The organism is Fervidicoccaceae archaeon (assembly GCA_038734945.1).
Classification (GTDB): Archaea; Thermoproteota; Thermoprotei_A; order Sulfolobales; family Fervidicoccaceae; genus ARK-14.
The window spans coordinates 1-57,671 of the sequence record JAVYOA010000003.1; the positions used below are offsets into that span (position 1 = coordinate 1).

The 57,671-nt window shown below is 42.3% G+C and carries 56 protein-coding genes and 1 tRNA gene (1 of these 57 running past the window's edge); 26 read left to right on the plus strand and 31 right to left on the minus strand.

Features of this window, described 5'->3' with window-relative positions:
* The 3 genes from QXR92_03625 to QXR92_03635 form a co-directional block, all read right to left on the minus strand.
* Positions 1-313: hypothetical protein (locus QXR92_03625; protein MEM0319093.1), on the minus strand; the 313-nt coding region annotated here is incomplete at its 3' end.
* Between the two features lie 197 nt (positions 314-510).
* Positions 511-1,716, minus strand: a complete 1,206-nt coding sequence (locus QXR92_03630) for a pyridoxal phosphate-dependent aminotransferase (protein ID MEM0319094.1) — start codon at positions 1,714-1,716, stop codon at positions 511-513.
* Between the two features lie 151 nt (positions 1,717-1,867).
* Positions 1,868-4,429, minus strand: coding sequence for an adenosylcobalamin-dependent ribonucleoside-diphosphate reductase (locus tag QXR92_03635; protein ID MEM0319095.1), 2,562 nt, complete (start codon positions 4,427-4,429; stop codon positions 1,868-1,870).
* Between the two features lie 373 nt (positions 4,430-4,802).
* On the opposite strand from QXR92_03635, the gene QXR92_03640 reads away from it, so the two are divergent.
* Entirely contained in the window at positions 4,803-5,702 is a 900-nt protein-coding gene (locus QXR92_03640; protein ID MEM0319096.1) for a hypothetical protein, read from the plus strand.
* A 29-nt stretch (positions 5,703-5,731) separates the two neighbouring features.
* On the opposite strand, the gene QXR92_03645 is transcribed toward QXR92_03640, so the two are convergent.
* Complete coding sequence (locus QXR92_03645; GenBank protein ID MEM0319097.1) at positions 5,732-6,070, minus strand: hypothetical protein; 339 nt, start codon at positions 6,068-6,070, stop codon at positions 5,732-5,734.
* A 182-nt stretch (positions 6,071-6,252) separates the two neighbouring features.
* On the opposite strand from QXR92_03645, the gene QXR92_03650 reads away from it, so the two are divergent.
* A complete protein-coding gene (locus QXR92_03650; protein MEM0319098.1) occupies positions 6,253-7,323 on the plus strand; it encodes a DUF711 family protein in 1,071 nt (356 codons plus the stop codon).
* Here the strand turns inward: QXR92_03650 and QXR92_03655 are convergent.
* Positions 7,320-7,754 (minus strand): carbon monoxide dehydrogenase subunit G, encoded by a 435-nt coding sequence (locus QXR92_03655; protein MEM0319099.1) that lies wholly within the window; start codon positions 7,752-7,754, stop codon positions 7,320-7,322. The genes QXR92_03650 and QXR92_03655 overlap by 4 nt on opposite strands.
* 173 nt (positions 7,755-7,927) lie before the next feature.
* Between QXR92_03655 and QXR92_03660 the strand changes: the two genes are divergently transcribed.
* Positions 7,928-8,302, plus strand: a complete 375-nt coding sequence (locus tag QXR92_03660; protein ID MEM0319100.1) for a class II SORL domain-containing protein — start codon at positions 7,928-7,930, stop codon at positions 8,300-8,302.
* 42 nt (positions 8,303-8,344) lie between these two features.
* Here QXR92_03660 and QXR92_03665 read toward each other — a convergent pair whose 3' ends face one another.
* From QXR92_03665 to QXR92_03680, 4 genes are all read right to left on the minus strand, one after another.
* A complete protein-coding gene (locus QXR92_03665; GenBank protein ID MEM0319101.1) occupies positions 8,345-8,902 on the minus strand; it encodes a DUF998 domain-containing protein in 558 nt (185 codons plus the stop codon).
* A gap of 19 nt (positions 8,903-8,921) precedes the next feature.
* Positions 8,922-9,641, minus strand: coding sequence for an archaeal proteasome endopeptidase complex subunit alpha (gene psmA / locus QXR92_03670; GenBank protein ID MEM0319102.1), 720 nt, complete (start codon positions 9,639-9,641; stop codon positions 8,922-8,924).
* A 380-nt stretch (positions 9,642-10,021) separates the two neighbouring features.
* A complete protein-coding gene (locus QXR92_03675) occupies positions 10,022-11,704 on the minus strand; it encodes a DEAD/DEAH box helicase (GenBank protein ID MEM0319103.1) in 1,683 nt (560 codons plus the stop codon).
* Positions 11,688-12,107, minus strand: a complete 420-nt coding sequence (locus QXR92_03680; protein ID MEM0319104.1) for a hypothetical protein — start codon at positions 12,105-12,107, stop codon at positions 11,688-11,690. Before QXR92_03680 ends, QXR92_03675 begins: the two co-directional genes overlap by 17 nt.
* A 150-nt stretch (positions 12,108-12,257) precedes the next feature.
* Between QXR92_03680 and QXR92_03685 the strand changes: the two genes are divergently transcribed.
* Positions 12,258-13,106 carry a P-loop NTPase gene (locus QXR92_03685; GenBank protein ID MEM0319105.1) on the plus strand — a complete coding sequence of 283 codons (849 nt, stop codon included), beginning with the start codon at positions 12,258-12,260 and terminating at the stop codon, positions 13,104-13,106.
* Positions 13,107-13,257: 151 nt separating this feature from the next.
* On the opposite strand, the gene QXR92_03690 is transcribed toward QXR92_03685, so the two are convergent.
* From QXR92_03690 to QXR92_03720, 7 genes are all read right to left on the minus strand, one after another.
* On the minus strand, positions 13,258-14,625 hold the full coding sequence (locus QXR92_03690) for a DNA topoisomerase IV subunit A (protein ID MEM0319106.1): 1,368 nt from the start codon (positions 14,623-14,625) through the stop codon (positions 13,258-13,260).
* A gap of 18 nt (positions 14,626-14,643) precedes the next feature.
* Positions 14,644-16,365: a DNA topoisomerase VI subunit B gene (locus tag QXR92_03695; protein ID MEM0319107.1), complete on the minus strand. Its 1,722-nt coding sequence runs from the start codon at positions 16,363-16,365 to the stop codon at positions 14,644-14,646.
* Positions 16,366-16,454: 89 nt separating this feature from the next.
* Positions 16,455-17,402, minus strand: a complete 948-nt coding sequence (locus tag QXR92_03700) for a deoxyhypusine synthase (GenBank protein MEM0319108.1) — start codon at positions 17,400-17,402, stop codon at positions 16,455-16,457.
* Positions 17,399-18,847 (minus strand): RtcB family protein, encoded by a 1,449-nt coding sequence (locus QXR92_03705; GenBank protein MEM0319109.1) that lies wholly within the window; start codon positions 18,845-18,847, stop codon positions 17,399-17,401. The genes QXR92_03700 and QXR92_03705 overlap by 4 nt, the downstream gene beginning before the upstream one ends.
* A 200-nt stretch (positions 18,848-19,047) precedes the next feature.
* Positions 19,048-19,752: an ATP-binding cassette domain-containing protein gene (locus QXR92_03710; protein MEM0319110.1), complete on the minus strand. Its 705-nt coding sequence runs from the start codon at positions 19,750-19,752 to the stop codon at positions 19,048-19,050.
* Positions 19,733-20,374, minus strand: a complete 642-nt coding sequence (locus QXR92_03715; protein MEM0319111.1) for an ABC transporter permease — start codon at positions 20,372-20,374, stop codon at positions 19,733-19,735. The genes QXR92_03710 and QXR92_03715 overlap by 20 nt, the downstream gene beginning before the upstream one ends.
* 2 nt (positions 20,375-20,376) lie before the next feature.
* Entirely contained in the window at positions 20,377-21,282 is a 906-nt protein-coding gene (locus QXR92_03720; GenBank protein MEM0319112.1) for a substrate-binding domain-containing protein, read from the minus strand.
* Between the two features lie 182 nt (positions 21,283-21,464).
* Here QXR92_03720 and QXR92_03725 point away from each other — a divergent pair, with 182 nt between their 5' ends.
* Entirely contained in the window at positions 21,465-22,511 is a 1,047-nt protein-coding gene (locus QXR92_03725) for a hypothetical protein (protein MEM0319113.1), read from the plus strand.
* Here QXR92_03725 and QXR92_03730 read toward each other — a convergent pair.
* From QXR92_03730 to QXR92_03745, 4 genes are all read right to left on the minus strand, one after another.
* Positions 22,508-23,560 carry a radical SAM protein gene (locus QXR92_03730; protein MEM0319114.1) on the minus strand — a complete coding sequence of 351 codons (1,053 nt, stop codon included), beginning with the start codon at positions 23,558-23,560 and terminating at the stop codon, positions 22,508-22,510. The genes QXR92_03725 and QXR92_03730 overlap by 4 nt on opposite strands.
* 4 nt (positions 23,561-23,564) lie before the next feature.
* Complete coding sequence (locus QXR92_03735; protein ID MEM0319115.1) at positions 23,565-24,281, minus strand: nucleotidyltransferase domain-containing protein; 717 nt, start codon at positions 24,279-24,281, stop codon at positions 23,565-23,567.
* A gap of 198 nt (positions 24,282-24,479) precedes the next feature.
* Positions 24,480-24,959, minus strand: coding sequence for a DUF2286 domain-containing protein (locus QXR92_03740; GenBank protein ID MEM0319116.1), 480 nt, complete (start codon positions 24,957-24,959; stop codon positions 24,480-24,482).
* A 65-nt stretch (positions 24,960-25,024) separates the two neighbouring features.
* On the minus strand, positions 25,025-26,248 hold the full coding sequence (locus tag QXR92_03745) for a PLP-dependent aminotransferase family protein (protein ID MEM0319117.1): 1,224 nt from the start codon (positions 26,246-26,248) through the stop codon (positions 25,025-25,027).
* 276 nt (positions 26,249-26,524) lie between these two features.
* Between QXR92_03745 and QXR92_03750 the strand changes: the two genes are divergently transcribed.
* Positions 26,525-27,226, plus strand: a complete 702-nt coding sequence (locus tag QXR92_03750; protein ID MEM0319118.1) for a restriction endonuclease — start codon at positions 26,525-26,527, stop codon at positions 27,224-27,226.
* A gap of 37 nt (positions 27,227-27,263) precedes the next feature.
* Positions 27,264-28,079: an FAD-dependent thymidylate synthase gene (thyX, locus tag QXR92_03755; protein MEM0319119.1), complete on the plus strand. Its 816-nt coding sequence runs from the start codon at positions 27,264-27,266 to the stop codon at positions 28,077-28,079.
* On the opposite strand, the gene QXR92_03760 is transcribed toward thyX, so the two are convergent.
* The 3 genes from QXR92_03760 to QXR92_03770 all read right to left on the minus strand — a co-directional run bounded on the left by QXR92_03760 (position 28,051) and on the right by QXR92_03770 (position 29,761).
* Positions 28,051-28,728, minus strand: a complete 678-nt coding sequence (locus tag QXR92_03760; protein MEM0319120.1) for a hypothetical protein — start codon at positions 28,726-28,728, stop codon at positions 28,051-28,053. The genes thyX and QXR92_03760 overlap by 29 nt on opposite strands.
* A gap of 67 nt (positions 28,729-28,795) precedes the next feature.
* On the minus strand, positions 28,796-29,242 hold the full coding sequence (locus tag QXR92_03765) for a universal stress protein (protein ID MEM0319121.1): 447 nt from the start codon (positions 29,240-29,242) through the stop codon (positions 28,796-28,798).
* Positions 29,243-29,341: 99 nt separating this feature from the next.
* The gene (locus QXR92_03770) at positions 29,342-29,761 is read right to left on the minus strand and encodes an AsnC family transcriptional regulator (protein MEM0319122.1); all 420 of its coding nucleotides are present in this window, start codon (positions 29,759-29,761) and stop codon (positions 29,342-29,344) included.
* Positions 29,762-29,867: 106 nt separating this feature from the next.
* Between QXR92_03770 and yciH the strand changes: the two genes are divergently transcribed.
* Entirely contained in the window at positions 29,868-30,182 is a 315-nt protein-coding gene (gene yciH / locus QXR92_03775) for a stress response translation initiation inhibitor YciH (GenBank protein MEM0319123.1), read from the plus strand.
* A 129-nt stretch (positions 30,183-30,311) separates the two neighbouring features.
* Complete coding sequence (locus QXR92_03780; GenBank protein ID MEM0319124.1) at positions 30,312-31,271, plus strand: transcription initiation factor IIB; 960 nt, start codon at positions 30,312-30,314, stop codon at positions 31,269-31,271.
* A gap of 59 nt (positions 31,272-31,330) precedes the next feature.
* Here QXR92_03780 and QXR92_03785 read toward each other — a convergent pair whose 3' ends face one another.
* On the minus strand, positions 31,331-32,770 hold the full coding sequence (locus tag QXR92_03785; protein ID MEM0319125.1) for a cytosine permease: 1,440 nt from the start codon (positions 32,768-32,770) through the stop codon (positions 31,331-31,333).
* A 150-nt stretch (positions 32,771-32,920) separates the two neighbouring features.
* On the opposite strand from QXR92_03785, the gene QXR92_03790 reads away from it, so the two are divergent.
* The 8 genes from QXR92_03790 (at position 32,921) to QXR92_03825 (ending at position 38,691) form a co-directional block, all read left to right on the plus strand.
* A tRNA-Pro gene (locus QXR92_03790) sits at positions 32,921-32,997 on the plus strand.
* Between the two features lie 158 nt (positions 32,998-33,155).
* On the plus strand, positions 33,156-34,250 hold the full coding sequence (gene prf1, locus QXR92_03795) for a peptide chain release factor aRF-1 (protein MEM0319126.1): 1,095 nt from the start codon (positions 33,156-33,158) through the stop codon (positions 34,248-34,250).
* 103 nt (positions 34,251-34,353) lie between these two features.
* Positions 34,354-35,595: a hypothetical protein gene (locus QXR92_03800; protein MEM0319127.1), complete on the plus strand. Its 1,242-nt coding sequence runs from the start codon at positions 34,354-34,356 to the stop codon at positions 35,593-35,595.
* A gap of 15 nt (positions 35,596-35,610) precedes the next feature.
* A complete protein-coding gene (locus QXR92_03805) occupies positions 35,611-36,162 on the plus strand; it encodes a hypothetical protein (GenBank protein MEM0319128.1) in 552 nt (183 codons plus the stop codon).
* Positions 36,163-36,268: 106 nt separating this feature from the next.
* Entirely contained in the window at positions 36,269-36,598 is a 330-nt protein-coding gene (locus QXR92_03810; protein MEM0319129.1) for a hypothetical protein, read from the plus strand.
* 45 nt (positions 36,599-36,643) lie between these two features.
* On the plus strand, positions 36,644-37,030 hold the full coding sequence (locus tag QXR92_03815; GenBank protein MEM0319130.1) for a hypothetical protein: 387 nt from the start codon (positions 36,644-36,646) through the stop codon (positions 37,028-37,030).
* On the plus strand, positions 37,030-37,329 hold the full coding sequence (locus tag QXR92_03820) for a hypothetical protein (GenBank protein MEM0319131.1): 300 nt from the start codon (positions 37,030-37,032) through the stop codon (positions 37,327-37,329). The genes QXR92_03815 and QXR92_03820 overlap by 1 nt, the downstream gene beginning before the upstream one ends.
* A gap of 84 nt (positions 37,330-37,413) precedes the next feature.
* Positions 37,414-38,691 (plus strand): SufS family cysteine desulfurase, encoded by a 1,278-nt coding sequence (locus tag QXR92_03825; protein MEM0319132.1) that lies wholly within the window; start codon positions 37,414-37,416, stop codon positions 38,689-38,691.
* A gap of 7 nt (positions 38,692-38,698) precedes the next feature.
* Here QXR92_03825 and QXR92_03830 read toward each other — a convergent pair whose 3' ends face one another.
* The 6 genes from QXR92_03830 to QXR92_03855 all read right to left on the minus strand — a co-directional run bounded on the left by QXR92_03830 (position 38,699) and on the right by QXR92_03855 (position 46,755).
* Complete coding sequence (locus QXR92_03830; protein MEM0319133.1) at positions 38,699-39,658, minus strand: hypothetical protein; 960 nt, start codon at positions 39,656-39,658, stop codon at positions 38,699-38,701.
* Between the two features lie 95 nt (positions 39,659-39,753).
* The gene (locus tag QXR92_03835) at positions 39,754-40,752 is read right to left on the minus strand and encodes an ABC transporter ATP-binding protein (GenBank protein MEM0319134.1); all 999 of its coding nucleotides are present in this window, start codon (positions 40,750-40,752) and stop codon (positions 39,754-39,756) included.
* Positions 40,745-42,430 (minus strand): ABC transporter permease subunit, encoded by a 1,686-nt coding sequence (locus QXR92_03840; GenBank protein MEM0319135.1) that lies wholly within the window; start codon positions 42,428-42,430, stop codon positions 40,745-40,747. The genes QXR92_03835 and QXR92_03840 overlap by 8 nt, the downstream gene beginning before the upstream one ends.
* 11 nt (positions 42,431-42,441) lie before the next feature.
* Positions 42,442-43,938 carry an extracellular solute-binding protein gene (locus tag QXR92_03845; GenBank protein MEM0319136.1) on the minus strand — a complete coding sequence of 499 codons (1,497 nt, stop codon included), beginning with the start codon at positions 43,936-43,938 and terminating at the stop codon, positions 42,442-42,444.
* Between the two features lie 102 nt (positions 43,939-44,040).
* Positions 44,041-45,672 (minus strand): iron ABC transporter permease, encoded by a 1,632-nt coding sequence (locus QXR92_03850; GenBank protein ID MEM0319137.1) that lies wholly within the window; start codon positions 45,670-45,672, stop codon positions 44,041-44,043.
* Between the two features lie 24 nt (positions 45,673-45,696).
* Positions 45,697-46,755, minus strand: a complete 1,059-nt coding sequence (locus QXR92_03855; GenBank protein MEM0319138.1) for an extracellular solute-binding protein — start codon at positions 46,753-46,755, stop codon at positions 45,697-45,699.
* Positions 46,756-46,825: 70 nt separating this feature from the next.
* Between QXR92_03855 and QXR92_03860 the strand changes: the two genes are divergently transcribed.
* The 6 genes from QXR92_03860 (at position 46,826) to QXR92_03885 (ending at position 53,355) form a co-directional block, all read left to right on the plus strand.
* Positions 46,826-47,911, plus strand: coding sequence for an ABC transporter ATP-binding protein (locus QXR92_03860; GenBank protein MEM0319139.1), 1,086 nt, complete (start codon positions 46,826-46,828; stop codon positions 47,909-47,911).
* Positions 47,912-48,149: 238 nt separating this feature from the next.
* Positions 48,150-49,616, plus strand: coding sequence for a glycosyltransferase family 2 protein (locus QXR92_03865; protein MEM0319140.1), 1,467 nt, complete (start codon positions 48,150-48,152; stop codon positions 49,614-49,616).
* Positions 49,617-49,620: 4 nt separating this feature from the next.
* Positions 49,621-50,739: a hypothetical protein gene (locus QXR92_03870; protein MEM0319141.1), complete on the plus strand. Its 1,119-nt coding sequence runs from the start codon at positions 49,621-49,623 to the stop codon at positions 50,737-50,739.
* Complete coding sequence (locus tag QXR92_03875; protein MEM0319142.1) at positions 50,739-51,653, plus strand: 2-dehydropantoate 2-reductase; 915 nt, start codon at positions 50,739-50,741, stop codon at positions 51,651-51,653. The genes QXR92_03870 and QXR92_03875 overlap by 1 nt, the downstream gene beginning before the upstream one ends.
* 114 nt (positions 51,654-51,767) lie before the next feature.
* On the plus strand, positions 51,768-52,562 hold the full coding sequence (gene panB / locus QXR92_03880; protein MEM0319143.1) for a 3-methyl-2-oxobutanoate hydroxymethyltransferase: 795 nt from the start codon (positions 51,768-51,770) through the stop codon (positions 52,560-52,562).
* Positions 52,563-52,581: 19 nt separating this feature from the next.
* Positions 52,582-53,355: a DUF364 domain-containing protein gene (locus QXR92_03885; protein MEM0319144.1), complete on the plus strand. Its 774-nt coding sequence runs from the start codon at positions 52,582-52,584 to the stop codon at positions 53,353-53,355.
* Between the two features lie 23 nt (positions 53,356-53,378).
* On the opposite strand, the gene QXR92_03890 is transcribed toward QXR92_03885, so the two are convergent.
* Positions 53,379-54,029, minus strand: a complete 651-nt coding sequence (locus QXR92_03890) for a hypothetical protein (protein ID MEM0319145.1) — start codon at positions 54,027-54,029, stop codon at positions 53,379-53,381.
* A 294-nt stretch (positions 54,030-54,323) separates the two neighbouring features.
* Here QXR92_03890 and QXR92_03895 point away from each other — a divergent pair, with 294 nt between their 5' ends.
* The 3 genes from QXR92_03895 to QXR92_03905 all read left to right on the plus strand — a co-directional run.
* Positions 54,324-55,235: an acetamidase/formamidase family protein gene (locus QXR92_03895; protein ID MEM0319146.1), complete on the plus strand. Its 912-nt coding sequence runs from the start codon at positions 54,324-54,326 to the stop codon at positions 55,233-55,235.
* A 2-nt stretch (positions 55,236-55,237) separates the two neighbouring features.
* Entirely contained in the window at positions 55,238-56,551 is a 1,314-nt protein-coding gene (locus QXR92_03900) for an APC family permease (protein MEM0319147.1), read from the plus strand.
* A gap of 86 nt (positions 56,552-56,637) precedes the next feature.
* On the plus strand, positions 56,638-57,671 hold the 5' portion of the coding sequence (locus QXR92_03905; GenBank protein MEM0319148.1) for a cystathionine gamma-synthase family protein. 130 nt of this gene lie beyond the right edge of the window; the window shows 1,034 of its 1,164 coding nt (coding positions 1-1,034); its start codon is at positions 56,638-56,640; its stop codon lies beyond the right edge, outside the window.

Sequence of the window (57,671 nt, forward strand, 5' to 3'; positions counted from 1 at the left end):
GACCATCATGCCAAGTGGCATTGGTTCTCAGCTTAAATACGTAGCAGCCACATGTGGTGTTTACATAATAGCTCTCTGCCAGTCCCGGAACCAAGTTCAGGTTATTGTCGAACCTAAGCAGCGTGTCGAAAATCTGAGCAGCTACAAAGGCACCATTCCATGAGCTCGATGCTGTTATTTGTGTAGGCTCTGAAACCATTGCAATGGTCAGTGTTCCTCCAACCTGAATTTCGCCTGCCTCTGTATATAGGAACGATGCTATAAGAGATATAATTGCAAGAGCTATTGCCAGAGTTATATAGATCTTCTTCAATGGGAACCACCTAAGTTGGGAAGTTTCATTGGTGGGAAAATTCGCTGTAGACTGTAGATTAAAAAGTTGATGTTCTACTCATGACAAATTTAAAAAAAGCTGCGGAAAAAACATTCGGTTAACTGGAATGCTGTTTGAGATCCTATGCTTCAAGCTTCTACTAAGAAAGGGGAAACTCTCAATCCGAAAAAGCCCTTTTATTTTGCTTCATTTAGATACTCTCCCAAAGTCTCTATACCTTTCTCTATCTTTTCTTCAGGCTGGGTCACAAACGTTATCCTCAGATGCCCTCTTCCACTACTTCCAAAAATTGAGCCTGGCAGCATTATCACTTGCCTTTCCTCAGCAAGCCTGTAGGCGAATTCCACGTCATCCTTTATATTATACTTCTCCATGTAGGCTGATATATCTGGAAAGAGATACATTCCCGCTGGAGGCTTCCAAACCTTTGCTTCAGGAAGATACTTCCTAACAGCCTCGTAGGCTTTGTCTCTTCTGTTTTTGTAGAGAGGAATAACTCTTCTCAGGTATTCCTCCTTTATGTTTGTGGTAAGAGCAAAATATGCCATCCATTGAGCGGAAGTAGAAGATGAGATCGAGGTAAGTCCCTTCAGCTTTGCAAGCTCCTTGATAACTTCCTTTGGAGCATATGTGTATCCAAGCCTCAGACCTGGTATAGCTATGTCCTTGGAGAAAGAATTGATGCCAACCAGCCTCTCCATAGTTCTGCTGTATCTTTGGATCCAAACGTGCTCTCCTTCGTACACTATGTGCTTATATGCTTCATCATACAGCAGCCACACATCATTATCTATAGCTAGATCAGCAATCAGCTTCATTGTGCTCTCTCTCAATATTCTCGAAGTAGGATTATCTGGACTCGTCACAAGCACAAAAGATGTAGTTCTTGTAATCTTTTCCTTAAGACATTCCTCATCAGGCTGAAACTCATTGTCTATGGTCTGAGAGCAAGTTTTCAATTTCAAACCGTACATCTTTGCTAGGTCCCAGTAGACACTGTATGAGGGATCAAGAAAGAGAACCTCATCTCCAGGATCAGCAAGGGCAAAGAACGTGAGATTCAGTCCCTCTATTCCTCCTTCGGTTATAACTATATTGCTTGGCTCAACATCAAATTTCCCATATTTCTTCAGATCATTGGATACAGCCACTCTCAGCTCTTCGAGTCCTGCAGGTGGGAGATATTTATAGTGATTGAAGCTGTCTTTCAGCGCATGCTCGAATGTCATTCTTATCAAATTCTCATCGGGAGGAAAACCAGGCTGACCAGCAGAAAAATTATAGACCTTCTTGCCACTCCTTATTAGTTCATCAAGCTTAGAAACGAGAATGCGATGAGGAGATGGAGAAATCTGCTTGCTTCTGGATGAAATCTTTCTCAAAGTATCACCATAATTAAAAATGATGCTATTTTTGTAATAAACTTTTTGAATTTTGAGAAAATATGCATAAAATTTTACTTTTAATAGTTTTTCATTTTATAAAAAGTCAATGAAATTCCTCATAATAGATGTTTTCTGAAAAGCTGAGAAATCACGCTTCACATGTAGGACATCCTCCTGCATAATCCTCTTCAGCAGCCAACATCTCCTTCTTTCCAATTCTGAGCCTTTTCGCCGTTTGTTTAACCTCTCTGAACTCCTCCAATTTTTTCTTTATTGCTTCATCGCTCTGCATGCTGCCTTTTTTGGTTACCCCTTTGTTGAGAACCTGTATGCTTTTGCTCTTGTCTCTGTAAACAGTGACTCCCTTTATTCCAAGCTTCCATGCTAGCTTGAAGATTTTGCTCACCGTCTCGCTTGGCTCGCTCTCCCTCAGGTTTATTGTCTTGCTCGTCCCAGCATCAACCCATGCCTGCCAAGCTGCTTGATGTAGCAAATGCCATATGGGATCGATATCGTGAGCTGTTTTGAAAACTTCTTTAAGAGCGGGATCAATACCATCTATTTCCTGAATGGATCCCGTTTCTGCAATTTTCTCTATGAGCTCTCTCGATCCTTTCCCTCTTCTGTCGAGTTCCTTCATGAACACTTTATCAATCTCCATGAAAGTTCCTACAGATACAATTCTCATAAATGCAAGAGCGAACAGAGGCTCAATGCTGCTACTTGTTCCTCCTATTATGCTAATTGTCCCAGTAGGAGCAATACTGGTAACTGTAGCATTTCTAAGTCCATTCTCCTCGTACAGCCTATCGATCAATGACCAGTCCGGCTTAGGAAGATCCATAGACACCTTTTTCTGAACTTTTATGTTTGCTTTCTCGAGCAGATCCTCAATTTTTATGGCATCTCTCCATATAGGTCTGTATTTCCTTGGATCGAATGAGGGGAATGGGCCTTTCTCCTTTGCCAAATATATGCTCTCCAAATATGCGTTGTAGGCTATCCACTCCGAAATCTTGTATCCAAGATAAACAGCATCAACTGAATCGTAGGGAATTCCCAGCATTCCCAACATGTGGGCCCATCCCATTACACCAAGTCCTATCTTTCTTGTTTTCCTATTGGCCTCTGTTATTTGAGGAAGTGGATGCTTGTTTGCATCTATCACATTATCAAGGAATCTCACAGCGATCCTTACATCTTCCCCAAGCCTATTCCAATCAATAGTTAGGCCGCTTTCTCCCTCTACTACGTACTTTGTTAGATTTATGCTGCCCAGATTGCAGTTCTCCCAATCAAGAAGTGGTTCCTCTCCGCACGGATTTGTTGAATTTATCTTTCCTAGGTACCATGTGGGATGCCTCCTATTTATTGTGTCGATGAAAAGCATGCCAGGATCTCCGCTATCCCACGCACCGTTCACAATTTCCTCGAATAGCTCTCTGGCTCTAACCCATCCAACTATGGCATTTTCATTCTCGGCTATCGCGAGAGCTTCCTCCCATGTTATTATAGAGGAGCTTGTGAGAGCAATGGACCAGTCATTTTCCTCAAGCTCCTCGTAAATCTCTTCCTGAACCCATTCCTCGCTTATGCTATATCTCATCAGCCTTGTAGCGTAGAACCTGCTGTCCAGCTCTTCAGTATTCCTCAGCCAAGTCCTTCTTGGATTAATGAGAGGCCACATCCCATCCTTCTCTACTGCTTCCATGAACTTGTCATAGATTCCAACGCTTATGTTGAAGTTCTGGAGCACCACGTCCTTCAGTTCTCCCGTTTTCGCCTTTATGAACTTTCTAATATCTGGATGGAATACATGGAGAACCCCCATATTTGCTCCTCTTCTCTTTCCTCCTTGCTTTATCACCTCTGTAGTTGTATCAAAAAGTCTCATGAAGCTGAGAGGACCACTCGCTATACCTTGTGTTGACTTGACTATATCTCCCTCCGGTCTGAGCTCTGAGAAGTCAAATCCAGTTCCTCCTCCCTGTTGCTGTATGAGAGCCTGGGCTCTCAAGGAATCCATTATGCCGTCTCCCTTTTCAGTTGTAAGGGAATCTCTGACTGGAATAACATAGCATGCACTGAGGACACCGTTTCTGGTGCCAGCATTCATGAGAGTTGGTGAGTTTGGCATGAATCGAAGTTCAGAAATTATTTCATAAAACTTTTTTGTATAATAATTCTTTTTTTCTTGGTCATTTTCAACTGATGCTATGAAGCTTGCTACACGATAGAACATCATGGAAGGTGTTTCAGCATATCTGAGAGTTTCGTGATTCTTTACCAAATACCTAGCTTCAAGGACCTTGAGGGCATTGAAGGAGAGCCTGAGGTCCTCTTCCTTGAAGGAGCTCCATTTGCCCTTTCCAAATACATGATTGTAAATCCTGCCCAGAACATAGCGCTTAGCTGCTTCTTCCCAAGCTGGATTTTCAATCATCAGAGATATCATGTTTTTTTCCACAAGATCAGAGATCTGCCATGTCGGTACTTCGTTTCCTCTTAGTCCTACATCTCTTAGAATCTGCTCTAATATCTGCTCTTTCTCTTCTTCAATTATTTGAGATATCCCGTTTGTGGCCTTTCTAATTGATGCTCTGATCTTCTCCACATTAAGTTCCTCCTTCCTTCCATCCCGCTTCACTACTGTTATCTTCACATCGACAGGACTATCGCCATTTTTTGGCTCAATAATTTCCTGTTTCATAAGATAACACCGCACAGCTTTCATTCTATTTTCGGAGAAGCGCCCCCGATAAAATCTAGATCATCGTTTATGTTATAGAAATTTATCCTTTTTGTATTTTTGCAAGTTTTGGAAGTTATCAGATCAGTAATATTTCTGAGAGAATGGTTGGGCACCATTTTTCGAAAAACCTTAAAATATCAAATTTATGATGCTTTTAGGATTCAGGAGCTGCTTTCGTGCTGATTGGTTTGAAATTATATCGAATTTAACAAATATTAGGCATGTATTATGAATTAAAATCAAGAGAATTTTCAAAAAAAAAGAGAAGAAAGTGCTTAGTTTAAACAACGTAGCACAAAATAAGTTATTCATGAGAAGTGAGAGAAAATTGATGTGCACCAGATGCAAGGGAAAGCCAGCAATAGTGAAGAAGCCATTTACGAGTGAGCTACTCTGCAGGGAATGTTTTTTGAGTGACCTTGTTAAGAGAGTGAAGAGAAACCTCTCTAGAAGCAAGCAGCTGAACTATGGAGAGAAGGTTGCCTACCTACTACCTTCCCGTTTCCTGATCTCTGGAGCACTCGGCTTAAAAATAGTTAGCAGTATAGAAAAGAAATACTCCTCGGAGGTACATGTCTTTTTGGATAGCAGGAAGAGTGCAGAGGTTATTGAGAGGGAGGTTAAAATTGATGGGGGGAGCATGTATATTCTCAATATACCACAAAAGCTGAAGAAGTTGATTGATAATGATAGTCTTCTTGCTTGGTGGAGAAGATACAGGGCAATAGCCAGCCATGCTTTATCGAAGAGAGGATTCAGATCCATCCTTTTTCCCATATGTGCAGAAGCTTCTCTAAAAATGGAGATATCTTCTATATTGGCTGCTGAACTGGATGGTGTGGGGGAAAGCAAGCTATTCTTTCAGAGGCCGGATGGTTTCAGCTTTGTTAACATTTTTCATGGCATCTCTTGCCGCGAAGCTTATTTCCTTTCTTATCTAACTTTTCCCTCTCTCTTCAGCATTGAAGGTACTGTAGGAAAAGTATGGATAGAGAGCTTGAATGATAAATATGCCGAGAGGCTCCTTCTCAGTGCAATAAAGTTCAGAAGCGGGGAAATACTGCATTCCGTTGATAAATCTATGGAATGGCTTTTGGGGTCATCTATCACAGCGAGATGCAGATTCTGCGGAGGTCTGTCAATAGGAAAAGATACCTGCAATGCCTGTACTTACTTCGAAAATCCGGAGATCGCGAGCCTACTTTCTGATATCGACCTTGAGGAGTACTGAGGCGAATGAAAGTGCCTGGTTCTATGTCTCTATGTACCTCTCCCCTCATCTTTTTCTCCTTTTCTAATAAGCTCCATCCTTCTTATTTCGCTATATCTGTTTATGAGATATGAAAGGAGGACCTTGAGCCTACCGTAATACCTAGGACTCTTGTACCTTCTCAGTTTAGTTTTCAGCTCGTTCAGATCGGGTTCTTTTCCCCCAAACCAGGACTTCACTAGCGATCTGTATACATACATCATGAGGCGCTCATATTCATCTTCTAGAGCGAAGGATGAATCATCCATTTTCTCCTCTATAATTTCGAGGACATCGTCGCCAATGTAGGAGTCAAGAACATTAATTATTTCGGTGGCTTTTCTTCTCATCTAAAGCACCTTCGGAGAAGGGGCCATTTAGTTTTTGTGGTGTACTAGGAATTTTAATTTTTTCCCTCTCCCTTATATACATGCTTTTTCTACAAAGAATTTCGCTCGTGCTGAAAGGATTTCTGAAATCCCATCTAAATAGATATTTAAATTTGTCAATCCATCCTCTTTGTGTGGTCAAATTGAAAATAAGGGCATTAACACTGCATATAAGCGTACCACAGGGGATCAAGGAAAGTGAGCTTGAAAAGCTCCTTTCAGATAAGACGAATCTGCTTCTCAATTCAGCTGAAAAATTGGAGGCTGAAACAGGAATTGAGGTCTGGTCAGCGAGAATTTCCCTTCATTCAATGCAAGACAATCTAATAGATGAGGCAATAGCTACTTTGAAAAAATATCCGAATGTTAGAGCCATGATTTACGAGAGGAAAGTTTCTGAGATGGACATAGATCTCTTGAAGAAAGTTACCAAGGAAGGTATGTATGCTGCTATAAAAGTAGAGCATCATGGAGAGCTGGAGAAGCTTGCTAGGGCCATTGAGAGAGTTTCCGAAGAAAATCCTGAGCACGCTACAAGATTTGCTGCAGAATTGAGCGGCGAAAGCCTTGAGACTGCTTATTTTCCTCTTTCTCTTCATGGTGGTGGAAAAGAGGATAAGTTCACTCTGGCGCTTCTCTATCCAAATGATGCCATGCTTATTCCCGAGGAGATAGCCAAGTCTCTTGAAATTGTGCTAGAGAAGTTCTACGAGAAGATTTCTTTGTTTCTGAAGGAAGGTCTCCTGGGGACAAAAATTTCAGGCATTGACTACTCCCTCAGCCCTTGGATGGAGGAAAGCGTAGCAAAGCTTATTCAGGAGAAGGGGAAATGCAGATTGGAAAGGGCTGGATGTCTTGGTGAAGTATGGGAAGTGAACAGGGTCCTTCAAGGAATTGCGAGAAAAAGGATGGGGATTGGGTTCAATGAAGTTATGCTGCCATTATCCGAAGACGATGAGCTTAAAAGCTTAGTTAGCCAGGGAAAGCTGGGTATTAGAGACTTCCTGCTTTACTCATCAGTTTGCGTGGCTGGATTGGATATGATTCCTCTCAGTACAAGCTCCAGAGAATTGCGGGAGATACTTCAGGCAGCTTATGCGATTGCAAGAACAAAACAGAGACCATACGGTGTAAGGCTCATATTGGTGAAAAATGCTGATGGGAAAGTTCGCTTAGGGGGGTTCGGAGATGTGCCAGTGCTAGTGAAGTATTAGGCGCTTACCCTCTTCTCGGCACACTCAAATAGCTGCCTTACGATATCGGCTGCAACATTCTCAACGACCTTTCCTAGAGCAGCAAGCATGCCTCCCAGTTTCGCATCAGCTGTGTAATCGAGCTTTGTTTTACCCTGATCTTGATCTGCAAGGATAACGCTCGCTTTTGCTTCAAAAGAGTTTCCTATGCTTCCACCCTTGAGAAATACCTCATATTCTTCCTGAGGCTTCTGCTCTTTTATGTATCCTTCTATGTTGAAAGTCCCGGAGATAGCCCCAACCTTGAACTTCACTTTTGCCTTGAAGTTTGTTCCTTTTATGTCATAGCTTTGAATGCCAGGAACACATTCAACAACCTTCGCGGGATCGTTGAAGAACTCAGCTACTTTTGCCCTACTTGCGTTTATCAGAAGTGTGTTTTTTATTTGCATTTTTTTCACCGATCAAGAGATATTTTTCGAGGAATTAATTTTTTTCGCATGTTAGCGACAAAAATGAAAAATAGTTTTGAACCATTCGAGAACATACAAAATAAAATAATTACGATATATTTATATGAATTGAAGCTAAAGGTTTATGCAACATATTTAGGAGGATGGAAAATATGAAAAAGTTTGGGGATTTGATTTATTCACCTGAGCAAGCAGCCGGAGAGGCGATAAGCAAAGTAGAGACGCATACTCCGAAAATCGAGGCTCCAGAAAAGGTTAAGGCCAACGAGCCATTTGAAATTAAATTGTTCGTGGGTCCACATCCTAACCAAGTAGCCCACTCAATACGCTACATAAAGGTATACTTCGAGGAGGAGGGCAGAGCTTTCAATCCGGTTCACATTGCAACAACTTATCTTGAGCCTGAATACGCTGAACCAAAAATAACTCTCACTGTGAAGCTTAAGAAAAGCGGAGTGATTTATGCCATAGAGTACTGCAACCTGCATGGCCTCTGGGAAGCGAAGAAGGAAATAAAGGTGGAGTGAATTTTTCATCTCTGTTTTTTTCCGCGAACCCTTGAACTGTTTTTATTTCTTTTCACTGAAAAATAGAAGTATGAAGCCGGAAAAATAGCAGAATATATTGAATAATTCGAGAAGAGCCACAGACGGCCACGAGATTGCTATAGAACCTCCTATGCTTGCTGCAAATATAGCTATTAAGGCTAATCCATGTAGTTTCTTTCCTGATCGCATTAGCGAAATCCCAAAAATGAATAGGGAAAACGTCATGATGATGAAGAACTCGAGTGAGACGAACATATGCGGTTTTGTTCCCTCGGGAAAAAGTCCTATAGCCGCAAGAGAAAAGGTCCCAACCAGATATATTCCTGCTCCAATGCAACCAATTCTATTGGGCAAGAGCTTTAGGATATATACTGAATAAATGGAGGCAAAAATCGATGATGCAATTAACGTATAGTTGAATATGAACGAATTTTCTATCCCTATTCTACCTAAATCGCTAAGAGCATTTTCCCATACATTGAACCAAGGATTTAGAGAAATGGAAATTCCTATTCCAGTGAAGGCTATTATGAAGGACAAAATTCCAAAGTACTTAAGTAAACCTGTTGACAGTTTCATTTTTGAAGCACGCTTGAATCTAGAGCCTCTTCAGAAGTGATTCAATCTCATCTATTGTCAGCTTCCTGTATTCCTTCCGCTCCGCTTCTATCACGCCAATATCGAAGTTAATTGCCTTGAGCTCCTGGTCGCTGGATTCCTTCAGGACTCTTATTGAAAGAAGTATAGCATCCTCGAGGCTCATGTCCTGCTTGTAGCTCTTTTCCAGTTTCTCCTCAATTGTAGATTCGCCCCTTCCTATGGATGTAGCGTAGTACCCGAAGTATTGTCCAGCAGGATCAGTCTTGAATAACTGGGGACCTGAGGAGTCAACACCTCCTATGAGCAATGAAACACCGAACGGCCTAACTCCTCCGTGCTGTGTGTATGCTTGCTTTAGGTCGCTTATCTGCTTGGTAAGATACTCTATTGGAATTGGCTCTCCATATGTCAGTCTGTGCCCCACCGCTAGTTGCCTCGCATACTCTATAAGTATTCTTCCATCTCCTCCAAAGCCAGCGAATGATACACCTATATGAGAATCTATAGTGCTTACCTTCTCAATACTTGCAACATCTACTAGTGACTTGGTAATAGCCTTCTCTGCAGCTAGTACTACGCCCTGTTTTACTCTTATTCCTACTGTGCTCCATCCCTGTTTTACAGCTTCAAACGCATACTGAACTTGATAGAGCCTTCCATCTGGTGAAAACACGGTTAATGCTCTGTCATATCCCATCATAGCAGGGGAGAATGCCATGGATCTTCCACCTTCTATTTTTCCCTTTTCTTTTTAAGTTGAAAGCTATTAATAGTTTCGCTCGTGCTTTTTTCAATATAGGCGAAAAATTTCATGTACTGCCTGGAATTCCATTTGCTATTAATACAGAAAAAATGTTATTCCTTTGCTCTTTTATGAGCAAGCAGTCTTTCTATTCCTTAAATATTAGGAATCCACTTTTATCCAATTTATCTCTTTGAGAATTCGAGAAAACTAATTGAGAATCAGGTCAGGTCGTCGCGAGGCATTCATCGGCGGACGTTCTCCGCCTAATTCCCATTTTGGGACGGCCTCATCATTCCCTTATCATGATTTATTTAGCAAAAGAATATAAGTGTTGACCGCATCAACCGTTCTATTTATTTTCTCTTCTGAATGTCCCCATTATTGGAGCTTCCTGTTCCGAAGAAGTCCAGGCTGAGTTTCTTTCGCTTCTTCATCTGAGCTTCCTCTGCTGTTCCCGTGGTAACTATTTCGTAGAGCTTTGCAATTTTTCCAGGACTTGGCCTGAGAAGCCTACCGAGCCTCTGAACGAATTGCCTCCTGCTTCCAGTCCCAGCCACAATAATCCCAACGTTCACATCAGGAATGTCTAAGCCCTCATCACCAACGGTTGTGAGGACAAGCACACCCTTTTCTGATGCCTTGAACTCCTCCAGGATTTTTCTTCTTTGTTTGGGATCAGTCTCGCCAGTGAGAACACCTGCCCCAAGGAGCTTTCCTAGCTCCTCAGCCTGATCAACGTATTGCGTGAAGACTAGAATCTTAGATCCTGCTTCCAGCTCCTTCTTAACTAAGTTCATAACAGTCTTTTCCTTTTCCTTTGCCTTTTGATAGATTTGTAGCATCTCATTATGAATTTTCAGAGCTCTAGCCATCAGAGGATTGCCCTTCTGAGCCCTCGCCAGAACTTCCTTGAATGGAATTCCCTTTGTTATATTCTTATATGACTCCTTGAGCCTCTCATATCTTGCTCTTTCCTCATCAGTCAATCTCACTTTGATAATGAAGGTCTCGTATGGAGCTAAATACCCTTTGTCTACCATTTCCTGGGGGGTTTTGTAATAAACGATCCCTCCCATAAGTGGGAAGAGATCGACGTGCCTACCATCCTCTCTTATGACTGTTGCACTCAAACCCATTCTCACAGGGGAATACATTCCCAGAGCTATTTCTCTGAACTTATCTGCCGGAAGATGGTGAACTTCATCTACTATGAGAAAGCTGTAGCGGAAGGATAGTTGATCTATATATCTGAAGGCTGTCTGATATGTGGATACCGTTATGGGAGCTAGCCTTTTTTCTTCGCTATAGAATGGAGCTATCATGCTGCTGGGTATATTCGTATACTTCATAATCATTTCGATCCATTGATTCAACTGCTCTTTAGTATAAGTTATTATGAGGGTCCTCTCTCTGGCTTTCGCTATAGCCGCTATCCCTATGATAGTCTTGCCTGAACCTGTCGGCAATGCAACGATTCCCCTTTTTCCATTTTCCAACCACTTTGAAATTGCTTCAATTTGATAGTCTCTCAGCTCAGCTCTAAGCTCTACTTCAAAATTGAGTGGGATGCTTTTCATTATACTCGTTCTATCGTCTATCTTTACTCCCTTGGAATTCAGCGTCTCCAGCAGCTCGAAATATTTTCCAGGAGGAATGATGTATGCCTTAAGATCCCTATCATATGTGATGAACCCTGAGAGGTTACCCAGAATCCCCTTGAGAAAGAAGTTCGATCTCAGTAGAATACGATTCCCACTTAGAAGAAGGTATGCGCTCATTACCTGCTGTTCTTTCGATTCAGCATCCGTTGCGTTTGAGAGTATCTTCCCACTCTTCTCGAGCTCTTCTAGTCTGTTCTTCACATAGTCCTCGCTTAACCCATTTTTCCTTGCTTTCTCCATATTTACAAAGAAAATTTTCGAGCCATCTGAACTTGTTCCTCCATAATCACTGAACTTGAGAAGTTCTCTGAATACCTCTTCGCTCAGCCAACCTTTTATGAGGATCCTTCGCCGAGCATCAGTCAGCCCAGCCATAATAGCAAAGCACCTCCGGATCTTCAATAGCACTGAGGATCTTAATGGCATCTTCAACAGAGAGGTTTGGGGAAGTGCACTCTACAAGCACTATATCCTTCTGTCTGAGGATCCTGCTCTCTCTGCATGCTCCCAGCGCCTCTGTAAGCAATGTCCAATCCTCATCTGCTCTGAATATGTGAAGTTCCTTCCATTCCTCGGGGATGGAGTCCAGCAATGATGGATCGTACCTTGTAACTACCTTCACTCCTCTTCCAGTTTTCCTATCTATTATTAAGATGATTTCATTCCCTTCTATCTCGCAGTCAGTAATTGATTCGAGGACTTCATCTAACCATGGCTTTCCTTCCTGAGTTTCTCTAAGTATATAGTAGAGGCCCTCATTGCGTGGGTTACTCTTCATCTTTTTATCATCTGCATTTAGGATCCTCTTCATCGGAACCTAATACAATATTTTCAATAGGGCCCTTAATAATTGAATGCTTCTACAGACAAGGAAAAATAATAAGGTCTATCAGAAAAATTCATTTTCGATAGATGAGGAGGACTAGTCTTGGGGACAAACTATGCTGAAATGATGAGAAAGGAAGCTGAGATGAAGATAAAGGCCCTCAGAAAAACTGCGGAAATCCCCATAAAGATTGTTGTTCTAAGTGGAAAGGGGGGTGTTGGAAAGAGCGTTACAACAGCAAATCTAGCTCTTGCTTTTTCAAGGATTGGATATAGAGGAAAAGTATCCATATTGGATGGTGATATACACGGTCCAAGCATCCCGATATATCTTGGCATGGATTCTCTCCAGTTAGGTGTCGATGGTGAGACAATTATTCCAGCTGAGGGACCTATGGGAGTTAAAGTTGTAAGTGCTAGCTATTTCCTATCAAAGCCGGATCTCCCAATTATATGGAGAGGCCCCCTCAAGATGAAGTTCATAAGGGATATGCTAGCCTCGGTTGCATGGGGTAATACGGAAATACTGCTCATAGATACTCCACCTGGAACTGGAGATGAAATTCAGAGCGTGACTGAATATGTCAGCAAAATGAGCGGGGCTGTAGTTGTAACGTCTCCCTCAGATGCCTCAATCAATGTTGTGAGGAGGGCAGTTACTTTTCTCAGGATAAAGAAGATACCACTTCTTGGGATAGTGGAGAATTTTAGCTATATAAAGTGTCCAAGTGGAGAGGAAAGAAGAATAATGGGAGAGGGAGGGAAAAAAGTGGAAGAGCTGCTTGGAGGAAAAATAATAGCAGAAGTTCCCTATGACCCTCTTCTAGCATCCCCATTAACGGATATAGGGAATCCATATGAGCTGGAAGACCTTGGTGGAAACAGAGCCGCAGAAGCGTTTCTCCTAGCAGCAGAAAGCATATTGAATCAAGTGAGAGGTGGTCAGAAATAACGAAGTGGCAACTCAAATGCAACGAATGCGGTACAGAGTGGTATCTCGAAGTTAGCTTCAATTTGGAAGAAATGGGAAAGATATTTCACTACTGCAAGACATGCAGAAAGAATACATTTCATTCAGTCATTAGCAGAATAGAGTGAACCAATTAATCCAGCCAGTCACCAGTCTCTATTTTTCTTGGAAGATATTCCTCAGCAAGAAACTTTAGCCCTTTGCTTGCCATTGCCTCGATCTCGAGCTTGCTATGAGTAAGGAAGAACAGCCCTATTTCCTTGATCCATTTGGGATCTTGGAACCACTGATAGCCTGGTGATCTCTTTACACTTTTCTTTCCACTTCTTGATGTTTTCAGCTGCTCACCAGCGAATGCTCGGTATACCTTGTCTCCAACTAGCTCCACTGCTCTCTCTAGATCCTGCTCTTTAGCTCTAATTATGAAGTTCTTCCTCTCCTCTGCTGTCATAAATGGCTCCTTATTCAGCTTTCCCTTATATCCGAGCTCCTTCAAGGCTTTCAAAAACCTTTCCTTTTTCTCCTTCCTCATCTTCTCTGGGTTTCCCATTTTAGACTCCTCTGGGGTTAGATAGATTTCGGCAAGTGGCACATCATCTCCGAAGACATCGCTCATTGTTACCCCAAGAAATCTGGCCTTTGGTGTAGCCAGTCTCTCACTTTCATAGCTTAGAGTTATTGAGCCTATTTTGAAGACGCTATATATGTAGAATCCATAAGGATCAGAGTCAGCCAGAATGTATACAGGAAGCTTCAGTTCCTCGTTTAGTCTCCTCACAAACCTTCTGGTTGCTCTGTCAGGCTGCCCCGCGCTAGTAACTAGAATTACCTTGTTCTTTTTCCAGAAACCATATCTGTGAAGCTGCTGAAACACTGCATCCTTCTCCACTACCAGAACATATTCCGCATTTAAATCAACAAAATCAATTAGATCAGGTGTCGATTCTATGGCATATGCACCGTGCCCCATCTTGCTAAGATCGATTGTATCGTTACCGCTCCTGAGTCTCATGTCTCCTACAACTTTTCCCTTTTCCTTGCTCAGAATAAGCATCTCTTCTCTGAGCTTGTTAGTAAGCACCTCTACGTCTCTCAGAACTGCATCGCTTTCTTTTTGCTCTTCCCAAGTATTCTTGAACTTATCTCTAGGGGAAACGTATGGAAGGGTGTGTTTCCCCCTATAATAGAGATCTCTTATTGTGGGGTACTCGTTGTTCTTGAGAGATTCGTAGATTATCTTGGCCATCAGAACGGTCTGCATGAAAGTTCTGGCCTCTGACTCATCAAAAAGTCTTCTGACTAGCTTCTGGTTCCCGAGAAGCAAGAGTTTTCTTCTCGCATCATAAATTGTATTTGAGAGGGTTCTCTTCTTTATTACAAGTGAGGGTTCCTCGCCTCTCTTGATTTGCTCAACGAGCTTTGCGAATATTTCCCTTATGACCTTCATTGATTCCTGTCTAGCCCTTAAGTCCGCCTTGTCTTGAAAGGCTTCATTGGTCATGCCACATCACCTCCATCTCTATTCTTCCTCATTCTCTCCACCATCTTCAGAGGGATCTGATACTTCAGCAGCAGATTCCTTCTCGGCTGAAAGCTGAACTATGTGAGGTTCTGAATCGGTCTGCTCTATCTGAATCCTGATCTTCTTCTTTGCCATCTCTATGAGAGTGCTCTCGATTTCCTTTGCTAGAGATGAATAGTTCTTCTCTTCATTGGAAGCGAGGTAGGCGAGGTTCTGAGCGATTTCCGGAATATACTTCATGAAAATTCTTAACTTCTCCTGCGCTTCCTGTCTCTTCCTCTTCTTCGTTAAATAGACCCTGAGCCTCCTCGCTACTTCCTGTACTGCTGCCTCAATTTCCTTTCGTAGCTCTTCAACCGGTGCTATGCTCTCTTTTCCCACTCCTTTGTATGGCACCTTAGTTGAAGCTATGTGGACCAGAACTGCCACAACGTCATTTTGCTCTAGCTTGTATGTTGTTCTCCAGCTGAATTCGTCTGAGTTAACAATGCTCCATATGACATCGGCCTTTTCGTCGAATAGAAGTGGGATCTTATTGGAATACCTGAGAAGAGCTATATAGGGTCCCTGCTGTCCCTTCAGAGAATCTTTAGCTATCTCATCGAGATTCTCAACTAGCTTTCCTCCATAGGCAATTCCCGCCTCCACTATGAAAGGATGACCGCCATAGGACTTTGGCTTTCTTGTGACTGCATCGACGAACTCTGCCTGCAGCACTTCCTTCAATCCTATCTTTATGAGATCCTCTCCTATTGGTGAGAGAGATTCCGCTGATGGAGCGATGAACTTCGTTTCTCTGATGGCTTTATATAGGTTCTCCAGCTCAGCATCTGTCAGAGAAGAAGCTCTCTTGTTTGGAGGTATTCCGGCCTTTTCCAAGATTTCCTCTGCTTTCTTTTCTCCAACTCGCTGAAAGCTCTTCATAAGGAACTCCTTCATTGTTGCTGATGGTCTCTCTGAGATCATCATTTTCAGCATCTCCAAGTCAACTCCTATCGGATGGGGCTTGGTTTCTTTTGGTGGAGATGGGAGCTTGGTTGTAACCCTTCTGTAGACATTTATCTCGAATTCCTTCTCATTTCCTTCTAGTTTTGGAGATATGAAGACTATGTCTGCGTAGGGAGCTATAATTGCAGTCCTCTTCAGGTAAACGGAAATATAGTCCCTCGTTCTCTTGCTCCATTCTCCCTCCAGAGTTAGACGAACAATTGTACCATGCCAATCGGAAGACTTGGGCCATTCACCTTCTTCTAGCACTAGTGGCTCATTCTTATCCATTCTTATCATTATCTTATAGTAATAGATCTTTTTGGAGTGGGCTGTACTGCTGTAAATTTCAAACGGTTTTCCCGTGTTCTGCTGCCCATACAATATTGCCATTTTTGCACCTAATCCATACATCCCTCTTGTCTGCCTGAGCTTATACTTCGATGAGAACAGAACTCTACCAAAGGCATCTGGTATAACTGTGCTTGGTATTCCTATACCGTTATCCTCTACGGTGATTGTATAATAGCTGGGGTTGTTTGGATCCTCCCTTGAGATCCTCAAAACAATTCTTGGGAGAATTCCGTGAACTTCTGTTGCATCCAAGCTGTTCTCAAAGAACTCTCTGACTGCTTGGTACATTGCTCTCGAAGCACTGGTAAATCCTGCTATTTCCTTGTTCCTGTAAAAGAATTCAGCAGGGCTCATTTGTCTGAATGATTCAGCCGACATCTCGCCCATCGCCATCGCTTCCAGCAATTAGAACTACATTCTCAATTAATTCTCTCAAAGGTTATTATGAGACATTGAGGTTATAACCTCTAGTACAGCACTGAGACGATTATCGGCAATGTTATTGTAGCATCGCCATAAACAACTATGTGCTTTGCCTCCTTCTTCAGCTTTCCCCACGATATTGCCTCTCTTGTTTGTGCTCCGCTCAAGCTGCCATCATACTCAAAAGCAGTAGTGAGGTAAACAGCATAGTCTAGACCTCCCTTGAACTGATTCCACCAAATGACGTGGTGTTTGCTTATTCCTCCCCCGATAGATAAGGCAAGGCTTTTTTCATTAACAGATTCAAATACTAGATCCTCGATCAGTTTTTGATCGAGGGAGAAATCAAGCTCCACGTTGTTCAGCCTACCATATATTAGTGCGTTGGTTCCAAAGCTACCGTCATAAAATCCGGGAACAATTATCGGAACTTTTCTCTCATATGCAGCTCTAAGTATCGAATTGGGATCATCTATCCTCTTGCCAGCAGAATAAAGAAGCTCATTTGGAGATATTTTTTTCCCCTTGAACTCCTCCATAATTGTTTTTACGAATGATTCGATCACTGGTCCATAGCTCTCCATGGGAATGAGAATGTTTCCTAGTCTATGAATTTCTAGGTCACGAAGCATTAAATCATCTAGTTCAAACCTTCCCCTGAAGTAACCAGGTCCAAGGGATTTAGCTATATCATGATCTAGTGTTCCAGTCGTAGTTACTATTATATTGAAATGCCCGTCTCTGATCAGCTTCGCTATTAAACCTCTGAGACCAGTTGATACGATGTTTCCCGTAAAGGAAAGGAATCTCAATTTGCTCTCTCTTACCCCTTCTTTTAGTATCTCTGCTGCCTCTGATAGATGCCCAGCTGTGAAGCCATGAACCATTGAATAGTATCTTAGGAGCTCCTTGCAGCTCCTTAGAACTTCGATGCTGGGGGGATCATCGATGATCTTTTCCCTGATCACGTCTTGTCTTCTCATTCTCTTCATCCCTTCGTGACTCCAATTGGCTTAAGTCTTGCGACCAACTTCGCTATTCCAACTCTATCAGCCACTAGCGCAACCCTATCTACATCCTTGTAAGCAGAGGGTGCTTCCTCTACTAACACTCCCTTTGAGGCCGCTCTAACATATATTCCCTGCCTATTGAGCTCTCTAATGAGCTGGTCTGCTGTGTAGTTTTTAAGAGCCTTGGATCTGCTCATCCACCTGCCTGCTCCATGGGGAGCTGTGTACCACGTTCTTTCTCCTTTAGCAGATCCCACAAGAACATAGCTGGCTGTACCCATTGAACCTGGGATTAACACTACCTGCCCCACGCTTCTATGATCGCTTGGAATCTCTGGATGTCCGGGAGGAAATGCCCTCGTAGCTCCTTTTCTGTGAACTACAAGCCCTCTTCGCTTTCCATTCAAAGTATATTCCTCGTATTTTGCTATATTATGGGCTACATCGTAAACTATTTCCAATCCCAGCTTCTCATCATCTGTAGATAGGACTTTCTTGAAGGATTCCCTGACCCAATGTGTTATTAGCTGTCTGTTTGTCCATGCGTAGTTTGCTGCTGCTGCCATCGCCTTAAAATAGCTTTGTCCCTCTTCCGAGTTAAAAGGTATGCTTGCCAGCTCTCTGTCGGGAGGATTTATGCCGTATTTTCTCATTGCTCTCTCCATTATCTGGAGGTAGTCACTAGCTACTTGGTGTCCAAGGCCTCTGCTCCCTGTATGTATCATGACTGTGACCTGACCCACGTTGGTAATTCCTATCTGCTTTGCTATCTGCTCATCGTATATTTTATCAACAACCTGGATTTCAAGGAAATGGTTTCCACTACCTAAGCTCCCTAGTTCTGGAGCTCCTCTGCTTTTAGCCCTTTGAGAGACCTTCTCGGAATCTGCCACTTTCCAGCTACCTCTCTCCTCAATATGTTCAGGATCTTCATTTCTTCCGTATCCCTTCTCTATTGCCCACTCCACGCCTCTATCAAGAACCTCATCAAGCTGCGCAGTTGAGACTTTGATTTTCCCCTCACTTCCAAGGCCGCTGGGGACATTTACTGAGAGCTCATCCACTAGGTCCTTTATTTTTCCTTCAATATCCTTTAGTTCGAGCTCGGTCCTCAACAGTCTTACTCCGCAGTTTATATCGTAGCCAACGCCTCCAGGGCTTATGACTCCCCCTTCCTCGACGCTCATTCCAGCCACTCCTCCTATTGGGAATCCATATCCCTGGTGACCGTCTGGCATCACATAGCTTGCCCCCACAATTCCATTCAGACATGCCACATTTGCTGCCTGTTCGAGTGTCATATCCTCTCTCATCTTTGATAGGAGGAAGTCATCTGCAAATACTACTGCGGGAACCTTCATGCACGGCTTTTCTCCCTTCTCGATTATCCATTCATAGTCGTTCAATTTCCTGACGTTTACAGGCACGTTTCACCACCCTGCTCTTCTGAAGCTCCTGAGATTTTTGTGAAAATTCAATTTGCGAAAACTGAGCAATAGCAATTCTATTATAAGAAAATACCATTATAAGCTTGTCCGATGCATTCCGAAGCAAACAGTTATTTTTTTCCTCTTCCACATAGGAATTGGGCAATGATTTGAATGGCGCAATATATGCCTCTCTGAATTCATGATGAGGGGCCAAAGCTATGAGCCCGGTCAAGCAAAATTGCTTTTCCATTTTCCATGTATATGACCCTTGAATTTTGAAATCTCGATATAATCCCCTCGTCGTGAGATGTCATCACTATGCCTGTCTCTCTCAGCTCCTCTCTGAGTATTCTTTCAAGAATAGCTCTCCTCTCTTTATCCAGATGGGAAAAAGGTTCATCTAGGAAAAGAAGGGATGGTTCTATTGAGATTGCTCTTACTATGGAAACAAGCTGCATTTGACCAGAAGAAAGCTTCCTAGCATCTTTCTCGAGTATATCCTCAATTTTGAGCTCCTCCATCAGCTTAATTGTTCTCTCATATACTTCCTTTCCATTCTTTCCTCTTATGCTTAGCCCAAGCAGGAGGTTTTCAAGAACTGTTCCCCTTACAATAATAGGCTTCTCATGAACAAATGTTATCTCTCTTCTGATTTCGATTTTCTTATTCTCAGGGAGAGACCAGAAGTTGGAATTGTTTACAAGGACATCTCCCCTAGAGGGTTTGTATATGAGTGCTGCTATTTTCATCAGGGTTGTCTTTCCTGCTCCATTTGGACCGAAAATTATTGTGGTCTCTCCACTTCGAAACGAAATAGTAATACCATCCAGAACCAAGTGGGCCTTGTTTCTATATTTATATTCAACGTCTTTCAAGACAACCTCAATCGGTTTCGCTTGCACTGCCAATCACCTTTAGTGCTAATCCTATTCCGATCATCAGTGCGAGTAAAGCGAGCCCGAGTTGAAGGCTATCAGCAAATTCCCCCTTTGATACGCCCAGAGCTATAGCAGTCGTCATGACCCTAGTGTATCCAGCTATATTTCCTCCAAGCATAAGAGCAATCCCCAGTTCTCCAATTGCTCTCGAAAATGCCATTACTGCTGTGGCCAGGAGTCCATTTATGGATTCCCTTAGAATAAGCATGGCTGTCTGTATCTGCGTTGCACCAAGAGTGATAGCAAGCTCCAGTATGCTATGAACTTTCTCCCTGAGAAGCCTGTAGCCCATAGAAACTATTATTGGAATAATTAGAATTGCTTCTCCGATTATCATTGCCATAGGAGTATATAAGAGATGAAGGCTGCCTAGCGGTCCTGAAGAGCTTAGCAGAAAGTAAAGCAGTAGCCCAAGAACAACTGTAGGGAAGCCGACAAGGGATTCCACTATGGCAGATCCCCATTCGGGAAGGCCTTTGAGTGAGAGCCTATATGCTAGTAAAATTCCAATTGGAAGCGCTATAATTGTGGCAACTCCAGAAATATAAATGGATCTCAATATTGTCATGACTGTTTCGTACTCCATATTCAACCATCTCCTGCTAGCATGTTCCAGACATTGTTCAGAAATTCCTCTTTTCCATATGCTGGAAAAAAGAGAGGCGAGCCGTAGTCAGATACTCCAAAATTGCCAATGAGCTCTTGACTTCCATCAACAAAATCAACAAACTCCTTTGCAGCTTCAGCTTCACTCCCCCTGCATCCAGAAACTAGATAGGAGCTATAGACGTTTATGAGCTCAGTCGAGTTATAAAACAGAATAGTTAAATTGGGAATGCTTCCGCTCTTCTCGAATACAAGATAGGTTCCTATGTCGCTGAGAGTGTAGGCTTTGAGCTCGTTTGCCATTATCAAAGCCTGATCCATTCCTCCTCCTATTACTTTATACCATTTCTTTCCCATAGGGTTCAATCCAGTTTCATTCCAAATCTGGAGCTCTTTCACATTTGTACCTGAGTTATCTCCCCTGCTTATAAAAACAGCTTCATCTCTCTCTCCAGCTAAGAATATCCTAGTGAAAGCTTCCGAAGCATTATGAGCTGTGCTCACGTTAGCAGGATCGTTCTTAGGACCAACAATCACAAAGAAGTTATAGGCAAATATGTGATGGTAATAAATCGAGGAAGTGGATAAGTATTTTTTTTCTAGGCTCGGTGCATGGACGAGAACAGCGCAGGATTCTCCTCTCCTGGCTAGCTCAAGAGCAGCTCCGCTTCCAACTGGTATGAACTCTACGGAAATCCAGGGATGGGAGGACTCAAAAGCTGAGCCAAGATAGTCCAAAAGCCCCGTAGCATAAAGCGAAGTCGTAGTTGAAACTAGGAGTCTCGTCTGCTGCGGGAAAAGAATGTGATATGTGAAAATGGAGAGAATCGCTATAGTAGCAAAAGCTGCCAGAAAAACATAAACAATTCTGAAGCTAAGCTTGTACAACTTTATTCACCATTCATTTCTCCTGCCTTCCAGCGTACAGTTTATTTGACTCGTAGTTATTTAAAAAAATATTATGTATAACAATAGACATTTGCATTCTATCCCTTTTCGGTCTTCAATGTAGGAAAAATGCTATGGGGGGGTAAGAGCTGATATTTGAATTTGTTGATCCAAAGAAAAGAGTGCTGAGATTGAGAGTTGAGAACTCGGATGATCTCTGGGTGCTTTACACCCTGCTCAGAGAAGGAGATCAAGTTACAATGAGGACTCTAAGAGAGATCAAGCAGGGTGAAGGAGGAAGAAGTAGAAGAGTCCCAATGATATTAACAATAGTTATGAAGCACATGGAATTTCAACCATTCACTAACAAACTCAGAATAAGGGGATCTGTTATAGAGGGGCCTGATGTCTTTGGTCTCCTGGGATCGCATCACACGCTCTCAGTGGATGTCGGTGATGAGCTCATTGTCTTCAGGGAGGATGGATGGAGCGGAAGAGATTTACAGAGATTGGAGAAACTGTCAATGAAGTTAGGCTCCATTCTAATAGTGGCAATTGATTATGATGAAGTTGGAATCAGCATTTATAGGAGACAGGGGGTGAAAGGAGTTCTCAACAGAGATCTGAAACTCAGCGGGAAGGGAAGCGAAAGCAGGGATGTTGAGCTCAGAGATGCATTGAGAGAAATTGCTAGAGACATTGAACTGATTCTGAAGAAAGAAAGTGACATTGTTGGAATTATAGTAGCAGGACCTGGGTTCTTGAAGGAACAACTGGCATCTGAGCTATCCGAACTGGTGAGAAATATGCCTATTGCTGTCGAGAGTGCGAGCATGGGGGGAGAAGCGGGAGTGAGGGAAGCAATAGCCAGAGGTAAGCCAGCTGAGCTGTTGAGAAGCCAGGAAATGCAGGAGATAGATCGCATTTTGGATAGAGCACTGGAGCTATTGGGAGAGAAGCCTGGTTACATTGCTATTGGATTGGAGGAATGTGAAAGAGCTTCATTGATGGGAGCTGTGGATCTTTCCTTGGTTCTCGATGAGCTCCTTTCCGTTCAGAGAAAAGAAATGAGGGAAAAGGTCGAGGCCATACTAGAAAGGATTTACTCGTATGGAGGGAAAATACATGTAGTCCCAAGCAGTTCTCCCGCAGGTGAAAGAGTTTTTTCTCTTGGTGGGATCATATGCTTGCTAAGATTCCCAGTTAAGGAAGAGAGGGGGAATAATTAAAACATTATCCTCTCTCTATTGAGAACAAACCTATCATCTGTTGGATGCGATTCTATAATCTCCGCTGCTCTTCCCACATTTATCTTTCTTATTGTCTCTAGATCATCCGGGTGAAAGCAGAGCCCCCATCTGCATTCAAACAAAATACCTTTCTCTACATATGAAGCTGTCCTGTGCGCATCATAATCTAGAAGAACTCCAAATATCACTGTTCCTTCACTCGTACTCTTCTCATATATCTTCAGATCGCTTCGAATGGTCCTTAGAAATCTGTTCCTAGTTTGAATTCTATCCTTAAATGATGCGGGGCAAAAGTGTATTGGTATTTTCAATCCCAGCTTCATAGCTTCTCTCATAGCATTTAGAGCAGTTTCAGCACTTCCCACAATAGACTTCCCATCCTTTGACACGATGAATCCAGCTAGTTGGAGAGAATCAACATTGCTTTCGCTCACGTCAAGCTCATTTATGTTTAAGAAGTCAGCTCCAATGCTATCAAGAAAAACAGCTAAGTCCACAATTTCCTTCTCTCTTCCTGGAATTGCTGGAATCTCGGCTCCTACTGACATCGATGTTTCCCTTTTTGCTTCATTAATCCTCTTAAGAGTAGCTATTTCTGTTGGATGAAATCTTATCTCATCCAACCCTGCTCTATCCAATCTCTTTAGAATGTCCCTCCTGATCAAGATCCCATTTGTGTACAAATGAAGATGAAAGGATGAGCCAAAGGAGGATTTTAGTGCCTCTATGATGGAAATTGTTCTTTCTAATCTTTCCAGCGGGTCTCCTCCGGTTAGACTCGCCGAATCAGCTCCGCTCCTTTCAATCTCAGATATCATGTCATCGATGCTCTTCACCTCTTTCTCGTTCACATAGAAAACATCTTTTCTAATTCTGTTTAACCCAACTGGACAGTAATAGCACCTTTCCCTGCACAGACCTGTAACAAAGATAACTGCCTTGCTTCCCTGAAAGCATAGAGAGCAGCCCCTCGAAACTCGATCTCCATATATTGCCGAATAATTTGCGATCTTCAAGCTATAGCTCAAGAAGCTATCTCCCTCTCAAAGCTCTTCTGACAGCAGGGTCCCTTTCCGCTATTTCCTTCAACTTCTGTTCAAAGCTCTCACCTGTGCTCACAAGCTCGCTTAAGTAAACTCCTGTTCTTCCTATTTTATCCCTTCTACTGAGAACTCTCATTCTTTCCAAGACTGTTTCGAGGCTTATGCCAAGCAGTGATGCCACTTCCCCCTCCCTTCCTAAAATGCTGGACACCAGATAACCGTGCTCAATCGGCTTGATCAATTCCAATCTCTTATTGACGCCCAGGACTCTTTTCCCTTCTTGAAGCTCCTCAAGAGAAATTGAACCTCCAAACTTATAGAACTCAACCTCCCTGCTTTGAAGCCTCGCAAGCGGAAAGCTGACAACTATTAAACCCTCTGGATCTAATGTTATGTATCCCTTTGGAGTGCTCATGGGCGTGGCTTGAACAATTTTTCGCTCGAACTGCTTGAGCCCAAATCTATCTAGAGCTATTTCTATTATATATGATGGAGTCATATTGAGGACAGCTATATCAACATCGCTCTTTTCGTGAACATCTCCTCTTGCAACACTTCCGTGGAGAAGGGGATCAGCTCCCGCTTTCTTGAGAGCTTCCATAATTTTTGAGGCAATTTTTCTCTTCTCCGTGAGAAGCTCTATATCCTTCTGTTCATATAGTATGATCCGCTCATCCAGATTTCTGGATATCTTCTCTCTGACCATCCTGTTCCCCAATTTCTACAAAGAGAGGGGGGAGGAGGCTGGTCCAAAGCCCCGCATCCTTGGCCGCTAGACTACCCGGCTGCTGTCATAAAAGTTAGTTAGGCAAGCTTTTAAGTTTTAGCCCACTCTGAAATGCGGATAACCATCAATATTCACAATGAGATTCTAGGAAATGACTTCATGAACTGAGCAAGGGCTCTATTCTTCGCTCTCTTCCTCTAGCTCCAGTTCCTTTTCCTCTTTAGCTAGCTCCTCCAAGGATGGCTTTCTAGTTGTTTCCTCCAAGAGATCCTCCAGGATTTTTGCATCATCTTCTCTTATGTATGGAGCGACTGCTGCAACCCCCCTATCATGATAATTCTCCTCGCTTACTTTCAGACTCTCATAGACTATGAGATACACAGGAAGGGTTGCTATTATCGTGTCCTTGCCGGTTCTCTTAAGTCCAAAATCTCTATATCTCGCAATAACTTCTTTATCTGAGCCTACCTTCAGTTCTATTTCTATGGAATCTCTTAGGATCATGAAGTCGCTAAAAGTTGGTAACCACTCATTCATGAGAAGATCCTTAGCAACGCTCTTAACGACATCCTCCAGTTGACCTTCTAATACTTCCTTCTTTTTGATCTTACCTGAATGTGCCTGAATTACAATGCAACTCTGCCTTTGAGATGACATTACCCGGACACCAAACTAGCTGCTCTATTTAAGAATAAGGAGAGGTTAAAAAAGGTTCTCAATTTTTAGGATGAAGGTGTGCTTCCTCTCATCTCGAGAAAAGCTTCTTTCAGGAGGTGCATTCCATTTACTATTTCCTTCTCTGTTGGATAGCTAAAGTTAAGCCTCATAGTATTGGTGCCACTTCCATCATGGAAGAATGCTTCTCCTGGAACGAAGACTACTCCTTTCTTCATTGATATCTTAAGAAGATCTCTAGTGTTTATCTTATTATTGAACGACATCATCAAAAAAAGCCCTCCTCTTGGCTTGGTCCACGTTCCGTAATTGCTGAAATTTTCCTCCAGAGAGGATAGCATCATGTCCCTCTTTCTTCTGTACACGGGAAGGGACTCGGTTAAAAATTCTTTGTAGATCTTTCTCTTGATCCATTCTATAGCTATGAATTGGGAGAGGGTAGAAGTATGCAGATCTGCCACCTGCTTCACGAGCTCGAGTGCCTCAATCAGAGGACGCTCAGCCATTATCCACCCAATTCTCAGACCTGGGGAGAGTATCTTGCTCAGAGTGCTCATGTAAATTACCCTTCCCTCCTGATCCAAGCTCTTTATTGGCTTCATTGGCTCTCCCTCAAATGTGATTAGATTGTAGGGATCATCCTCGTATATGAGGAAATCATACTTTACAGCAAGCTCATATAGATGCTTCCTTCTATCCTCAGGAATTGTTGTTCCAGCTGGATTGTGATTGGAAGGTATTGTGTAGAGTAATTTGACCTTCTTTCCCTGGGAATATATCTCCCGCAACAAAGATTCCAGCTCATATGTGTTGAGACCATTTGAATCTTGATTAACTCCGTATATAATGGGCTTTCTTGGTCTGAAGGAATTCAGTGCTGCTAAGTATGTGGGTTTTTCTACTATTATTATGTCCCCTGGATTAATGAGAGCTCTCGCTGTTAAGTCAAGACCCTGCTGGCTTCCGGTAAGAATTATTAGATCATCATATTCTTTTCCTTCTAACTTATACTCCAGTTTCATTAAGTCCTTCAGAGCATCGATTAGCTGAGAGATTCCTTTTGTTGGAGCGTACTGCATCGCCTTCTGAAAGTTAATTATAAGAGTTTCTTCAAGCAGTTCGATTGCCTTCTTGAAAGGGAAAAGGCTGAAGTCTGGAAGTCCGCCTCCGAAGCTTATCACTTTCTTCTGTTCAGTGACTTTGAGAAGCTCTCTGACATCGCTTTGCCTGTACAACTTCAATTCATCGCTAAAGAAATTCGAGATTAGCATAATTTCCCCTCTATAAAAATTAATAGTTTTATATCTATTTAAATGCATCTGTATTTTTTGAATTATATAATAAAAAATTAGAATTAGTCAAATAAGTCTCAAGATCTATGCGTTTTTTAAATAAACAATTTCATTTGTCTTATGTAATAAGTTCAATATTGGATCATCCTCATCTGCTCTGTTGAGAGAATTTGAGAGCAAAAAATATTAAAGTTCAACCCTTCTGAATTCTTTACAGCTTATTTCAATTTTTCCAAATATGTAAAGGGGATTCTATTGCCTATATCTATAGAGAGCTTGGTTGAATTCCTCTTACAAGAAGAGTCTGTATCCATAGACTACTTGGAGAAATTGCTTACTGCAAATAGAATGCAAGTTACTTCTGCACTTAAAGGACTTGAAGGTGTGAAAGTAGAAGGTGAAAGAGTGATAGTTACAAGCAAGGTTTGGCTCGCTATCTCTGCTATCAAGAAGGGGGCAAGAGCAAAAGCTATATCGAAGAATCTCAGCTGGAAGGAGTTCGAAGAAGAGGTTGCGAGGATATTTGAAGAAGCAGGCTTTGCTGTGGAAAAAAACTTTAGGACTTTTAGACCGAATAGGACTGAGACCGACGTCCTAGCAGTAAGGGGAAATGTGGTTATTGCTGTGGACTGCAAGCACTGGAAGCTCTCTGGACCTGGTCCTTCAAGCTATTCCATCGCTGCTCTTAATCACCTTGAGAGAGCTAAAAAGCTTATAAAAAGTCCAGATTTTCGAGCTTGGGTTTTCAAAAATGCACTGAGTGAAAGAAACATACGAATAGTTCCTGTGTTAATAACCCTCGCTGAAAAGGCAAAGGGAAAACAATCAGGAGTTCTTGTTATTCCGATTGCATATCTCCAGGAAGCTCTACATCAGCTTGATGAAATTCTTTTGGATTCCGAGGTGCTAACAATAGAGGGGAGCCTATCGTCCTCCAATAAAAAGAGCTTGGGTTGAAAATGCTCATCTAGAGCAACAAAATGGTGAAAATTGAATGAAAGTGAGCATAATTTCATACACAGATGAATGCGAACTGATTGTAGCCTCAGCTGGAAAAGCAACAATATCTGGCAAGAGTGCCGAGGAAATAATGGGCTCTATGAGTAGTGAAGCAGTTGAAAGATGGATCAGAGAAATAATTACTAGGGATCATGGAAGTGTTCTTGAGCACTGTGTTTACACATTCTCTGTGGAAGGCATATCTAGAGTTGCTTCTCATCAATTGGTTCGTCATAGGATAGCGAGCTACTCTCAGCTCAGTCAAAGGTACAGAAAAATTGAGGAGGAAATTTTCGATGTTGTAGTTCCACCAAGCGTCAGGAAAATGGGAAAACAAGCTGAGAGCTTTTTCAGAGAATATGCTGACGAAGCATTCAAGCGCTACAGAGATCTTATTTCGCATGGGATTCCACCCGAAGATGCTAGATACATCCTTCCGCAGGCAGTTACAACTAAGCTGATTATAACAATGAATGCTAGAGAGATCATGCACTTCTTATCGTTAAGGCTTTGCTCCAGAGCTCAATGGGAGCTTAGATCGATTGCCTGGTGCCTGTTGAGAAAGCTCTTGAAACTGCATCCCAATATATGGAAATGGGCAGGTCCTAGATGTGTGATGATAGAGAATGTGATCAAAAGCTCTCCTCAGCCAATTATAGAAAAAATTCTGGCTGACGAAGATGTAGACTACTCATTTGTTTCACAGAAGTGCCCAGAGGGTATACCAAGAGAAAAAATTGCCAAATGCATACTCAACGGAAAAAGAGATGTTTGGGAAATTATCAAAAACTGCGAACAATCTGAAATTTAACACTATCAGAGTCTATGAGCATTTCCAATGGTGAAGAGGGGGGATTTGAGAAGCTCAATTTAATTAAGGCAAGCTCTCTTCCTCTCGTCTTCTCATTGACCCTCAAAACATAGATGGCATCACTGTAGTACTTTAGAAGTCTCGCTTCTTTTTTCTCCATAAGAGCAATATCAATGAATATGTTCACAGTTGCACTTCTCCTGCCGGTGGTCTTAATTTTCTTGAGTAAAGCAGCCAATTTCTCCAGGAATTCCAGCTCATTTTCTCTCAAGTGAGGGATGAAAAGATAGAGATGATTTGAACTTCTATAATACAGGTCTACTGCTCTCAGAAGCTCTTCCGTTGCCTCATATGTTCTGAAATGAATGTTTGGGGATTCGTTTATTATGAATCTGAACCTTGAAGTAAGAGGAGTTGGAATGACTGAACTGCTTATTATGCCTTGAAAGTCATATTGAAATGTTCCAACAAATATATCCTTATCAGGTTCAAGCTCGCTTCTCGACAGAACTAAGTAGAGAAAGAGGGCCTCTGGGTTAGCAATTGGATCTACAGCATAAATGTTGAGGGAAATTGGGGGATAGTATATCCTCATTTCGCGAAGAAGCCCTATTTCTGGCTGATTGATTCTCAGCTCCTCTTCTTTCATTTTTCAGGTCACCGATGAAGGGGTAACCAGCTTATATATTATCTCTTCCCTTTCAAGCAAATTTACCTCAGTCCTCTTTCTCCGTATACGGCGTTATCAGCACATCTCTATTATGAACTAAATTCAGGACTGTCTGACTTACGCTTCCTACCAGCACTCTCTCCAATATCCCCTTTTTGCTCTTTCTCCCCATAACAATGAGCTCCGCTCCCTCTTCCTCGGCAACTTTGACAATTTCATTTGCCGGAAGTCCTGTACGAAGAATGTACCTCACTTTTTCCAATTTCAGAGAATCAATGTATCTCTTAGCCTTCTCAATTATTTTTTGGGCAATCTCTCTCTGCTTGGTAACTACTTCGGGCGGAATCGGCTCTCCATAGAATACCTCTATTGGTTCGATAACTGTCACAACAAGAAGCTCGGCATCAAATCTCTTTGCTATTTCACAGGCTCTATCAAGAGCTAGCTTAGATGATGGGCTACCATCATATGCTAGTAGTATTTTAGAATACAAAGCTATCTCCTCTTCCACTATTTTTTATAGAGATCATTTAGCTTTAGCTATCATATTAAGCTTTCCATTTTGATGAAAATTAAAAGGCTCTGTTGGAAGCTAATATGATTTCAAAACCATTACAGTAACTGTCGATGTTACTGTCTGTATTTCTCTGATTTTATCAACTGCATCGTTCAAAACTTCCACAGTTGGTGCTGAGACGAGAGCCACTAGGTCATAATCTCCAGCTACTTCATAGACTTTATCAACATAGGGAAGTTTAGAGATGATATCTGCTGTTTCAGCTGTTCTAACCTTAGCTGTTGTTTTGATGAATATGAGCGCTTTAACTTCTGCCCTCGCACTTAGCTCTATTGTGAATTTAGAAATTATGCCTTCTCTCACAAGTCTATCTATCCTCTTCTTTACAGCAGTCTTGCTTATACCAAGTTCCTTTGCAATGCTGCTTAGAGAGGCTCTTGCATTCGCTCTCAATATCTTGATGATTTTATCATCAACTTCGTCCAAATCATTCAAGAAATCTCCCCCTCTTAAAGAGTTTTTGAGAAGTAAGCTTTATTTATTTGGTATGCATTCGAATACACTTGGGGAATAAATAACCAATCCAAGGGTTGCTAATCAGATGGCGGAAAAAGATATTGAATCCCTATGTGGAGGTCTTCCTCCAGAGCTTTGTGAGCAGCTTGTTAGGGAGCAGCAGCTTATAAAGATTAGGCTCGAAAAAAGAAAGTTCGGCAAGGAAGTCACGATAATAGAGGGAATAGATGAGAGAGATGTTGATATCAAGAAGCTGGCATCTCAGCTCAAATCAAAGCTTGCCACAGGGGGAACGGTAAAAAATGGAAAAATTGAGCTCCAGGGAGATCATAGAGGAGTACTTAGAGATTTGCTAGTAGAACTAGGCTTCCCCCCAGACAATATAGTTGTACTGAGCTAGAGACAGCAGTGCTTCCAATATTGAGCTGCTTAAGAAAAATTTATAAAGGAGAAAGAGAAAAATTTATAAACGATTTTTTAATTTCAATTAAAAAATAAATCGCCGGGCTTCTACCGGTGAAGCAATAGCATGTCTGAAAAAACTTCTAAGGAATCCAGCGAAGAATCAAAGAAGGAATCCAAGAAGGAAGAGCTTCCTTGTCCACCAGAAGCGATTGTATTTGACCAGGAGCGGGGAGAGTACATCTGTACTACCACTGGAGAAGTTCTAGAGGAAAAGCTAGTTAATCAGGGTCCAGAGTGGAGGGCCTTTACACCTGAGGAAAAGGAAAAAAGGGCCAGAATAGGTGGTCCTCTTTCTCCCACTGTCCATGATAGAGGATTGACCACACTCATTGATTGGAGGGATAGAGACGCCAGCGGAAAGAAGCTTGAACCTAAAAAGAGACTGGAGTTTCTAAGATATAGAAAGTGGCAGATTAGGAGCAGGATTCAGTCTAGCATTGATAGAAACCTTGCCCAAGCTATGAACGAGCTGAACAGAATCTCCAATCAGCTTCACCTCAATAGAGCTGTCAGAGAGGAAGCGGCAATAATTTACAGAAAGGCAGTTGAGAAAGGTCTCGTGCGTGGAAGAAGCATTGAAAGTGTTGTTGCTGCATCTGTTTATGTTGCCTGTAGGCTCAAAAAGCTCCCCAGAACGCTTGATGAAATAGCGCAACACACGAGAGCTAACAGAAAGGAAATAGCTAGGTGCTACAGACTTCTGGTAAAGGAGCTGCAAATAAAGGTTCCAATAGTTGATCCTATAGATTATATTCCTAGGATGGGGAGTCTTTTAGATCTGAGCGGAAAGGCAATGAATATAGCAGCGAAGATAGTGAAGGCAGCTAAGCAAAAAGCCTTAACAGCAGGAAAAGATCCAACTGGGCTGGCGGCTGCAGCAATTTACATAGCAACGTTGCTGGAAAATGAGAGAAGAACTCAGAAAGAAATAGCAAACATAGCTGGAGTCACGGAAGTAACTGTGAGGAATAGGTATAAAGAGCTCGTAAGTGAGCTGGACCTAGATATTCCTGAAGAAGAGTAAAAGAGTTTTTTAAAAACAATGCTTTTTACAAAAAAGAAAAAAAGTCAATTTGAGAGTATTTATTTTGTTTTCTTTTCTGGTAGAGCATATGTTTTGAAAGCCAGCGAGAGTATTGAGTACAGCAGCAGTGAAATGAAGAAGCCATAGTACCAAGCTAGCTCTTCTCCAGGAACTGGTATTCCATAATAGAACTGAAGCGTTCCTCTAGCCCATGAGATGATGTACTCTCCCAAAATGCCTAGCAAGAATGAACCTACTCCCATCCAGTTTATACCAGAGCTGTACCAGTACTTACCTTGCGGGCCTATATTATAGAGCTCATCCAGTAGGTACTCCCTTTTCCTTATGACCCAAAAGTCAATTACCATGATTCCAGCGATGGGACCCAGCCACATGCTATAGTACCAATTGAAGTTTGTTAGATAGTTGGCAACATCGAGGGACTGCTTCCAGTAGACTATACTGTATGGTCCTATGACAAGCCATCCAAGAACGGTTGCAATAGTGAGAGATTTAACCCACCCCAGTCTTGTTAATCTGATTATTGCGTTAGTTGCTGCAGGAACATCTCCAGTGAGGTTTGTGCTAGCTGTTGCCATAAAAGCAAAAACTAGGCCAAAGAAGGCAACTCCAGCAGAGGGTGTATATTTTGCTATAATGTCAATAGGACTATAGGTTCCTCCAGTTAGCGTGGTAGCTATGAATCCGAGAGCTGTTCCAACGACCTGTGGAGCTATTAATCCTAGAATATGCCCAGAGATCAGGCTCTTGGTTCCCTTGTTCCATCTGCATATGTCACTCACGTTCAATGCTATGGTTCCCCACCAGGCCGTTTGCACAGCAACTGCCAGGAAGAAGCTATTGCTTATCCAGGGGACTCCACCCTGAGTCCATGAGGGCATCTTTCCTGGCAGGTTTGGAAGACCAGCCATGTAGTAAGTGAACCATGCAAAGAATATGAGGAGTAGGGGTCCTGCCAGCGTATCAAAGTACTTTATTCCTGTGATCCTGAAATAACCGAAGGTCCAAACAAGCAGCAAGTAGAATATGAACGTATACGGCGTGTAGAGTAGTCCATTGGCAATAATCCAGTCCGATGGCTTCCCCAAGAGTACTAAGATCATCTCCGTCATTGCCCAAGCAGCTATGTAGCCGTCAACGCCATACCAGAATATGCTCACGATGGCTCTAACGAGCATTGGGAGTATGGAACCTCTGTAGCCGAATGCTGGTCGAAGCTGAACCGGGAATGGTATTCCATATTTGATTCCAACATATCCGTTGAAGTACATAACTAATGCTATAACGGTGTTTCCAATGAAGGCTGCTACTACTGTCTGCAGTAAATTAAGTCCAAGGATCTGGCTAATCCATCCTAGAAAGAATATGGATGTTGTTATTGCCATAGAGAGTATCATTAGAACGTACTGCCATCCTGTAGTGCTCCTCTTGTCAGATGGGATTGGAAGAAGGTCGGGATGGTCTTTGTAACTACTCATTAAACCACCTTTTCATTTTAATTGTTATTTGTTAAAATTATATTAAAATTTTTCTTCAATAATATTTAAATTTTTATGTGCTAGTTAGAGATGATATTCAAGTTAAAAGCAATTTTTTAAAAGGGGAAAAGATTCTTATTATAAGTGTGCGGGGCCGTAGTCTAGCTTGGTAGGATGCGAGGCTTGGGCCCTCGTGGTCCGGGGTTCAAATCCCCGCGGCCCCACCACGATGTTTTCCTTCATGCTCAAATCCAAGGCATTCTCTATACAATTTCCGAAGAAGCAATGGACTTAGCTTTATTTTTCCTAGAGAAAAACAATTATTAAGTATAATGTAAGTTCTTCCATATGACCTTGGAGAAAGGAGGTAAAAGAGGTATCTGCAATGAGCTTCCAGATTTCTAAGGAGCAGCTGAGGGCTTTGCTCAAGGAGCTGAAGCAGTGGAGGGCGCCTGCAACAACACTGCTTTCCTTGTATATTCCCCCAGGGAGGCCCGTTAGCGATGTTGTCAACATGCTGAGAACCGAACTGAGTATAACCGATAACATTAAGCTAAAGCGAACGAAGGATGCCGTCCAAACATCCTTGAGCATGGCTATAGACAGGCTTTCAAGCATTTCCAAAATCCCTGAGAACGGGTTAGTTCTATTCTGTGGAGTCAACTCGGATACGGGAAAGCAGATATGCATGATGTTTTCCCCTCCTGAGACTGTTAAGATCTATTACTACAGAACAGATAAGTGGTTCCACACAGAGTTTCTCGAGGAAATGGTTTCCGAGAAGAACTATTATGGGCTAATAATAATTGAGAGGGATGAAGCAACAATAGGGCTTCTGAAGGGAACTACTATAGAGCTTCTCGACAACCTCATGAGCTATATTCCGGGAAAGCATACAAAAGGAGGGCAGAGCCAAAGGAGGTTCGATAGGATAATTGAGCAGATGGTTGAGGACTTCTACAAGACTGTGGCTGAGAGGGTCAAGCAGCTCTTTGAACCAATCCTTCTTGAGGGAAAGTTAAAGGGAATACTGATTGGCGGCCCGGGCTATAGTAAGCAAGACTTTGTGAATGGGGAGTATCTTGAGAAGCGGTTCAGAGATCTGGTCATTAATAAGCTTATAGACGTTGGTTACCAGAATGAAGCGGGATTGAGAGAGCTGGTGATAAAGGCCTCTGATGTTCTTCAGGACCACAGATATTCAGATGCATTCAAGAGGGTTGAGGAATTGAAAACTCATATGGCTAAGGCAGATGGACTGGCCATTTTTGGCTATGATGAGGTTAAACAGGCTGCTGATATTGGAGCTCTTCAGGTCTTGCTTGTTGTGGAGGATCACCCCCTCATTGACGAATTGGAAGCTCTAGCAAAGAAGTCTGGTGCAGAATTGGTAGTTGTTCCCCTGAATTCTCCGGAGGGGGAATGGCTCCAGAGCTCCTTTGAAGGAATTGCAGGCATAGTGCGCTACAAGATATTCTAGTCTCTCTTCAGAGGCTCTGGGATCGTGTGAAATGAATAAAAAGGTCCTTTGCTAATTTATTACACGAATAGAGCAGCTCATTATTTCAATGCGCTGATGCAGGATGTCCAATAGAACCTCCATATGTGTTCTGTGCAAGGGCAATAAGGGTCTCTGCGGACTTAGAGAATGCCCTCTGCTAACAAGAACAAGGAGTATGTTCAAGATATATAGCAGAATAGTTAATGACTTGGACATAAGCGGTATGACGCCTCCCAGTGCAGTTGTTGGGGAAAAAGGCTATCCAGAGGTTCCACTTTTATTCAATATTGCAGAAGCTGTGGAGAAGGAGAAAGCCTCCATCTATGATGATCCTAAAGCATGGCACGGAAAACTTGGCCTAAAGGAAATAGTTGAGCTGAGGACTTCAATGATCAGCGGTCTATTGAGAGTCCCAGTATTTGACCCATGGAGGCTGTATGAAAAAGAAATCTCTCTTGCACTCGTCAGCACTACACCAGTTGATAGCGAAGCTTTCTTGAAGAAGCCTCCCAGGCTAGATCTCTCTTTTGACAGCGTTCTGAGACCAGTGGGTCTCATATCCCCCCTGCAGAGGCTCATAATTGAGGGGTCTCCTAAAATTCACAGAAGCCTGGAGAAAATGATTTGGGATGATGTCCTGGCAAGGAATGCAGTCATAGAGCTCTATATTAGCGGAATAGATGTATATGTGCTCGAGAGGGCACTGAGCCTAGGTTTGCTCGGTATGAAGAAAGGAAGAAAGCTTGTCCCAACTAGATGGGCAATAACTGCTATAGATGACATAATAAGCGACTTTTTGAGGGATAAAGTTCAACAGTTTGAGGAGCTAAGTCAACCTGAAGTATACTATGGAGAATATCTCTACAATAAGTTTACTATTGTTCTCCTTCCGGGCACTTATGAGGGCATTTGGATAGAAGTGTGGCATCCTCGTAGCATATGGGCAATGGGCTCAAGAGCTCCGGAGATAGCAATAGTTAGAGAGGGGGTAAAGGGAAAGCCAAGACCTCCCGATGGTGGCTTCTCTGCAGCAAGATTGGCTGTTCTGGAGCACCTATTCAATGAGAGGAGAAACGCAAAATTCATAATATTAAGGGAGGTTATGCCTCAATACAGCGTTCCTCTGGGGAACTGGCACATAAGAGAGACTGTTAGGTCTGCTCTCCGCTCGCCTCCCTTGAAAGTCAATAGCATTGACGAGATTTTCGATCTGCTGGAGATGAGAGCTAGTTCGAGGGAGGCTATAGAGCTATTCAGAGATGCTTTAAATAGGATTATTAGCCAGAAGAGTATTCTTCAGTACCTAAACTGGGGAAAAGAATAGATAGCGTGAAGGAAAATGTTTGCAGGAATCATATATAGACTGAATGAGAAGGAAGGATATTCCTTGGCAGTTGGTGCTGCCGCCGTTGTTTTGGCGCTTGTTGGTAAATTCTCTTATCTTGGAATAATTTCTGTCCTTATAGGATTCTTTATGCACGAGATGGCACACAGGTTCTTTGCTAGAAGAGCTATGTGCAGCAGCAGGTTTGTTCTTGATCCTTTGGGTTTAGCTATAACACTGATATCATCTATCCTTCCCCTTGCATTTCTTGCGCCAGGATATGTTGGAATTTATTGCTATGGGAATGTTCTGAGAAGAGGGGATATGCTAAAAATAAGCTCTGGAGGTATAGCAACTAACTTAGCTCTTTCTATTATTGGAGCGATTCTCTATCCTATTTCTCCTGCCTTTTTCTCGACATTCTCAGTGATAAATGCTTGGTTTGCTCTATTCAATTTGATACCGTTCGGTCCATTTGATGGTGCCAAGATCTTCAAGATAAGTAAGCTGATCTGGATTATTATGTTTATTTTGTCTCTTTCCCTCTACCTATACTGGATAATCTGATATTCCTCTGATCATAAATTGGTGAGGATTCCAGCTGTAGGGCTCTGACATACAAGCGGCTAATCTATATAAGAGGAGAAAGAAAAAGAGAAAAGCGGTGCACAATTTGACTGAGAAGGTCAGAAAGATAGCTGTTTTTGAGGGAAAAGCCAGAATTGGAGAGATCATGGGAGGGCTGACAAATATACAGCTGAGACCTGAAGACTTCTCCAGTCCTGTCGCTCTCCAGATGGCCTTTTCAAGAATATATGAAGGTGTGATAAAGGCTCTAGAGGAGGGGCCCAAGAAGAGGTTTGTAGCAGAGGTTAAAATGACTGATTCTCTTGGTAATCAGATTGTCATGGGCATTGATCTTGGAGAGGCTCCACCTCCATTTAGCAAAAGCGAAGTGAAAGCAAGAATTACAGTTGAACTCTTTGAGGAAGAGGAGGAATAGCACCACAGTATCTTTGATAAGGATATCACATTAGCTGGACTGCGGGTGGGCAGAACGAGACTTCCAAAAAGCTACATTCTATATGATAAAGCATTGGAAGAATATGGAGCACTCATTGAGAGAGTGAAGAAAGAGGGAAAAACCCATTTTAGCGAGATCATCGTAACTTGTGAGCCTGTTTCAGTAGTCGGCACAATTTTCATTAAGAACTCTCAAGTTATCTCTCACGTTGAACTTGTGGCGGGATCCAACTCTATACTACTGCCTCCACCTCCCCTGGCTGAAAGCTACGTAGTTTTGGAAGCTGATGGTTGGGGAGAGGCTATAAAAATTGATATTCAAAATGTGAGGGATCCTTCTTCGAGGATTCTCGATGTCCTCTCCGCACTGGAGTCTGGTGCTTTCAGCTGCAAGGAAAAGGGGAGAGAATAATGAGATGGCCAAAAAAGAGAGAGCTCTTGGCCTTCTATTTTCTCTCGAAGGAAATGCAAGAGAAGGAGGTTTCTGCCTTTGAAATTGCAAGTGCTCTCAAAACGGAGCTCTGCTTATCCATGGCAACTTCGAGGAGAATAGTGAAGAGGCTGCTATCTCTTGGAATGCTTGAAAGAGGCTCTGAAGGAAGGCTGAAAGTGAGGAAGATGGAAGATTACTTTGAAAAAGCTTACAGCAAATATAAGGAAGATAGGTGCAGAAGAAAGAAGCGTATGGGTAAGATAGAGAGAGGGAAGTGAACTTATCTTCTTCACATTAAAAATAAAATTTTAGAGTAAAAACCATTATATTGTTTTCAAAATATTTTGAATTGAATTATGGTGATGAGATTGACATTTGATGTGGACAGAGTCAGAGAGGATTTTCCTATATTAAACAGAAAAATAAATGGACGACAGCTGATATACTTTGACAATGCAGCTACAACCCAGAGGCCAAAGCAGGTAGTAGAGGCTATAGCAAGATTCTACCTTCATAGCAATGCTAATGTCCATAGGGGAATGCATGCTCTTTCTCAGGAAGCTAGCCAGATGTTCGAGGAAGCTCATGAGACTGTTGCTAAATTTATCAATGCAGATTCATGGCAAGAAATAGTTTTGACATTGAACACGACAGATTCCATAAACTTGGTTGCTTGGGGATGGGGGCTGAAAAATCTATCTCCAGGCGATGAAATATTGCTAACAGTTATGGATCATCACAGCAATATGCTGCCCTGGAGAATTGTTGCTAGCAAACTTGGTGCAGTTGTGAAGTATGTTGATATAGATGATGAGGGAAGAATTAACTATGATGACCTCGAAGAGAAGCTCAATGAGAGGACTAAGATAGTTGCCTTCCCTATGGCGAGCAATGTTGTGGGAACAATTAATGATATTAGAAGAATATCGAGGCTTGCTCACTCAGTTGGAGCGATAGTTGTTGGAGATGGTGCCCAATATGTTCCACATGTACCAACAGATGTTAGGAGCCTAGAGCTTGACTTCATGGCATTCAGTGGGCATAAAATGCTAGGCCCCATGGGAGTAGGAATTCTATGGGGAAGGAGAGATGTGCTTGAGGAACTCATGCCATTCAGGGTTGGAGGAGAGACTATTGAGGATGTGACTCTGGAGAGCATCAAGTGGCAACCCCTTCCCTGGAGGCTAGAAGCTGGAACTCCGAATGTTGCAGGGATGATAGGACTGGCTGAGGCAGTGAAGTATTTGAGTAGAATTGGAATGGAGAATGTGAGAAAACATGACATTGAGCTAACCGACAGGGCTCTTAGATTATTGATGGAGCTTGGAGAGGAAGTCTCAATTCTTGGTCCAAAGAGAGCGGAAGAGAGAACGGGATTAATAGCATTCAATATAAAGGGACTGCATTATCACACTGTTGCAAAGGCTCTGGATATCTTTGGAATCGCTGTTAGGAGTGGAGGACATTGTGCCCATCCGCTCCATTATAGGCTCGGAACGAGGGGAAGCGTAAGGGCAAGTTTCTACATATACAATACAGTTCAGGAGGTCAATGCCTTCTATGAAGCTCTGAAAGCCATATTATCGCTGAGAGAGAGGCTTTCTTCTGAGCCTGTAGAAGAGGTTTGCACGGGCACTTGAGGCAGCACTACTGCACAGAAACGCACCCAACTCTCTCGACAGCATTTCTTACTATTCTCGCAACTAAGCTGATTCCAACTTTGCTTGGCATAAGCTTCATCGCGAACTTTGCATATGTTGGTATTGGGGATCCACTTGCTTTTGGATGTCCGCCCCCTCCCAGCTCATATGCTATGTTTCTAACATTGCATCTGTTCGATCTGAACTCGAGCTTCCCCCTCTCATTAACGATTACTGCTATATCTGCATTGAATCGGGCCAGCATGAATTGTCCAAGCAAGCTAGAACTAATTTCGGGCTCTTTCTTAATACCAATAGCAATTTTCAACTTCCCGCTCTCTAAGAGAAACACTTTTTCAATAAAGCTCTTTATATTCCTGAGCTCTAGCTCATGAATCTCTATTGCTCTAGGTATTGCCAATTTCATCAAGCTATCTATGCTTTCAGAAGATAGGAATGCTCTGTGCACCTTTGTCAGCCAAGATGGATCTCTACTGAAGCCGACATATCTGACTAAAAAGGGAGAAAGTGGTTCATCGAACCTCCATTGATCTGCTGAGCATGTAATCTTAGCAAGATCAGCTATATAGGAATCTCCTTTGGCTTCTTCAGCTGCTATGCCAGTAGCGCATAGATCCTCATTCAATTTCAGCTCAATATTGGAATGCAACGCCGCATTCTTCCATTCATCTCTCCAAACATGATGATCAATCCATACCACTCTTTTTCCTCTTTTTCTAGCAGAAGACAAAATTTCCAGAGCATCCTCGAAAATTGCGGGATTTGGGCCGAGATCTGTTATAGCTATTAGTTCGACTTCCTGCATCCTCCTGCGAAATGATCTGAGAGTTAAGTGAAGAGAGTCAGGTTCAGTAAAAGCAACAGTATAATCATTTACATTCCATGCTCTCAGAAGGACTGCTGACGAAGCTACCCCATCAAGGTCCGTATGAGTGATTGAAAGCACAGTCAAATCCCACGTCGCCTCAATCTATACAAGTTTAGAAATTTTCCATTTTAAAATAGATGCTTTTTCGAGTTGATTGGCTTCTGAGCATGGATTTATGAGATAGAGCTTTCTCCTTTAAATAGAACAAGAGACGAAGAATGCACTGCTACGTATGCTTTTTCACCCTCTTTCCACTCCTCATCAGCTCTTACCCTGACGAGAACTTTCAATCCACCATCGAGTTCGAGCTCCACTAGCTTGTAGGAGCCAAGGTACTGAATCCTCTTGATTGTTCCTTTCAGCTGTCCTTCTGTTCTGCTTAGCTGAGCATCCTCAGGTCTAAAGCCAACAGAGTCTGCACCGTCTATGCCTAACAGATTTGCTGGAAGAAGGTTGCTATGACCGATAAAATTGAAGACAAACAAGTTCTTGGGCTTCCTGTATATCTCAAAGGGAGATCCGCTCTGAACAATTTTCCCATAGTTAAGCAGCATTATTCTATCGGCAAGCGCCATAGCCTCTTCCTGGTCATGTGTGACATGTATTACTGTCATCTCGAGCTCCTTTTGAAGTTCTTTTAGGAAGCCTCTAACCTCAATTCTAACTCTCGCATCAAGGTTGCTCAGAGGCTCGTCCAATAGCAATATCCGTGGCTCCTTTACGAGAGCTCTTGCTATGGCTACTCTCTGTTGCTGTCCTCCGGAGAGCTGTGATGGGTATTTCTCGAGCTCGCTGGCTATTCCAAGTATCTGAGCTACTTGCCTTATTCTTTTATCTATATCTGCTTTACTAAGCTTCTTTATTCTGAGAGGCACAGCAATGTTTTCATACGCTGTTAGATGGGGATAAAGTGCATAGTTCTGAAAGACAAGTCCTATGTTTCTCATATATGGAGGAAGATATGTTATATCCTCCTCATCGAGAAGAACTTTACCAGCATCAGGATACTCAAGGCCAGCTATAATTCTAAGAGTTGTCGTCTTTCCTGAACCGCTTGGTCCCAGCACTACATTGTAGCTCTTGTCGGCAAATACGTAGTCCTCTATCATGAGCTCGAACTTACCATACTTCTTCCTAATTCCTTTCAATCCAAGGGCCATATATTCAGACACCTCCTGAACCCCAGATCTTCTGCAGATTGTTCCTTCCAAAATAAAGTAGGAAAAGCGGAGGTATCGAGCTTATCACTCCCGCTGCTGCAACACCGCCATAGCTCATTGATACTGGACTCATGAGAAGCCCAATGAAGATAGAGAACGTTTGGGCTCCAGATAAGGATAGGGGATGGGAAAGATCAAGAGGAGAGTAGGTAAATGCTAGGGGGAATATCAGGGCTCCCCATGAATAAAGAAAAGCATAGATAGCGGCAACGCTCAATCCGCTTCTACTCAATGGAAGGACCATTCTAGCAAAAGTCCTCAGGGGATTAAGACCGTCAACCTGGGCAGCCTCCTCAAGTTGCTTTGGAAACTTGAGATAATAGTTGTAGAGAATCCATGTGGTTACAGGAATTGTCATTATAGGATATGTTAGGATAAGAGCCCACCATGTGTTTATGATTCCTAAATACTTCAGTATTGAGAACAGAGGAATTATGTAAATTAGTGTTGGAGTGGCATTCAGATAAAGAATGTAAATGAGCAGATTTCTTCCCCCTGCTTTGTGCAGGGCCATAGAATATGCCAATGGAGCAGAAAATCCTAGTGTTATAATTGTATTTATTGATGATACTGCTAAGGTCGTTATAATATATGGAAGGCCTTCGGTGAACATCAGCCTGAAGTTCGACATTGATAGAGTTTTTGGAAAAATCGTTGGAGGAATGCTGATCAGTTCAATGGGAGTCTTCAGAGAGACAACAATTACCCAATACATTGGCACTAGAAAGAAAATTAGGTAGAGAGCCATTACTATCTTGTGAACCCAAAGCGGTAGGTCAAAAGATGGAAGGAAAGATGGAGCGGGGAACTTGACAAATTTTCTCGAACCAAGTGCCTTTATGTATAGCACAGCCAGCGCAGTTGAGAGTATGCTCATTAATACAATGATAGCAGCTGCATATCCTGGAACGCCAGAGTAGAACTGATCGAAAGCATAGTAAGCTAAGTTATCAAGAATGCGGGGACCTGCCTGAGAGGTTCCTATATAAATGGGATCGAATGTGAAGAGGCCTGTTATTGTCATCAAGACGAATGCTGCTATTATCTGTGGCACAATGAGGGGCAAGTCAATCATAAATAGCTTTTTGGCTCCGCTTACTCCATCAACGCTAGCAGCTGCTTCTATTTCCTTTGGAATTGATGCGAGGCCTGAGTAAATAATGAGAGTTGCCATTGGGAGGCTTCTCCAGACGTTTACTAGAACAACTGTCCAGATGGACGAAGCCAGGTTCTCCTTTGTAAAATAGTATGCAAGTCCAAAAAAAGGATTTATCATTAGATACCACATGCTCGCAGCAGTTACCGGGGGTATGAAGGCAGGCAGCATTATGAGGAAGAGCCATTTGTTCCCTACTCTTTTAAGAGCGACAGCAAGTGGAATAGCTAGAAGAACGTCCAGAACAGGAGTGCTTATCATGTACAATATGGTGTTGAACGTTATTCTAGTAAGATATGGATCTTTCTGGAACCACAAATAATTATCAAGTCCAGAGTAGTGAAGGTTCCCAAGAACGTCCTGAGTATATAAGCTTAAAATGAAATTGCTAACTATGGGATAGATTGTAAATATAAGAAGATAGGCTATGGCAGGTATAGAGAGTAAAAAAATGTATTTGTTTATCCTTCTCATATTAAAGCCCCTCAGGAAGATACTTTCATTAGCTTTACCCACTGCTCGGCAATATAGTTCATTGCATACTCAGCTGTTATCTTACCTCTGAAGTAATCGGCTACTGTATTTATGAATATTGGCCTCAGGTCGGTGAAGAAGTTCGTTATATAGTTAACGAGAGCCATTCTCTTTAGATCAGGAATGCTCATTTCCTTCAGCAAAGGTATGAAGTTAGCAACCCAAGCAGTTTGATTTACCTTGGCTGCTTCCTCCATTCCGGAGAACGTTGCTGGGAGGAATCCATATAGCTGTGCACCCTTCCTATATTCTTCTGGAGTCATCATGAAGGCGATGAATTGTGCTGCTAGGTCTGGATCCTTTGAGTTCGGATTGATTCCTATGAAGGTTGGAGCCTGACCTGTTGCCACGCTGGGGAGAGGAGCAATGCCTATGTTCCCTGCAACTTTCGACATGGAGGCGTTATTGTAAATTGGTATAAAGCTTGTCCATGCAGCTACCATAGCATAGTCTCCTGTCAAGAAGAGATCTCTGAGCTGATCGTATTCCATCGCCTGCTGGTCTATTGGTGGCTCAAACTGTATCAGAGCCTTATGAGTTTCTAGAGCCTTTATTCCTGCTGTGCAGTTTATTGTAGGTACTATAGTTCCGTTAACGCTCTTGAATAATGCCCAATATCCATGAACTGGAATCCCCTGCGATGAGACTGCTGGAACAGCTGTGCATGAATCATTTAGAGCATACGTAAAAAATATTGCTACATATCCATTGAAAATCGACTGCGTCAATCCATCTGGAAAGAGAAGAGCATATTTTGTAATTCCTTTTGACTGGATAAATTGAGCAGCTGTTATCAGCTTATCCCATGTATCCCACTTCGTTGGATCGAATGGAAAGCCATACTTGCTCTCGAACTCATTCTTCAATGTTTGATTTTGGAAGATGCTCTTCTGATAGACTAGGGCATAACCGAAAACCTGTTGGAACGGCACTCCGGAAATCTTCACTATTCCTCCTTGGCTATCCAAAAGATATGTTGGAAGCAGAGTTGATGGTGGTATGTCGCTTAAATTGAAGACACCCTTTGTGAAGTATGGTCTTACATCGAGGAGATACGGACCAATCGTTGATGCCTGAGAGGGGTAGTATATTATGAGATCTGGTGAGGGATTTTGATTTCTGAGAGAAGTGAGTGCTGTGGTTACTAGCTGAGCGTATGGCACAGGCTGAACCTGTACGGTTACTTTCGGATATTTGGCCATAAAGTCATTTGCAACCATCTGAATGAATGGCAAGAGAGTTGGATCGCCGGATGGAACCAGAATGCTCAGTGAACCGGAAAGCGAGGATGTGGTTGTTTGTGTTGTTGTTGGAGAAGTTGTTGTAGTAGTTGTTGTGGGAGCTCCGCCTCCTCTTGTGGCGAGATAGGCTCCAACAGCTACCACTGCCAGTATAACTACAACTATTCCAATTAGGGCTGCTGATGATATTCCCCTCTTTCGAGACATATTATTCACCTGATATAAATTTTTCATTATCAAAGTGGTATAAATGACTTTTTAGAGATCATGTGAGGTTACTATTTAATTTTTTTCTTTTAAAATGAAAAATCATGCTGTTGGAGAAATTCCCGTTGCTACCGCCTTTGTGAGCCTCGAAAACAGCCATGTAGTAAATAGCGTTATAGCTATAAGTATTGTGGTTAGGGCTGCTCCATCTCCGAAAAATCCCTCCGAGAACATCATAAACGCTACAACTATGGCTGTCTCGACCTGTACAGACAGGATAGCACTAGCACTGAGCTCCTTCACAGAGCTGTTGAAAACGAACACCCAGGAGCTGAGAAGACCTCTCATCAAAATAGGTAAGACTATCCCTCTTAGGGTTTTGAAGAGGCTGACGCCGTGTATTCTGGAAGCCTCTTCCAGCGATTCATCCAGCTGCATTATGTTGGACTCAAGCGTCCTCGTAGCATATGGAAGGAATCTAATAATAAATGCGATTAGCAACATAACCCAAGTTCCGTATATGAGAGGATAAATTTTCCCGCTGGCAACTATAAGCCCCACACCAATCACCAGTCCGGGAATACTGAACGGCAGAAATATGACGTAATCTGCTATTTTCGATGATATACCCTTTTCTCTAACGATCATATAGGCTACCAGGAAACCGAATAAGGAAGCAAAAGTAGCTGCAAGGACGCTTACTAAAAAAGTTACAGAGAGAGCATTGAGCACTCTGCCCATGCTGAGAACTCTTTGAAAATGATATAGGCCTATGTTCTCGAGTGTGATTGGCAGGCCTATAGTTTTTATAAATGAGCCAAATGCCACTGATCCTATTGGAAGATAGACGAGAAGTAGGAGAATAGAGATGAGCAATATTCCTATCTTGCCTCCTTTTTTCTTCTCTAATCTTCCGGCCTTACCTGAAATTGCTACATATTTTTTTCCTTTCAGCACGAGGTAGTTGATAGCGAGAAGTGAAATTCCTATGGCAGAGAGAATTAGAGAGAGGGCCTCAGCAAGTTCGTATTCAATAGGAGCTACAGTCATGAAGGAATAAATCATTGTTGTGAGCACTGGATAGCCCACTGGTATTCCAAGGACTGCTGGTGCTCCGAACTCAGAAATGGAATATGCAAAGGAAAGAATAAAGCCTGAAAGAATGTGCGGCCTGATTAGAGGGAGCACGATCTTCGTTGCTACCGATCTTGAGGGTATGCCATGTATCTTTGCTGCTTCTTCGAGCTCTGGGTTGAGGTTCTTGAGGCCTGTGTATATGCTTAGCAGAGCCAGAGGGTAGTTGTGCAGAGCAAATATTACTATTAAGCTGAATGGCCCATATGGATATATGGGACTCTGCATTCCAAAAAGCTTTTCAAAGAATCCATTCTTTGTCCATATAAGGACCCAACCTATTGCCATAGCAAAGGATGGCATTATATAGGGGCCAGTCAGGAGAGAGAGAAGGAGTTCTTCTCTTCGATAGCTTCTTCTGGCTAGAATCCAGGCCAAAGCCAAGCCCAAAAGTGTTGATAATGCTGCAGAAATACCACATACGAAAATTGAGTTCATCAGTGGTATTTTCAAGTAATATGGCTTTGAAAAAAGCGATTCGATCTTGTAACTTTCAGTCACACTGAGGTAAGCTACATCCCAAACTATGAATGCTATAGGGGGTAATACTAGGAAAAAAATTAATGTTATAAGAATTGCTTTTGTTGTTGCCGGAATCATTTTTCGAGGCACCGATTTATTCGTTCATCCTCCGAATATAGATGTCCAGTTATCTCTCAGTCCAGCAACGTATGGCTGAAGATCATTTATTGTGACATTGAACGTTTTCATTTGACTCAATGGAGGAAGGCCAGGAGGTGTTGGTCCATCGATTCTGCTAGAATATGTATAAGCATTTGCCAAAGATATAGCGGCCTGTTTCGACAAAAGATATCTTAGAAGAAGGGTGGCATCTGATAGATGCTTGGTACCATTGATTATTCCGATGGGGCTTGGTATAATAATAGCACCATCATTTGGAATAGTATAGTTCAGGTTCGTGTATGTCTTCAGATACATTGTCAGAGTAATTCCAACAGGCCTTTCTCCAGTGGCTACTGATCTGGCAACGTCGGGGACGTCTTGAACCACGAGCGGATTGTTCTGTTTAAGCTGCTGGAAGTATCCCCAACCATACTTTGAGACCAGAGCTAGAACAGAGTACTGCCACGATCCTGAAACCATTGGATTAGCGATAACTAACTTGTCCTTCCATTGCGGCTGGAGCAGCTCCTGCCAAGACCTGGGGGGATTGCTGACAAGGGCTGGATTATACACTATGACCATTACCAGAAGTCTTCCCATAACGTAGTAGCCATTCGGATCTTTGTAAATGTTGGGAATGTACTGCATTTCGGGAACTGAGGGAATTTTTGCTATTAGTCCATTGTCCTGAAGGGTCTTGAAGTCAAAGTATCCAGCAAGATAGACAACGTCTGCCTTAATGCTTCCTGCTTTTTGTTCGGCCAAGATTTTCGCAACTACGCTACCAGATCCAGCTCTGTAATAGTCTAGCTTGGAAAAGTTGGAGAAATAAGTGTTCCAGTCCTTGATCCATCCGTCCATGATTTCCTGTGGAATTGATGTATATAGCATCACGCTTCCTGTTAGATCTGTGGGAATCTCTATTGTTTCTCCTGTTGACATAGTCACATGAGCTAAAGCTGGTCCTCCACCAGCTTCTCTTTCATATAGATAATATCCTAAAACAGCTGCCACGATAACTACAGCAATGGCTATACCTAAGACTGCTTTGGATACCATGATCCCACTCCGAAAAATATTTTAAAAATTTTTTCAACAAGATTGCAAATAAATCTTTAGTTGAGTGGAAATGCCTGAGCTTTTTCTGGACGGGATCAGTAAGCAGTATGGAAAAGTAGTTGCTGTGAAAGATGTAACCCTGAAAGTAGAGGATGGGAAGATAGTGAGCTTGTTGGGTCCAAGCGGCTGCGGAAAGACGACAACCCTTAGAATCATTGCTGGGCTTACCTTGCCGGATAAGGGAAAAATTCTGCTTGGGGGAAGGGACATAACTTTCTTTCCACCAGAAAAAAGAGGCATGGGAATGGTATTTCAGAACTATGCAGTATGGCCCCACATGACTGTATTTGATAACGTAGCCTTTCCATTGAAAAGCAAGGGTTTAAGCAAGGGAGAGATAGCATCGAGAGTAAAGGAAGCTCTCGAGCTCGTTAGAATGTACGAGCTGAGAAACAGGTATCCTCACCAGCTTTCTGGTGGACAGCAGCAGAGGGTTGCTCTAGCAAGAGCGCTGGCAGTATATCCAGAGGTGCTATTGCTCGATGAGCCCCTGAGCAACCTTGATGCCAGGTTGAGAGAGGAAATGAGATTTGAGATAAGGGAGCTACAGAGGAGGCTTAAGCTTACTGCTGTATATGTAACGCATGACCAGCTTGAGGCATTCACAATTTCTGATAAAATAGCTGTAATGAACGAGGGGAAGATTCTTCAGATTTCTGAGCCCAGGGAGCTCTACAATAACCCAGCAAACGATTTCGTAGCCACATTTCTCGGTAAGCTGAATGCGATGAGAGGAGAGGTCACATCGGTTCTCGAGAACTGCTTCGCTCTGATAAGAACACCTATAGGAATTCTGAGGGCAAGAATGACTAAGTGTGGAGAGGGCTTGAAGGGATCGAGAGTTTTAGTTGGGATAAGACCGCTCAGTTTGAAGATAGTCAAGAGAGAAGTCAACAAGGATGAGTGGAATTATGTTAGAGGAACTGTTGTTTCTTCAGTGTTCCTCGGAGATCTGTTCGAATACAAGGTCAAGGTTTCCGAGGAAGCTGTTCTTATAGTACAGTCCACAGAGGAAGCGAATGAGGGGGAAGAAATAGGACTTCTTCTTGATCCTGAAAGGCTTCTTGTTGTACCAATATACTCGGAGATTGCATAGATTTTCCATAGAAAAGTTATGGGCTCTAACACGCAAATAAAGTTTATCTTGGACCTTGCAGTAATTTGCAAGAGAAAACAACTCTATAACAAACAGACTGAATATATTCATGAAACATTTTAGCGATTATTTTAAAAACTTAAGGTGTAGCATTTAATTTGTTATGATGACAAAATGATATGAAGATTTCGGTTTTGCCGGCAAAGCAATAGCAGAATTTCCATAGGTGCCAGAACGCATGTTACCTCCAGTGATACCTCAGTTCATTGAGGTTGATGATATCGTAAAGTTCAGCATGTTCTTGACATATATCAAATATGGGCTTTATTTTATTTGGATAGTTCCACTTTATAGAGGAATAGTAACATTCAAGTCATGGAAAACCCATTATCAGAGCCTTGTGAAGATTCCCGCGAGAACTGAGGCTATACCCATTCTTCGCTATCCAACTGTAGCTGTTGTTATACCAGCTAGAAATGCATCCAAGTTCATAAGAAGCTCGATCCTTTCCGTTCTCAACCAAAGTGTTTTACCTAGAACTATATATGTTCTGAATGATGCATCCAAGGACAATACCTTAGAAGTTGTTCAAAATTTAATAGGAGAGCTATCGGGAGAGCTTATTGAAGTGAGAGCTGAAAAAGGGAGAACGCTTCTGAAGTATCGCGTTCACCTGAGAACAGGGAAGGAAATATATATAGCTATCATGTCATTCGCCTCCCATTCGGGAAAGCCAAAAATGATAAATTCTGTGCTAGGAGAAGTAGCAAAGGAACATGACTACATGCTAGTGTTAGATTCTGATACTATAGTGGAGAAAAAATATATTGAAAAATTAATGCATTTCATGAATAAGGACGAGAGTGTTGTTGGGGCAAATGGCACGGTACTACTATGGAAACCGGAGGGAAGCGGAAAAGCATCATGGTTCTTCGCAAGAGCCTTTAGGAATATCGCCTCCCTCTATTATCTTCTCACAGTAAGATTCTCGGAAAGTGTTTTTAAGAGTGTTAACAGCCTAAATGGTAGCTGTGCTCTATATAAAGTAAAACCACTTATAGAAGTTGGAGGAATACCAGAGGATACTTATGTAGAGGATACTTCAATAAGTTGGGAGCTTCAGCTTAGAGGATATAATGTTCTATACATACCTGGAGCTTATTCCTACACGGTTGATCCATCCTCTCCAAGAAGATTTTTCTCTAAGGTCTTCAGAATAACCTTGGGTATACAGAAGCTTTTCATTACAAGAGCAAAGAAGCTTGTTAGGAAAAGGAGGAGAAATCTTGTACTTACTTCTCTCTATACAAGCCTAGGCAGTCTTCCTTTCATTTTTGTCATTGCCAACACCATAATTTCAGCTATTCTTGCAGAGTTTGGAATCTATGGTGGCGGTCTATCTCAGTATATTTTCGGATCTCTCCAGTTCACTCCCATATCAATCGTACTAGCATTCATCTATAAGTACCCTCTCAGCTACTTGCTACTGAGCTATCTGATAGGCATACTTGAATCCTTTGCGATCTATAAGTTCCTAGAAAGGCTGTACAGAGAGGAGCCAAGCATAAGAGTATCCTTGAAGTCAGCAGGAAAAACAATAGTACTCGTGCCTCTAATACTGTGGGTGCAGGCATTCATAGCTCTAATTTCTCTCCCAATCTCAATATATCATGTCATTGCGAATAAGAAAATCAGCAGGTGGTAGACCCTTGATTGGCAGAAATTTGAGATATGCTGCCATATTAGTAACTATACTGGTGATTTTCCTCTCAATTGCAACTTTTACGGAGGTTTTCAGCGAAAAAGAACCAATAAGGTACGTGGGCCCCACTAAGTTCTATGCAAATTATTCATCTGCCTGCATTTTCCGTGTTGATGATTTTGTAGCGGATCCTTCAGAAATTTATAATATAACCTTTCATATTGGTTCTAAGAATATTACGCTTCACAACTACCAGATGGATCTGATAAATTACTTGCTCACATCACATCCAGAAGCTAGGCTAGTATTTGGTGTAATAACTGGTGATCTTTCTGGCGAAAACAACAGTGAGCTGTGGTCCCTCTATTCTGTGCTGGTTAAGGAATATGGGTGGGAAGCTGCCTCTCATACACGATATCACTTATTGCCTCCAAGGAGCACGAATGATATCCTCGGTTCGATAAGAGATATAGAGGGGAACATAACTGGCTATAAGGTTCTCACATATATCCCTCCATATGGAAAAACCGATAAGAAAGAGCTGGGGCTTCTCAAAGAAGCTGGAGTAAAAATAATCATGAGCGATAAGCCTTTCCAGTTCAGAGAGCCAGCAGAATGGAGTAACCTTCATATAACGCTAAAAATCTCTCCTTCAATTCCTTGGGTAGAGCCGCTGAAAATATTGCACTCCATTGAAAACAGAATTGGAGGAATAATGGTTATATATACACATGCAACCAGCTTCGACTGGAAGAACAGCAGACAATTGGAAGATGCTTTTAATACAGCTCTCTCTGTAGTTGAGGATGGAAGAACTTGGATAACGGTACCTTCAGAGCTCTACAAGTACTACGTTGAAAGAAATAATGTTCAGGTCTACTTGATAAATGGAAACCAATTCAAAATAGAGCTCAGAAAGGCCATCGATTTTCAGCCCATTCCCATAACCTTCAAATTCATTGTAGATAGAGAAGTTAAAGCTGTTTATTTCAACAACTCAGCTATACCTGAACTTGATTCCTTCGGATATATACCAAAAGTAGGATATAAGCAAATTGGAAACACGCTATTAGTATCTGTTTTACCCAATGGAACCCTGGAAGTTCTTTTCAGCGGGGGCAGCTAATGCAACAGGATTTCTACTTTGATTATTGCATAGTTGGCCTTGGAAACATAGGAATTCTGATTTCATATTTTCTCAGAGAAAGGAAATATGCTGTTATTTCGAGGAGAAGCAAAGGAACTCACATGAAGGTTGTTCTCAAGAGGGGGGGAGAAAAAATATGGTCCGAAAATGTCAATACTTTTCCACCAGATTCTAAAATAAAATGCGACATCCTTATACTCTCCCTCAAGGCTTATGACATACCATGGGCTTTGTCCTATTTGAAAGATAAGGGAAAAAGGGTTGCGATATTTTCCAATGGCCTTGGATTGTTGGAGATGGCATCCACAAGTTTTGGTATCAACAATTCTGTGGCTACTTCCATCACCTATGGACTAACAAGCTGCGGCGAGAACTGTAGCGAAATTAGGGGAGATGGTGAAATCAGAATAGGGGGAATGGGTTCATCTGAAGCCCTGAAAATGGCAGAGCAGATAGCAGAAGAAATAAGAAGGGGCGGAGGCAAAGCGCATGCTGAGATGAACATCTTACCACATCTATGGCTCAAGGGAATTGTGAACTCCGCAATAAACCCAGTCACAGCCATTCTAAGAAAACCCAATGGATTTGTTGTAGAGAATGAATATGCTCAAGAAATAGTAGAAAAGGTTGCAGAGGAGGGAAAGGAAATTGCTGAAAAGCTTGGAATAAGCCTTGAAAGAGATCCTCTGGAAGCAATAATCGATGTAGCTTCAAGGACCAAATCCAATTACAGCAGCATGCTTCAGGACATTTTGAATGGAAGAAGGACCGAAATAGATTTCATAAATGGATATATAGTAAGGGAAGGTATACGATTGGGCATCAAAGTGGATGTCAATCTTTCTCTATATCTCCTCGTTAAGGCTCTTGAAAATAGAATGGGAAGTGGATAAAAATGCACGGCTGTGTTTTAAGTTTTTAATAAGAAAAATCTAAATAATAGATATAATACTTTACATGACATTTATTTTTGAGATGTTTTCTATCGAATTCGGAGGAGCACAGAAATGAGCGAAAGAATGACAGTGAGGAAATTTTTGAAGAAGAAAGAACTCAAGGAGAAAATAGTCATGATAACAGCCTACGATGCACCATTTGCTAGAGCAGCAGACGAAGCAGGTGTGGACTCGATACTTGTAGGAGATTCGATGGCAATGGTTGTTCTTGGTATGGAGAACACGCTAGGTATTACGCTAGAAGAGATGATTGAGCACACAAGAGCAGTTTCTCGTGTCAGGCCCAGAGCATTAATAGTCGGAGATATGCCCTTCATGAGCTATGAGACTGGACCTGCTAGGGCTATGGAAAGTGCATCGCTTTTTGTGAAGGCTGGAGCTGATGCCGTTAAGCTTGAGGGGGGCGAGGAAGTTTCTGAGCAAATAAGGGCTTTGGTTAAAGCCGGCATCCCAGTCATGGCTCACATAGGCCTCACTCCTCAGCGCTTTCTCAAGTTAGGAGGATATAGGATTATAGGGAAAAGAAGCGAGGAGGAGGAGCAACTTTATAGGGATGCTGAAGCTATTCAGGAGGCAGGTGCCTTTTCTGTTGTGCTCGAGTACGTAGTTTCTGAGATAGCGAGGAAAATTACAGAAAAGCTAAGTATTCCAACTATTTGCATCGGTGCTGGTCCCTACTGCGACGGCCAGGTTCTTGTGCTACACGATGTTCTGGGTCTATCTCTACATTCCCCACCATTCGCTAAGAGATATGCTGATCTATATTCAATAGCCCGCGATGCTATCTCTAAGTATGCGAGAGAAGTAAGAAATGGAGAATTCCCGTCACAGGAATTTTACAAATAAATTGGGGGAAAGATGTGCAATGAAGAGTTTTATAGACGAGCTCTATGACTACTTGATAAAAATTGCGGAAGGGCAGAGAATTGAAAAGGCTGTAATAGGAGCGGGCTATACTTTTGTTGAGCTCAACGATGGAGGCGCAGGGGTTTCTTACAGCAATAGAGATGGGGGTATTAAAGAGGGTTTGCCGGGAAACTTGGAAGGCATGCGAGTTGAGGATGCTATCTCCTATTTGCTTTCAGGAAGAGGTCTGGATGTTAGTTTTGGTTTAGCATCGGCCAATGCTCTGGTAAACCGGATAAGAAAAGAGATGATTGAGAGAGACGCTCTTGTAGAGGAAGAGCTCAGTCCCAATGATGTAGTAGTTCTGATAGGTTATTTTCCGTCATACATAAGGAGGCTAAAAGGAAAAGTGAAGGAAATATATGTGCTCGAAATAATGGAAGTTGCTTCCAGAGAAGCTGAAGTTTATCCGTGGTGGGCCTATTCAAGGCTGTTCCCAAAAGCAACAAGGCTATTCATAACGGGTACCACAATCTCGAACCACACAATAAACTACATCCTTCCTTCCTCTATGAATGTAGAGCACAAAGTTCTACTAGGTCCATCAACTCCCATGATAGAATGGCCATTTGCTAAATATGGAGTTGAGGGGCTGTGTGGAAGCATAGTAACGGATAACAAGCTTTGCTTCAAAATAGCATCGCAGGGAGGTGGTGCTAGGGAGATGTTTGATAGGGGATGCCTGAAGAAAGTTTATCTTCCAATAAGGAAGAGCCAGTCCAATCCCACTTAAGCATTTTCGGGAATTGAAATGTTTCAAAGGTATTTGGAATCTTTTTCTCCTAGTTTATCGACCTCGCTTATAAGTTCTTCGAAAATTGCAGCTAGCTCCGGTCTGTACTTCTTTCTCTGAACGAGAAAGCTCTTTATTAGAGGAATATATTCTAGTGCGGAAGGAAGAACAGGACCATAGCTCTTCACTATTTCATTGAAAGCCTCCAATGCTAGCTCTCTATCACGCTCTCTATGGTATATTGAAATCATTGAGGTAGAAGCCAAATCAACCAAATCCCTTACTATGCCTTGACTATCTATTATGATGCCTGCTTCCTCGAAATCCAAACCATATATTTTTCCTTTATTAAGAATGAAGTTCCTCGGGTTGCAGTCTCCTTTCTCGATGCCTATTGAGTGTAGCCTTCTCAACCATCCTACAACCAAATGTACAGCACTGAAAAACTCCTTGATGCTAAGATCAGAGAACGGAGTTCCTTCGATGTATTCGAGAAATATCTCCTTTTTCTCAATTCTCGTAGATATGACCTTGGGAACTTCGATTCTGTCGCGCAGAAAGTTGAGGATGATCAATTCTCTGAAAAGGCTTTTCTCGTTATTGAAGATCTTTCTCACAACTGGCTTGTCTTCAGTCTCGAGAAATACAAGATTTTTTCTACTGAACAGCCTCATTAACTTGCCCCCTGAAGAAAATCTGCATGGAAGAGAATTAAGCAATTTGTATTTTTTAATTTTTCAATTCACTTGGGAAAATGCATGAAATCAAGGTGAGCAGGCAACGCAACGATTAATAATTTTTTAAAATTATCTATTGATATGAAAGAGGGCTTTTTAGTAAATATTCAATCCCTTTGAGCTGTTTATGGTATTCCTTGTTTGTTCAAATCAATCCCCTTTTTTAAATAAAATACTTAAAACTTAAAAAAGGAAACTAAAAAATCCAATGCCTTAAAGAGGATTTAAAAAATGATGGGAAAGAAAATTACATCAGAGAGAGTGTTTTTCAAGTTTGACCCAGATATTTCTCCAATTGCTAAAGTCCATCCCAACGAAAGCATTATTATAGAGACGAGAGACTGCTTCTCCAATCAAATTAAGGACGAATCGCAGCAAATATCTTCTATAGATTTTTCCCAAGTAAATCCAGCCACAGGACCTATTTTCATCGAAGGTGCGAAAAAAGGAGACGCGCTGGCTGTTCATGTCAGGAAGATAAAAACAAGCGACTCAGGTCTCGTGGTCGCTATACCTGGAGAGGGTTTTCTTGGGGAAGATGTTAAGGAATCGAGGAACAGAAAGTGCAGGGTTCTGGGAAATTGGGTGGAGATCAGTGGAGTTAAAGTCCCGTATAGACCAATGATAGGAGTAATAGGTGTAGCTTCAAGCGAGAGAAACCCAACAGGAGTTCCGGGAAGGAATGGTGGAAATCTCGATACAAGGCAAATAACGGAGGGTGCTACAGTCTACCTTCCAGTAGAATTTGAAGGTGCTTTATTTGGAATAGGAGATCTCCATGCTGCTATGGGAGATGGAGAAATATGTGTTTCTGGATGCGAGGTCAGGGGAGAGGTGGAGCTTGAGTTCGGCATAATCGAAAATCTTGCTCCACCATGGCCCATAGTAGAGTACGGCGATTCTTTGTATATAGTAGTTTCAGCTGGATCCGTCGAGGATTCTCTAAAAGAAGCGTCAAGAATAGTGGTATCTGCTCTATCAAATGCTTTCTCAATTGACTGGATTGATGCATACCTTCTTTCAAGTTTGGTTGTGGACATGCAGATAAGCCAGCTAGTTGATCCGAAGAAAACAGTGAGAGCTCGAATTCCCACTTCTGTTATCAGTGCTAGACTTCTTCTTGAAGCGCTTAGGAGGCGGTAAAAATGGAGGGCGTAAAGGAAAAAGAACAGCTGAAAAGAGTTCTGAAGATGAGAGATCTAATAGCTTTCGCTATAATGACCATGGTTCCCATTGCCCCGATGGGAATTTATGGTGTGGTCGCTGTATTGAGCAATGGACAGGTTCCTCTTACATATGCAATAGGAGCAATTGCAATGTTCTTCACAGCATGGGGATATGGACAATTTGCCCTGAGATTCCCTGAAGCTGGCTCGGTCTATGCGTATGTGCGTGAAACGCTTGGACACAATGTTGGATTTATAGCAGGCTGGGTTATATTGCTTGATTATATTCTGATTCCGGCGCTAGTTATACTCGTTTCAGCACTTTGGCTGGAAGCTCTAACAGGGATCAGCTTGATTGTTTGGGCAACAATTTTCATAGCAGCAGCAACAATCCTCAACGTACTTGGTGTAGAGCTAACAGCGAGAGCTTCGATGGCTCTCTTTTTATTCGAGGACTTTGTGCTAGTAGCTTTCGTTGCTGCTGCTCTATATAGGGTAGCTACTGATCCTTCCCTTAGCTTCAATTTGCTGCCATTTTACAATCCGGCAGAGTTCTCGTGGGGAGCCGTGCTCTCGGGAACTTCGGTTGCTGTGCTAAGTTTCTTGGGATTTGATATAATGACAACATTGGCCGAGGAGACCATAGAAGCAAGAAAAGTAGTTAGCAGGGCTGTTATCCTAGTAATTCCCATAATTGCTTCCATGTTCATTCTCCAAACATATTTGGCTGCTTTAATTCATCCTGGATACTCCTTTGAGTCTCCCGACGTTGCTTTTTACTACATAGCTGAAGAGGCAGGAGGTAGGGGTCTTCAGCTTCTAACCCTCTTGGGAACAGTTCTGGCTTGGGGAGTTGGAGATACTCTGGCAGCTCAAGCAGGAATATCTAGAGTGCTGTTCTCTATGGGAAGACAAGGACATCTTCCAAAGATATTTTCAAAGGTCCATCCGAAGTACAAGACACCCTACTTCTCAACAATATTCGTGGCATTAATTACAGCCCCTCTAGTCTATTTGCTCACATTGAAGGATCTTTCTTCTGTTGTAAACTTTGGAGCGCTAACTGCGTTCGCAATAATGCACATTGCTCTTGCATATAGATTCATTAAGCTTGAGAAAAGAACAGTGCTCGCAGTAATGCCATTCATAGGATTTGTGATCACGGCAGCCATTTGGTATGGCTTAGATGTTTATGCGAAGGAGCTTGGTATTGTTTGGCTCATCCTTGGAATAGCTTACCTGGCATATATCACAAGGGGGTTCAAAGTTAGAACAGTAATTCCTGTTGAGTAATTTTCTGCCATTTTTGAAAATGGCAATAAAGACCAAAGCTTTTTTCTTTGTGTTGGAACTTTCTCATTTACTGTTGGGTGGTTATTATGAAAAAGGGCACAGTTTCAATTCATGGGCATGAGTACTATGATGAAGGATATGGTATCAGGATGCCTCCTGTGTATTTGACGTCGCTTTTCGAGCAGCCAAACAGGAAGACGGGAGAAACAAAAATAATAGATGGGGTAAGGGAGCTCAAGTATTCGAGAGAAGAAAATCCTACTACGAGGTCTCTGGAAAAAGCCATTGCCAAACTGGAAGAAGGAGAAGATGCTTTGGCCTTCAACAGTGGAATGGGGGCTATATCAAGCGTACTCCTTTCTAGGCTGAGTTCTGAATCAAAAGTTGTAATACCAATGGAGGCTTATTCAGGTACGATTGCATTGTTGGTCAATCTCTCAAAAAAAATTGGATTCAAGCTTGAAAAGGTTTGGCCTTCAACAGAAAAGATCATTGAAGCTATTGAGAAAGATGCAGATTTAGCGATAGTGGAGACGATAACTAATCCAACTCTGAGAGTTGTGGATATTGGCGAGATAGCCAAGGTAAGTGCCGAGAAAGGAACTTTCTTGATTGTCGACAACACTTTTGCTTCTCCCATATTGTATACTCCATTATTGCATGGAGCTTCCTTAGTTATAGAGAGCACAACTAAGTATATCAGCGGTCACAACGATGTTGTGGGTGGAGTAATTGCTGGTAAAAGGGAAGATGTTTTATTTCTATGGGAGTGGAGAAAGCTCCTTGGTACAATAATGCAGCCATTCGAGGCTTTTCTGGTTCTCAGGGGCATGAAAAGTTTTGCAGTTAGGATGGAGGCACACTCCAGGAATGCTCTCGCGGTTGCTGAGTTCCTATCGGAACATCCAAGAGTCTCTGAGGTTTACTATCCTGGATTAGAGAGCAATCCTTATAGAGAAATTGCCTCTAGACTGTTTAGGAAAAAAATGTATGGGGGAGTTGTTTCCTTCAAAGTTAAAGGAGGAAGAGATTTTGCTCTCTCTGTGCTGAGAAAGCTGAAAATAATAATTCCCTCTCCTAGCTTTGGAGGACCTGAAAGTCTGTTAACCTATCCCATAAT

What these genes read in the sequence shown, in the direction of transcription:
- QXR92_03635 (MEM0319095.1), bottom strand. Translation starts at nt 4,429, where the DNA reads ATGAAACAGGAAATTATTGAGCCAAAAAATGGCGATAGTCCTGTCGAT.
- prf1 (MEM0319126.1), top strand. Translation starts at nt 33,156, where the DNA reads ATGAGCTTCCAGATTTCTAAGGAGCAGCTGAGGGCTTTGCTCAAGGAG.
- psmA (MEM0319102.1), bottom strand. Translation starts at nt 9,641, where the DNA reads ATGGCATTCTCCCCTGCTATGATGGGATATGACAGAGCATTAACCGTG.
- yciH (MEM0319123.1), top strand. Translation starts at nt 29,868, where the DNA reads ATGGCGGAAAAAGATATTGAATCCCTATGTGGAGGTCTTCCTCCAGAG.
- QXR92_03860 (MEM0319139.1), top strand. Translation starts at nt 46,826, where the DNA reads ATGCCTGAGCTTTTTCTGGACGGGATCAGTAAGCAGTATGGAAAAGTA.
- QXR92_03690 (MEM0319106.1), bottom strand. Translation starts at nt 14,625, where the DNA reads ATGACCAATGAAGCCTTTCAAGACAAGGCGGACTTAAGGGCTAGACAG.
- QXR92_03695 (MEM0319107.1), bottom strand. Translation starts at nt 16,365, where the DNA reads ATGTCGGCTGAATCATTCAGACAAATGAGCCCTGCTGAATTCTTTTAC.
- QXR92_03840 (MEM0319135.1), bottom strand. Translation starts at nt 42,430, where the DNA reads ATGAGAAGGATAAACAAATACATTTTTTTACTCTCTATACCTGCCATA.
- QXR92_03760 (MEM0319120.1), bottom strand. Translation starts at nt 28,728, where the DNA reads ATGAAAGAAGAGGAGCTGAGAATCAATCAGCCAGAAATAGGGCTTCTT.
- QXR92_03700 (MEM0319108.1), bottom strand. Translation starts at nt 17,402, where the DNA reads ATGAAGAGAATGAGAAGACAAGACGTGATCAGGGAAAAGATCATCGAT.
- QXR92_03780 (MEM0319124.1), top strand. Translation starts at nt 30,312, where the DNA reads ATGTCTGAAAAAACTTCTAAGGAATCCAGCGAAGAATCAAAGAAGGAA.
- QXR92_03875 (MEM0319142.1), top strand. Translation starts at nt 50,739, where the DNA reads ATGCAACAGGATTTCTACTTTGATTATTGCATAGTTGGCCTTGGAAAC.
- QXR92_03640 (MEM0319096.1), top strand. Translation starts at nt 4,803, where the DNA reads ATGTGCACCAGATGCAAGGGAAAGCCAGCAATAGTGAAGAAGCCATTT.
- QXR92_03890 (MEM0319145.1), bottom strand. Translation starts at nt 54,029, where the DNA reads ATGAGGCTGTTCAGTAGAAAAAATCTTGTATTTCTCGAGACTGAAGAC.
- QXR92_03675 (MEM0319103.1), bottom strand. Translation starts at nt 11,704, where the DNA reads ATGGCTGGGCTGACTGATGCTCGGCGAAGGATCCTCATAAAAGGTTGG.
- QXR92_03680 (MEM0319104.1), bottom strand. Translation starts at nt 12,107, where the DNA reads ATGAAGAGTAACCCACGCAATGAGGGCCTCTACTATATACTTAGAGAA.
- QXR92_03785 (MEM0319125.1), bottom strand. Translation starts at nt 32,770, where the DNA reads ATGAGTAGTTACAAAGACCATCCCGACCTTCTTCCAATCCCATCTGAC.
- QXR92_03900 (MEM0319147.1), top strand. Translation starts at nt 55,238, where the DNA reads ATGGAGGGCGTAAAGGAAAAAGAACAGCTGAAAAGAGTTCTGAAGATG.
- QXR92_03820 (MEM0319131.1), top strand. Translation starts at nt 37,030, where the DNA reads ATGAGATGGCCAAAAAAGAGAGAGCTCTTGGCCTTCTATTTTCTCTCG.
- QXR92_03825 (MEM0319132.1), top strand. Translation starts at nt 37,414, where the DNA reads ATGAGATTGACATTTGATGTGGACAGAGTCAGAGAGGATTTTCCTATA.
- QXR92_03745 (MEM0319117.1), bottom strand. Translation starts at nt 26,248, where the DNA reads ATGCTAATCTCGAATTTCTTTAGCGATGAATTGAAGTTGTACAGGCAA.
- QXR92_03715 (MEM0319111.1), bottom strand. Translation starts at nt 20,374, where the DNA reads ATGGAGTACGAAACAGTCATGACAATATTGAGATCCATTTATATTTCT.
- QXR92_03865 (MEM0319140.1), top strand. Translation starts at nt 48,150, where the DNA reads ATGTTACCTCCAGTGATACCTCAGTTCATTGAGGTTGATGATATCGTA.
- QXR92_03895 (MEM0319146.1), top strand. Translation starts at nt 54,324, where the DNA reads ATGATGGGAAAGAAAATTACATCAGAGAGAGTGTTTTTCAAGTTTGAC.
- panB (MEM0319143.1), top strand. Translation starts at nt 51,768, where the DNA reads ATGAGCGAAAGAATGACAGTGAGGAAATTTTTGAAGAAGAAAGAACTC.
- QXR92_03800 (MEM0319127.1), top strand. Translation starts at nt 34,354, where the DNA reads ATGTCCAATAGAACCTCCATATGTGTTCTGTGCAAGGGCAATAAGGGT.
- QXR92_03660 (MEM0319100.1), top strand. Translation starts at nt 7,928, where the DNA reads ATGAAAAAGTTTGGGGATTTGATTTATTCACCTGAGCAAGCAGCCGGA.
- QXR92_03850 (MEM0319137.1), bottom strand. Translation starts at nt 45,672, where the DNA reads ATGATTCCGGCAACAACAAAAGCAATTCTTATAACATTAATTTTTTTC.
- QXR92_03845 (MEM0319136.1), bottom strand. Translation starts at nt 43,938, where the DNA reads ATGTCTCGAAAGAGGGGAATATCATCAGCAGCCCTAATTGGAATAGTT.
- QXR92_03805 (MEM0319128.1), top strand. Translation starts at nt 35,611, where the DNA reads ATGTTTGCAGGAATCATATATAGACTGAATGAGAAGGAAGGATATTCC.
- thyX (MEM0319119.1), top strand. Translation starts at nt 27,264, where the DNA reads ATGAAAGTGAGCATAATTTCATACACAGATGAATGCGAACTGATTGTA.
- QXR92_03735 (MEM0319115.1), bottom strand. Translation starts at nt 24,281, where the DNA reads ATGGTCAGAGAGAAGATATCCAGAAATCTGGATGAGCGGATCATACTA.
- QXR92_03855 (MEM0319138.1), bottom strand. Translation starts at nt 46,755, where the DNA reads ATGGTATCCAAAGCAGTCTTAGGTATAGCCATTGCTGTAGTTATCGTG.
- QXR92_03645 (MEM0319097.1), bottom strand. Translation starts at nt 6,070, where the DNA reads ATGAGAAGAAAAGCCACCGAAATAATTAATGTTCTTGACTCCTACATT.
- QXR92_03740 (MEM0319116.1), bottom strand. Translation starts at nt 24,959, where the DNA reads ATGTCATCTCAAAGGCAGAGTTGCATTGTAATTCAGGCACATTCAGGT.
- QXR92_03885 (MEM0319144.1), top strand. Translation starts at nt 52,582, where the DNA reads ATGAAGAGTTTTATAGACGAGCTCTATGACTACTTGATAAAAATTGCG.
- QXR92_03655 (MEM0319099.1), bottom strand. Translation starts at nt 7,754, where the DNA reads ATGCAAATAAAAAACACACTTCTGATAAACGCAAGTAGGGCAAAAGTA.
- QXR92_03665 (MEM0319101.1), bottom strand. Translation starts at nt 8,902, where the DNA reads ATGAAACTGTCAACAGGTTTACTTAAGTACTTTGGAATTTTGTCCTTC.